The 56,457-nt window shown below is 66.1% G+C and carries 52 protein-coding genes and 1 tRNA gene (2 of these 53 running past the window's edge); 29 read left to right on the plus strand and 24 right to left on the minus strand.

The features are described 5' to 3' along the window. From ACOGI7_RS16255 to ACOGI7_RS16265, 3 genes are all read right to left on the minus strand, one after another. Positions 1-47, minus strand: the start of a protein-coding gene (locus ACOGI7_RS16255; protein WP_419849783.1) for a PD-(D/E)XK nuclease family protein. It extends 3,118 nt beyond the left edge of the window; the window shows 47 of its 3,165 coding nt (coding positions 1-47); the start codon lies at positions 45-47; its stop codon lies off the left edge, out of view. 83 nt (positions 48-130) lie between these two features. Further along, a complete protein-coding gene (locus tag ACOGI7_RS16260) occupies positions 131-736 on the minus strand; it encodes a class I SAM-dependent methyltransferase (protein ID WP_419849784.1) in 606 nt (201 codons plus the stop codon). Between the two features lie 96 nt (positions 737-832). After that, positions 833-2,131, minus strand: a complete 1,299-nt coding sequence (locus tag ACOGI7_RS16265; protein WP_419849785.1) for an ATP-binding protein — start codon at positions 2,129-2,131, stop codon at positions 833-835. A 176-nt stretch (positions 2,132-2,307) separates the two neighbouring features. Between ACOGI7_RS16265 and ACOGI7_RS16270 the strand changes: the two genes are divergently transcribed. After that, positions 2,308-3,507, plus strand: coding sequence for a phosphotransferase family protein (locus tag ACOGI7_RS16270; protein WP_419849786.1), 1,200 nt, complete (start codon positions 2,308-2,310; stop codon positions 3,505-3,507). Here ACOGI7_RS16270 and ACOGI7_RS16275 read toward each other — a convergent pair. The 6 genes from ACOGI7_RS16275 to ACOGI7_RS16300 form a co-directional block, all read right to left on the minus strand. Further along, a complete protein-coding gene (locus tag ACOGI7_RS16275) occupies positions 3,504-4,415 on the minus strand; it encodes a RecB family exonuclease (RefSeq protein WP_419849787.1) in 912 nt (303 codons plus the stop codon). The two genes, ACOGI7_RS16270 and ACOGI7_RS16275, sit on opposite strands and share 4 nt — an antisense overlap. Positions 4,416-4,444: 29 nt before the next feature. Beyond that, complete coding sequence (locus ACOGI7_RS16280; protein ID WP_419849788.1) at positions 4,445-6,529, minus strand: DNA gyrase/topoisomerase IV subunit B; 2,085 nt, start codon at positions 6,527-6,529, stop codon at positions 4,445-4,447. After that, complete coding sequence (locus ACOGI7_RS16285) at positions 6,523-8,943, minus strand: DNA gyrase/topoisomerase IV subunit A (RefSeq protein ID WP_419849789.1); 2,421 nt, start codon at positions 8,941-8,943, stop codon at positions 6,523-6,525. Before ACOGI7_RS16285 ends, ACOGI7_RS16280 begins: the two co-directional genes overlap by 7 nt. Before the next feature lie 103 nt (positions 8,944-9,046). Beyond that, the gene (locus tag ACOGI7_RS16290) at positions 9,047-9,799 is read right to left on the minus strand and encodes a glycosyltransferase family 2 protein (RefSeq protein ID WP_419849790.1); all 753 of its coding nucleotides are present in this window, start codon (positions 9,797-9,799) and stop codon (positions 9,047-9,049) included. Then, positions 9,796-10,728: an SDR family NAD(P)-dependent oxidoreductase gene (locus tag ACOGI7_RS16295; RefSeq protein WP_419849791.1), complete on the minus strand. Its 933-nt coding sequence runs from the start codon at positions 10,726-10,728 to the stop codon at positions 9,796-9,798. The genes ACOGI7_RS16290 and ACOGI7_RS16295 overlap by 4 nt, the downstream gene beginning before the upstream one ends. A gap of 173 nt (positions 10,729-10,901) precedes the next feature. Continuing rightward, the gene (locus ACOGI7_RS16300; protein WP_419849792.1) at positions 10,902-11,402 is read right to left on the minus strand and encodes a hypothetical protein; all 501 of its coding nucleotides are present in this window, start codon (positions 11,400-11,402) and stop codon (positions 10,902-10,904) included. 246 nt (positions 11,403-11,648) lie between these two features. Here ACOGI7_RS16300 and ACOGI7_RS16305 point away from each other — a divergent pair, with 246 nt between their 5' ends. Continuing rightward, positions 11,649-11,870 carry a hypothetical protein gene (locus ACOGI7_RS16305; RefSeq protein WP_419849793.1) on the plus strand — a complete coding sequence of 74 codons (222 nt, stop codon included), beginning with the start codon at positions 11,649-11,651 and terminating at the stop codon, positions 11,868-11,870. Next, positions 11,848-12,171, plus strand: a complete 324-nt coding sequence (locus ACOGI7_RS16310; protein WP_419849794.1) for a type II toxin-antitoxin system PemK/MazF family toxin — start codon at positions 11,848-11,850, stop codon at positions 12,169-12,171. Before ACOGI7_RS16305 ends, ACOGI7_RS16310 begins: the two co-directional genes overlap by 23 nt. A gap of 12 nt (positions 12,172-12,183) precedes the next feature. Here the strand turns inward: ACOGI7_RS16310 and ACOGI7_RS16315 are convergent, their stop codons facing one another. After that, positions 12,184-12,672, minus strand: coding sequence for a nuclear transport factor 2 family protein (locus tag ACOGI7_RS16315; protein WP_419849795.1), 489 nt, complete (start codon positions 12,670-12,672; stop codon positions 12,184-12,186). 54 nt (positions 12,673-12,726) lie between these two features. Between ACOGI7_RS16315 and ACOGI7_RS16320 the strand changes: the two genes are divergently transcribed. Together ACOGI7_RS16320 and ACOGI7_RS16325 are read left to right on the plus strand one after the other, a co-directional pair. Beyond that, complete coding sequence (locus ACOGI7_RS16320) at positions 12,727-14,295, plus strand: long-chain-fatty-acid--CoA ligase (protein WP_419849796.1); 1,569 nt, start codon at positions 12,727-12,729, stop codon at positions 14,293-14,295. Positions 14,296-14,359: 64 nt separating this feature from the next. After that, entirely contained in the window at positions 14,360-15,043 is a 684-nt protein-coding gene (locus ACOGI7_RS16325; protein ID WP_419849797.1) for a TIGR00266 family protein, read from the plus strand. 6 nt (positions 15,044-15,049) lie between these two features. On the opposite strand, the gene ACOGI7_RS16330 is transcribed toward ACOGI7_RS16325, so the two are convergent. Next, positions 15,050-16,030 carry a ferrochelatase gene (locus ACOGI7_RS16330; RefSeq protein WP_419849798.1) on the minus strand — a complete coding sequence of 327 codons (981 nt, stop codon included), beginning with the start codon at positions 16,028-16,030 and terminating at the stop codon, positions 15,050-15,052. Positions 16,031-16,148: 118 nt separating this feature from the next. Between ACOGI7_RS16330 and ACOGI7_RS16335 the strand changes: the two genes are divergently transcribed. Genes ACOGI7_RS16335 through ACOGI7_RS16345 form a run of 3 tightly spaced genes read left to right on the plus strand, consistent with a single transcriptional unit; the run spans position 16,149 to position 20,819 of the window. Next, positions 16,149-17,027: a transglycosylase family protein gene (locus tag ACOGI7_RS16335; RefSeq protein WP_419849799.1), complete on the plus strand. Its 879-nt coding sequence runs from the start codon at positions 16,149-16,151 to the stop codon at positions 17,025-17,027. A gap of 12 nt (positions 17,028-17,039) precedes the next feature. After that, on the plus strand, positions 17,040-18,962 hold the full coding sequence (locus ACOGI7_RS16340; RefSeq protein ID WP_419849800.1) for a hypothetical protein: 1,923 nt from the start codon (positions 17,040-17,042) through the stop codon (positions 18,960-18,962). 12 nt (positions 18,963-18,974) lie between these two features. Beyond that, positions 18,975-20,819: a flippase activity-associated protein Agl23 gene (locus ACOGI7_RS16345; RefSeq protein ID WP_419849801.1), complete on the plus strand. Its 1,845-nt coding sequence runs from the start codon at positions 18,975-18,977 to the stop codon at positions 20,817-20,819. 4 nt (positions 20,820-20,823) lie between these two features. Here ACOGI7_RS16345 and ACOGI7_RS16350 read toward each other — a convergent pair whose 3' ends face one another. Both ACOGI7_RS16350 and ACOGI7_RS16355 read right to left on the minus strand, forming a co-directional pair. Beyond that, positions 20,824-21,621: a maleylpyruvate isomerase family mycothiol-dependent enzyme gene (locus ACOGI7_RS16350; RefSeq protein ID WP_419849802.1), complete on the minus strand. Its 798-nt coding sequence runs from the start codon at positions 21,619-21,621 to the stop codon at positions 20,824-20,826. Beyond that, positions 21,618-22,337, minus strand: coding sequence for a crotonase/enoyl-CoA hydratase family protein (locus tag ACOGI7_RS16355; RefSeq protein WP_419849803.1), 720 nt, complete (start codon positions 22,335-22,337; stop codon positions 21,618-21,620). The genes ACOGI7_RS16350 and ACOGI7_RS16355 overlap by 4 nt, the downstream gene beginning before the upstream one ends. A gap of 44 nt (positions 22,338-22,381) precedes the next feature. On the opposite strand from ACOGI7_RS16355, the gene ACOGI7_RS16360 reads away from it, so the two are divergent. The 5 genes from ACOGI7_RS16360 to ACOGI7_RS16380 all read left to right on the plus strand — a co-directional run bounded on the left by ACOGI7_RS16360 (position 22,382) and on the right by ACOGI7_RS16380 (position 29,427). Next, complete coding sequence (locus ACOGI7_RS16360) at positions 22,382-23,323, plus strand: ATP-binding cassette domain-containing protein (RefSeq protein WP_419849804.1); 942 nt, start codon at positions 22,382-22,384, stop codon at positions 23,321-23,323. Beyond that, a complete protein-coding gene (locus tag ACOGI7_RS16365) occupies positions 23,320-24,138 on the plus strand; it encodes an ABC transporter permease (protein WP_419849805.1) in 819 nt (272 codons plus the stop codon). Before ACOGI7_RS16360 ends, ACOGI7_RS16365 begins: the two co-directional genes overlap by 4 nt. 63 nt (positions 24,139-24,201) lie before the next feature. Beyond that, positions 24,202-24,825: a NifU family protein gene (locus ACOGI7_RS16370; RefSeq protein WP_419849806.1), complete on the plus strand. Its 624-nt coding sequence runs from the start codon at positions 24,202-24,204 to the stop codon at positions 24,823-24,825. 124 nt (positions 24,826-24,949) lie between these two features. Beyond that, positions 24,950-26,647: an N-acyl-D-amino-acid deacylase family protein gene (locus ACOGI7_RS16375; protein ID WP_419849807.1), complete on the plus strand. Its 1,698-nt coding sequence runs from the start codon at positions 24,950-24,952 to the stop codon at positions 26,645-26,647. Between the two features lie 119 nt (positions 26,648-26,766). Continuing rightward, positions 26,767-29,427, plus strand: a complete 2,661-nt coding sequence (locus tag ACOGI7_RS16380) for an ATP-dependent DNA helicase UvrD2 (RefSeq protein ID WP_419849808.1) — start codon at positions 26,767-26,769, stop codon at positions 29,425-29,427. On the opposite strand, the gene dxs is transcribed toward ACOGI7_RS16380, so the two are convergent. From dxs to ACOGI7_RS16395, 3 genes are read right to left on the minus strand one after another with little or no spacing between them, the layout of a single operon-like run. Continuing rightward, positions 29,417-31,270 carry a 1-deoxy-D-xylulose-5-phosphate synthase gene (gene dxs / locus ACOGI7_RS16385; protein ID WP_419849809.1) on the minus strand — a complete coding sequence of 618 codons (1,854 nt, stop codon included), beginning with the start codon at positions 31,268-31,270 and terminating at the stop codon, positions 29,417-29,419. The two genes, ACOGI7_RS16380 and dxs, sit on opposite strands and share 11 nt — an antisense overlap. A 29-nt stretch (positions 31,271-31,299) precedes the next feature. Beyond that, a complete protein-coding gene (locus ACOGI7_RS16390) occupies positions 31,300-32,067 on the minus strand; it encodes a phosphatase PAP2 family protein (protein ID WP_419849810.1) in 768 nt (255 codons plus the stop codon). Positions 32,068-32,103: 36 nt separating this feature from the next. Beyond that, on the minus strand, positions 32,104-33,099 hold the full coding sequence (locus ACOGI7_RS16395; protein ID WP_419849811.1) for a lysylphosphatidylglycerol synthase transmembrane domain-containing protein: 996 nt from the start codon (positions 33,097-33,099) through the stop codon (positions 32,104-32,106). Between the two features lie 122 nt (positions 33,100-33,221). Between ACOGI7_RS16395 and ACOGI7_RS16400 the strand changes: the two genes are divergently transcribed. The 4 genes from ACOGI7_RS16400 (at position 33,222) to ACOGI7_RS16415 (ending at position 38,600) form a co-directional block, all read left to right on the plus strand. Continuing rightward, the gene (locus tag ACOGI7_RS16400; RefSeq protein WP_419849812.1) at positions 33,222-34,856 is read left to right on the plus strand and encodes an acetolactate synthase; all 1,635 of its coding nucleotides are present in this window, start codon (positions 33,222-33,224) and stop codon (positions 34,854-34,856) included. Between the two features lie 113 nt (positions 34,857-34,969). Next, a complete protein-coding gene (locus tag ACOGI7_RS16405) occupies positions 34,970-36,361 on the plus strand; it encodes a TldD/PmbA family protein (protein ID WP_419849813.1) in 1,392 nt (463 codons plus the stop codon). A 40-nt stretch (positions 36,362-36,401) separates the two neighbouring features. After that, the gene (locus ACOGI7_RS16410; protein ID WP_419849814.1) at positions 36,402-37,748 is read left to right on the plus strand and encodes a TldD/PmbA family protein; all 1,347 of its coding nucleotides are present in this window, start codon (positions 36,402-36,404) and stop codon (positions 37,746-37,748) included. A 15-nt stretch (positions 37,749-37,763) separates the two neighbouring features. Continuing rightward, positions 37,764-38,600, plus strand: coding sequence for an undecaprenyl-diphosphate phosphatase (locus tag ACOGI7_RS16415; protein WP_419849815.1), 837 nt, complete (start codon positions 37,764-37,766; stop codon positions 38,598-38,600). On the opposite strand, the gene ACOGI7_RS16420 is transcribed toward ACOGI7_RS16415, so the two are convergent. Beyond that, a complete protein-coding gene (locus tag ACOGI7_RS16420; protein WP_419849816.1) occupies positions 38,597-39,238 on the minus strand; it encodes an SAF domain-containing protein in 642 nt (213 codons plus the stop codon). The genes ACOGI7_RS16415 and ACOGI7_RS16420 overlap by 4 nt on opposite strands. A 1,189-nt stretch (positions 39,239-40,427) precedes the next feature. On the opposite strand from ACOGI7_RS16420, the gene ACOGI7_RS16425 reads away from it, so the two are divergent. After that, complete coding sequence (locus tag ACOGI7_RS16425) at positions 40,428-40,733, plus strand: hypothetical protein (protein ID WP_419849817.1); 306 nt, start codon at positions 40,428-40,430, stop codon at positions 40,731-40,733. A 512-nt stretch (positions 40,734-41,245) separates the two neighbouring features. Here ACOGI7_RS16425 and ACOGI7_RS16430 read toward each other — a convergent pair. Together ACOGI7_RS16430 and ACOGI7_RS16435 are read right to left on the minus strand one after the other, a co-directional pair. Further along, positions 41,246-42,040 (minus strand): S-methyl-5'-thioadenosine phosphorylase, encoded by a 795-nt coding sequence (locus ACOGI7_RS16430; protein WP_419849818.1) that lies wholly within the window; start codon positions 42,038-42,040, stop codon positions 41,246-41,248. A 9-nt stretch (positions 42,041-42,049) separates the two neighbouring features. Continuing rightward, a complete protein-coding gene (locus ACOGI7_RS16435) occupies positions 42,050-42,418 on the minus strand; it encodes an FmdB family zinc ribbon protein (protein ID WP_419849819.1) in 369 nt (122 codons plus the stop codon). Between the two features lie 76 nt (positions 42,419-42,494). Here ACOGI7_RS16435 and ACOGI7_RS16440 point away from each other — a divergent pair, with 76 nt between their 5' ends. From ACOGI7_RS16440 to ACOGI7_RS16480, 9 genes are all read left to right on the plus strand, one after another. Beyond that, complete coding sequence (locus tag ACOGI7_RS16440; protein ID WP_419849820.1) at positions 42,495-43,073, plus strand: glycerol-3-phosphate acyltransferase; 579 nt, start codon at positions 42,495-42,497, stop codon at positions 43,071-43,073. Between the two features lie 43 nt (positions 43,074-43,116). Beyond that, positions 43,117-44,322, plus strand: coding sequence for a gephyrin-like molybdotransferase Glp (glp, locus tag ACOGI7_RS16445; protein WP_419849821.1), 1,206 nt, complete (start codon positions 43,117-43,119; stop codon positions 44,320-44,322). Between the two features lie 70 nt (positions 44,323-44,392). Next, entirely contained in the window at positions 44,393-45,376 is a 984-nt protein-coding gene (gene moaA / locus ACOGI7_RS16450) for a GTP 3',8-cyclase MoaA (RefSeq protein WP_419849822.1), read from the plus strand. A 35-nt stretch (positions 45,377-45,411) separates the two neighbouring features. Further along, positions 45,412-45,915 carry a cyclic pyranopterin monophosphate synthase MoaC gene (gene moaC, locus ACOGI7_RS16455; protein ID WP_419849823.1) on the plus strand — a complete coding sequence of 168 codons (504 nt, stop codon included), beginning with the start codon at positions 45,412-45,414 and terminating at the stop codon, positions 45,913-45,915. A gap of 447 nt (positions 45,916-46,362) precedes the next feature. Beyond that, on the plus strand, positions 46,363-46,650 hold the full coding sequence (locus ACOGI7_RS16460) for a hypothetical protein (protein WP_419849824.1): 288 nt from the start codon (positions 46,363-46,365) through the stop codon (positions 46,648-46,650). Between the two features lie 66 nt (positions 46,651-46,716). Then, positions 46,717-46,790 (plus strand) — tRNA-Ala (locus ACOGI7_RS16465). A gap of 31 nt (positions 46,791-46,821) precedes the next feature. After that, positions 46,822-47,826 carry a phosphotransferase family protein gene (locus tag ACOGI7_RS16470; RefSeq protein ID WP_419849825.1) on the plus strand — a complete coding sequence of 335 codons (1,005 nt, stop codon included), beginning with the start codon at positions 46,822-46,824 and terminating at the stop codon, positions 47,824-47,826. Positions 47,827-47,863: 37 nt separating this feature from the next. Continuing rightward, on the plus strand, positions 47,864-48,232 hold the full coding sequence (locus tag ACOGI7_RS16475) for a hypothetical protein (protein ID WP_419849826.1): 369 nt from the start codon (positions 47,864-47,866) through the stop codon (positions 48,230-48,232). 2 nt (positions 48,233-48,234) lie between these two features. Continuing rightward, on the plus strand, positions 48,235-49,344 hold the full coding sequence (locus tag ACOGI7_RS16480) for a hypothetical protein (protein WP_419849827.1): 1,110 nt from the start codon (positions 48,235-48,237) through the stop codon (positions 49,342-49,344). 3 nt (positions 49,345-49,347) lie between these two features. Here the strand turns inward: ACOGI7_RS16480 and ACOGI7_RS16485 are convergent, their stop codons facing one another. Then, positions 49,348-50,178, minus strand: coding sequence for an SDR family NAD(P)-dependent oxidoreductase (locus tag ACOGI7_RS16485; RefSeq protein WP_419849828.1), 831 nt, complete (start codon positions 50,176-50,178; stop codon positions 49,348-49,350). A gap of 91 nt (positions 50,179-50,269) precedes the next feature. Between ACOGI7_RS16485 and ACOGI7_RS16490 the strand changes: the two genes are divergently transcribed. Then, positions 50,270-51,082 (plus strand): SDR family NAD(P)-dependent oxidoreductase, encoded by an 813-nt coding sequence (locus ACOGI7_RS16490; protein ID WP_419849829.1) that lies wholly within the window; start codon positions 50,270-50,272, stop codon positions 51,080-51,082. A 16-nt stretch (positions 51,083-51,098) separates the two neighbouring features. On the opposite strand, the gene rsgA is transcribed toward ACOGI7_RS16490, so the two are convergent. Continuing rightward, positions 51,099-52,070, minus strand: coding sequence for a ribosome small subunit-dependent GTPase A (gene rsgA, locus ACOGI7_RS16495; protein ID WP_419849830.1), 972 nt, complete (start codon positions 52,068-52,070; stop codon positions 51,099-51,101). Positions 52,071-52,207: 137 nt separating this feature from the next. On the opposite strand from rsgA, the gene ACOGI7_RS16500 reads away from it, so the two are divergent. Next, positions 52,208-53,983, plus strand: coding sequence for a molybdopterin-dependent oxidoreductase (locus ACOGI7_RS16500; RefSeq protein ID WP_419849831.1), 1,776 nt, complete (start codon positions 52,208-52,210; stop codon positions 53,981-53,983). A gap of 25 nt (positions 53,984-54,008) precedes the next feature. On the opposite strand, the gene ACOGI7_RS16505 is transcribed toward ACOGI7_RS16500, so the two are convergent. From ACOGI7_RS16505 to ACOGI7_RS16515, 3 genes are all read right to left on the minus strand, one after another. After that, positions 54,009-54,194, minus strand: coding sequence for a type II toxin-antitoxin system HicA family toxin (locus ACOGI7_RS16505; RefSeq protein ID WP_419849832.1), 186 nt, complete (start codon positions 54,192-54,194; stop codon positions 54,009-54,011). 15 nt (positions 54,195-54,209) lie between these two features. Then, positions 54,210-54,470, minus strand: coding sequence for a type II toxin-antitoxin system HicB family antitoxin (locus ACOGI7_RS16510; protein ID WP_419849833.1), 261 nt, complete (start codon positions 54,468-54,470; stop codon positions 54,210-54,212). A 152-nt stretch (positions 54,471-54,622) separates the two neighbouring features. Continuing rightward, on the minus strand, positions 54,623-56,457 hold the 3' portion of the coding sequence (locus tag ACOGI7_RS16515) for a GmrSD restriction endonuclease domain-containing protein (RefSeq protein ID WP_419849834.1). The gene runs 442 nt beyond the window's last position; the window shows 1,835 of its 2,277 coding nt (coding positions 443-2,277); its start codon lies beyond the right edge, outside the window — the gene reads right to left on this strand; the stop codon is at positions 54,623-54,625.

Genomic DNA, 56,457 nt, shown 5'->3' on the forward strand with positions numbered 1-56,457 from the left:
TCAGTGGCAGCCGGCCCATACGGGGTGCAGATCACCTCAATGCTCATGGGTCAGATGGTAGAGATCGGCGGTGACACTTGTAGACGACTGTGGGTGGAGGAGTGCGGTTGTTGGATCTCGCGGGTGCCGGTCAGATGGCTTCGGCGTACACGGCGTAGAGGGGGTCGCCGGGGATTTCCGGGGGGATACAGCGCCGGGTCACTGGCTTTCCCCATCCCTCGGCGGCTTCGAAATAGCGACGCACGATTTCTAGGTGTCCGGCGTCGTCGGCGTAGAGCCAGCCTCGGATGGCTTTGGTGGGGAAGCACCGGTTGGAGAACGTGACCACGAACAGGCCGCCGGGGCGCAGCACGCGGGCCACTTCGGTGAACACCTCGATTGGCTGGGTCAGGTAGTCAAGCGAGACACAGCAGGTGGCGGCGTCGAAGGAGTTGTCGTCGAAGGGGAGCCGTGGGGTGTCGTTGAGGTCGTGAATGAGCCAGTCGTGGGCCTGGGGGTTGGCGGCCAGCTCGACCTCGTTCATTCCGAGGGCCACCAGCCGATCTGGGGGGTTGATGAAGTGCGAGATCCACGACGACATCAGATCGAGCACCTCTCCGGTGAGCCCCAACTCCTGGTACAGGGCGCCGACCGCAGCGATGGCTCGGTCGTCAATGTGGGTGACCAAACGGGGTGGTGAGTAGAAGAAGCGGTCAGGGCTGGGATCAGCCCGATCAAAGAAGCCCGGTGGGAACACGAGGTGCTGAGCGTAGACGCATAATGCGCGGCAGGCAGCGGAGAGGATTAGCCCGGTCGAAAGCCGCCGTGATGAGGCTTCACGCGCTAGGAGGACTCAGGGGCCGAGTAGGGCTGCGGGGATGACGGCGATGCCGTCGTTGCGGCGGTAGGCGGATGGTCCGGTGGTGATGATGGCCGCATCGAGGAGGTCACCGCCGATCTCGTCGCACAGCCAGTTGAGGTGGCGGACGTCTTTGCTGCTCACCGTTCGGGAGAGCTTGGTCTCTATGGCGACGATCCGGTCGTCGGGACGGGCGACGATGAAGTCGATTTCCCGGGTGTTCCCCTGCTTGCGGAAATGGCTTACAGAAGCCTCTGAGGCTTGGGCGTATACCCGGAGGTTGAGGGCCATGAGCGACTCGAACAGATGGCCGAGCAGCGAGCCGTCGCGGGCCATGGGCGGCCCCGCGGTTTGCCCGTCGACAAGGGCGTCGGCGCTGATGCCCAACAGTGCGACCGCCAGCGCGGGATCGGCCAGTTGGTGCTTTGGCCCGCTGGTCAACTTGGCCAGGCGATTTCGGGTGGGCAGCCAGGCTGGAACCGGGTCCAGCACCCAAAGCCGCTCAAGCGTGTCGTTGTACGGGGCCGTGGATTGCCGGCTGGGTTTGTCGCCCTGCCCGCTGGTGGCGGCATCGCGGATGACCTCGTAGGAGGCGGTGGTGGAGGAGGCTGCGGCATAGGCGGTCATCCATCGCTTGAGGGCCCCTGGATTGCGTATTGATCGCCCAGCATCGGCGAAATCAGTGTCGATGATTCGGCTCACGTAGCCGTTGAGGGCGGCTCGGGTGCCTCGGCGAGACGCGTGCGGCATGCCGGGGAACCCTCCGGTGGTGATTGCTTCCACGTAGTCATCGAGCCCGGCTTCGGTGTTCCCGCCAATCTCGGGAAGCGAGCCGGTAAGCAGCGACGAAAGGCTTACCGTCGGGGCCTGGAAAACCGGATTCCACCACCGCTCGACGAGGGACATGGGACGCATCCGCACGCTGACGATGCGTCCCGCCCCGGAATGGGTGGGGCGAGTGGAAGGCGACGCCGACCCGGTGAGAATGAACCGGCCCGGGCGACCATCGGCATCGACGGCGCGTCGAACCACATCCCATGAGGGGGGATAGAGCTGCCACTCGTCGATCACCGTCAGGCCCTGTGAGTCGGTCAGACGTTGTGGATCGGCGGCGAGCGCTTCGAGCGCGCCGGGGTCGTCTAGCTTGAAGACCGTGTTGGCCCTCTGAAGCGCGGTGGTGGTCTTTCCCACGCCTCGGGGCCCATCCAGGCTGACGGCGCTCAGGTCGGCCAGCAGCTCGCCGAGTTCTGTGTCGACAATTCTCATCGAGTAGTCATTTGGGTTCTGGGTCATGGTTCTTCTTGGTGGATATGGTGGTCTGTCCGATTTCTATATTACAAGATATCGACTATCTATAGTACAAAACCTCCACTAAATATGTGACAAGATCTCCGATTGTTATCGAGACAGGGGCGGGCTAGATGGGCGTGGGCGAGGCGGCCTGAGGCGGAGGGGTTTAGCCTGGTTGGGTGAGCGGGTTGGCACCCGAGCTGTTGGCGTGGTTGGAAGAGTGCTGCGGCCAAGGGGTAGCTGATGCCGTACGTATTCCGGGGGGCGCATCCCGCCAGGCGTGGGTGGTGACGCTGGATGACGGGGGACGGCGGTTCTTGCGGATGGATGCGGGAAGCTCGGCGCTCTCCGCGGTGGGCTACGACCTGGCTCGAGAGGCTCGGGCTTATCAGTGGCTGAGCGACAAGCCGGTGAGGGTGGCCGGATTCTGCGGTGTCAGCGCAGATGGGCGGGCGCTGCTGTTGGACTTCGTGGAAGGGTCGCCGGGTCCGCTGGACGACCCTGTTTTGGCCAAGGACTTCATGGAGCAGGTCAATGCCCTTCATGCTCTTGAGCCGCCGGATGATCTGATCCTGGACGATCTGGCGGTGTGGACCCGGCTCTACCGGGAGCACTGCCCTGAGCCCGATCCGCTCATAGAACTGGGCCTGCGACAGCTGGCTGAGACCGCGCCCGGACCGCCGGAGCGGGCGGTGCTGGTTCACGGTGATCTGGGGCCGGGCAACGTGCTGCACGACGGCCGTCGGGTCACTGGCATGTGTGATTGGGAGCTGGCCCATGTGGGCGATCCCATGGAGGATCTGGCCTGGATCACGGTGCGGGCCATGCTCACCCCGTTTGTGGATATCGCAACCGCCTTCGGGTGGTACGACGGCCCGGTGGATGCCGAGCGGGTGCGCTACTGGCAGTTGGCCTGCCAGGTTCGCAACCTCATCGGCCTTGGGGTGACCGGGGCGGCCGGCGGGGATATGGGCATGGGCATGCTGTTCTCCACCCTCCACCGCCGGGTGACCGCGGAGCTACTGTGTGAGATCCTCGGGGTGGCGGTGGAGCCGGTCGAGGTGCCCGAGCCGTCCGACACTGGGACCAGCGCGGTCTACGCCGCGGTTCTGGACGACCTGCGCACGGTGGTCACTCCCGCGTTGGAGGGATATGCCGCGGCCCGGGCCAAATCCGTGGCGAGGCTGGTGCGGTACTTGGACATGGTGGACCGCATTGGCTCAATGCTGGCCGACCAAGACCGAATCGACCGGGACCGCTTCGACATGGGTGACGACGGCGAGGCCGCCCACTACTGGGCCCGCGCCACCCAGCGTAAGGAAGCGCTCATGCGGCCAGCGATGGGCCGACTTGCTGGAACGCGGTTGGCTCGGCTCTAGTCGCCGGCCTTTTCGGCTTGGGCGATCCGCTCAAGGGCGGGGGCATCGGACCGCAGCTTGCCGATCTTTTCTCGGTGGAGCACCTCTTCGGTTCCCTCGGGGCACTGGGCCACGAAGGGGCACCAGCCGCACAGCGGGCCGGCGGAGGCGTCGAACTCCAAGGAGATGCAGCTCTCCATGATGGCCAGCCAGGTGGTCCGCAGCTCGTCGACCGCCTCGGCAAGGCTGTCGTCGGTGATCTCCACCTCCACCACCTTCTGGCCGAGATACAGCAACTGGGCCTTGGCCGGTCTGCGACCCTCCAGCTCAGTCAGCGCCGCGGCGTAGAGCAGCATCTGGGTGGCGTAGTTGGATGAGAACCGCTCGGAGGGGGCCTTGCCCGACTTGTAGTCGGTGACCACCAAACCCTCCTGGGTTTCATCAACCCTGTCGATGATGCCTCGGAACGGGACCCCGTTGATCTCGACCCTCACATCCTGCTCGGTGGAGGCGACACTCACCTCGCGGGGGTCTTCCAGGTCCCAGAGCCCCTCGATGGCCTTCCAGCCGTTGATGCGGAAGTCCAAGCCGCCCCGCTTATCCAACTCCAGGCCCTGATAGTCCCGGCTGTTCTCCATCCTGGGCCAGAGTTCGCGGGCCAGTTCTTTGGCCCGGTCTACCGTGCGGTTCTCCTCCGGCTCTTGCATCAGCTTCTCCAGCACCATGTGGGCGAAGGTGCCGGTGACCGCAGGCTCGCCGGGTGGGTCGGGCAGGCGGTCGACGTAGCGGAACTTCCAGCGCCGGGCGCACTCCCGATAGGACGATGCACTGGAGGGGGACAGGTGCTTGGGGACGTAGCGCTCCGGGATCTCCATGAGCTTGTCGCTGGTGGTCTCCTCGGCCTGTTCGGCGGGCTCGGTCATGGTCATGTCTGTTTACCCGATTTTTCTCTTGAAGGTCAGTAGTCCAGAGCGTCGCGGTCGACCAGCTCGCTGTGGGCGATGAGGAAGTCCTTGCGGCGGCTCACATCGGAGCCCATCAGGGTCTCGAACATCTCCTCTGCCTTCTTCACATCATCGATGGTGAGCTGTCGAAGAGTGCGGGTGGCCGGGTCGAGGGCGCACTCGGCCAGCTCGTCGGTGTCCATCTCGCCCAGTCCCTTGAACCGGGACCACCGGATGTTCTCGGCCTTGCGGTTGCCCTTGGCCAGCTCGGCGGTGATCTCGTCGCGTTCGGCATCCGACCACGCCCGGTGGGTCTGGTCGCCCACCTTGGCCGTGTACAGCGGGGGCTGGGCGGCGTACACCCGTCCTGCCTCCAGCATCGGGCGCATGAAGCGGTGGATGAGGGTGAGCAGAAGGCAGCGGATGTGGCTGCCGTCCACGTCGGCATCGCACAGGATCACGATGCGCCCGTAGCGGGCCTTGGCGATGTCGAAGTCGTCGCCGGAGCCCGCCCCCATGGCGGTGAACAGGGCCTGGGCCTCGGCGTTGTCCAGCACCTGCTTCACCGACGACTTGGCGGCGTTCACCACCTTTCCCCGCAGGGGGAGGATGGCCATGTTCTCGGCGTTGCGCCCGGCCTTGGCCGGCCCGGCGGCCGAATCGCCCTCCACCAGGATGAGCTCGGACTCCGGGCCGTGAACCCGGCAGTCGGCCAGCTTGTCGGGCATTCCGGTGGAGCCCAGCGATGCGGCCCGGCGCTTGTTCTCCAGGGTCTGGCGGGCCGACACCCGGCTCACCACCGCATCGGCGATCTTGGACTGAAGGGCGGTGACATGGCTTTTTGGCCCGGTCTGGAACCAGCTCTCCAACCCGTCTTTGAGCACGTTGTAGACGATGGACTGCACCGGCGGAGTGCCCAGTTCCTGCTTGGTCTGGCCCCGGAATTGCGGCTCGGGCAGGGTGACCTTGACCGCGGCCACCAGACCCTCCTGCACGTCTTCGCGCTGAGCCCGGTCGTTGCCCTGTTTGGCCAGGCGGGCCAGCTTCTTGGAGTCGGCCAGCAGGCTGTCGTTGACCGCCCGGGTCAGGGCCCTCTCGAAGCCGGCCAGATGGGTGCCCCCGTGGGGGGTGGGGATGGTGTTGACGAACGTGGCCACCTTGGTGTCGTAGTCCTTGACCCAGCGCATGGCAATGTCCACCTGGCACTGCCGGGTGACCACTTCCATAGAGCCGTCCACCGGCACCTTCTCCTCGAACTCCTCTGCTCCGGGAATGGAGATGACCTCGGTGACAGCATCAGACGCCGAGAGGTGGCCCACCAGATCGGCCAGCCCCCCGTGGGAGATCAAGTCGACCGGCTCGTTGTCGTGGCCCCGGCGCTTGTCCTCCAGCCTGATCCGCAGTCCGGGCACCAAGAAGCAGGCCTGTTGGGCCCGCTGGCGGATGGCTTCGAAGTCCACTGCCGCGTCGGGATCGAACATGTCCCGGTCGGGCCAGAAGCGAATGCGGGTGCCAGTTTTGCGGGTGGAGCGGACCCGGCGGAGCTTGTGGCCCTTGACGAACTTGTCACCGTCGAACTGGCCGGCCTTCTGCTTGACGAACCAAAGCTGCCGGGTCGCGCCATCGCGGTCCACCTCGGCCCGGAGCTGGGTGGACAGGGCGTTGACCACCGAGGCACCCACCCCGTGCAGCCCGCCGGAGGCGCCGTACACCCCGCCGCCGAACTTGCCGCCGGAGTGCAGCTCGGTGAGCACCACCTCAAGCGCCGACACCTTCTTGGTGGGATGGGGGTCGATCGGGATGCCCCGGCCGTTGTCGGCGACCTCGATTGATCCGTCGGCGTGGAGGGTCACGTCGATGCGGGTGGCGAAGCCGGCCCCGGCCTCGTCCACCCCGTTGTCGATGAGCTCCCACACCAGGTGCATGAGGCCGTCGCTTCCAGTGCCCCCGATGTACATGCCGGGCCGCTTGCGGACGGCTTCCAACCCCTCGAGGGTGACGATGTCGGAGGCTTCGTAGCTGCCGTTGCCGTTTCCCCCGTTGGGAGGGGTGAACAAGTCGGCATTCTTGCTGCGGGCGCGGGCGGTCTGGGTCACCATCGGGGCATTCCCACGCTCAGGACGGCGGCGTGGCCGGCGTCACCGTTCTCCAGCGGGAACGGCACCGGAGCCTTGGCTGGCTTGCCACCGTCGTCCACCTCGGCCAGAAGGTCGGCCGGGAGCGTCACCACGGCCATGGCCAGATGCCCCCCTTCGCCCAACTGGGTGCCGAGCCCGTCCCGCCCGGTGGGTGGGATGTCGGTAACCGGGGTGATGGCCACCGAGCCGTTGGCGTCCACCATGATCACGGCCTCGTCGCCGGCCACACCGGCGGCGGCGATGATCCGGTCGCCGTTCTTGAGCTTCATGCCCCTGACCCCCGATGCCCCCCGCCCTTGGACGGAGACTGATTCGACCGGGGCCCGCAGTGCCCGGCCCTGCGCGCTGACCAGCACCATCTCGGCGGCCTCCGGCGCAGAGAACGCGGCCTCCACCTTGTCGCCGGGCTTCAGCTTGATGACCTGCTTGGCCGCTCGGCCCTTGTCGGCGTCGGACAGGTCCACACGCTTCACCGTGCCGCCCGCGGTGACCAGCACCAGAGGATCACTGCCGGGCAGCACCAGGGTGAGCACCGCCTCGCTGCGAATGGTTCCGAACACCTCGGACGCCCCCGCGCCCCGGCTGCGTCCCGAAACCTCGGGAATGGCCGAGACCGGTGAGGCGATCACCCGACCGGCCGAGGTGACGGCCAGCACAGTGTCGCCGAGGCCGGCCTCCACCGATGCGGTCAACAAGTCGTGGCGCCCGAACTGGGATCGCCGGCGTCCCCCGACCGATGCCCGGCCCACGATGCCGGTAGTGGACAGCGTGACCACACACGGCCCCTCGGCTGTCGGGGTCAGCTCCTCAACCGGGGTGGCCTCATACACCGGGGCGTTCTGGTGCGACACGATTTCGGTCCGGCGATCCTGCCCGAACCGCTCCACCAAGTCGTCGAGCTCCTTCAACACCAAGGTGCGCTGACGCTGCTCTGAGCCCAGCAGCTTCTCCAGGTGGTCGATCAGGGCGACCAGCTCGTCGCGCTCGTCGATGATCTTCTGCTTCTCCAGCGCGGTGAGCCGCCGCAGCTGCATGTCCAGGATGTGGGCCGCCTGGACCTCCGTCAGATCCAGGGCATCCTGCAACCGCTGCCGGGCCTCGGCGGCATCATCTGATCTCCGGATGATGGCCACCACCTCATCGATGTTGTCCAGGGCGGTGATCAGCCCTTCCAAAATGTGGTGGCGGTCGCGGGCCCGGCCCAGGCGGTACCGGGTGCGTCGCACCACCACGTCGAGGCGGTGGTCGATGTAGTGGCGGCACAGGTCGTAGAGGCCCACGGTGGTGGGCACCCCGTTCACCAGCACCACGTTGTTCACCGCGAAGGTCTCCTCCAGCGGGGTGAGGCGGAACAGGTCGTAGTACAGCTTCTCGGGCTCCACATGGGGCTCGCACTCGATCAGGATGCGCAGCCCGTGGTGTCGGTCCGACAGGTTGCGGGCATCGTGGATGCCGGGCAGCTTGCCGTCCACGATCAGGTCGTTGATGCGCTTCACCACCTTCTCGGGTCCGACCATGTAGGGGAGCTCGGTGACCTCGATGCCCTTCCGGCTGCGGGTGAGCTTCACCGGTGCCATCTTGGCCTGGACGCGGATCGAACCCCGCCCGCTCTCGTAGACCTGGCGCAGCCCGCCCTCCTCGGAGTCGATGGCCAAACCCCCGGAGGGGAAGTCGGGGCCGGGCAGCGCCTTCAACAGCTCGTCGATGGTGGGCTTGGGCCGGCGCTTGGTCATCACCAGCCGGATGGCCTCGGCCACCTCCCGCAGGTTGTGGGGGGCCATGTTGGTGGCCATGCCCACCGCGATGCCGGTGGTGCCGTTCACCAGCAGGTTGGGCAGCCGTCCCGGCAGGCACTCGGGCTCAGCGCTCTCGCCGTCGTAGGTCGGCCGGTGGTCCACGGTGTCCTCGTCGATCTCGGCCAGCATCTCCATGGCCGCGTCGGCCAGGCGGCACTCGGTGTAGCGGGGGGCGGCCGGGGGATCGTCGAGGGTGCCGAAGTTGCCGTGGGGGTCGATCAGGGTGATGGGCCGGGAGAACTCCTGGGCCAGCCTCACGAGGGCGTCGTAGATGGCGGCATCGCCGTGGGGGTGGTACTTGCCCATGGTGTCGCCCACCACCCGGGCGCTCTTGCGGTGGGGGCCGTCGGGGCGGATTCCCATGTTGAGCATGGAGTAGAGGATGCGGCGCTGCACCGGCTTCAGCCCGTCGCGGGCGTCGGGGATGGCCCGGGAGGTGATGACCGACAGGGAGTAGGCCAGAAACGACTCCGACATCTCCTCGGCCACGGGGACTCTCACCAGTTCACGGGCGAAATCGACCTCGGTGTCGGGGTTGTCCGTCTCGGCGTCGAACAGGGTCTTTGATCGCTGGGGCATGATTGCCTTAACGGGTTTTCGTAGGGGGAAGTTGGAGTGGGCGAGGCCCAATTAGACGGTACCCGTCCTGGGTGACAGTTGGGCGGAAATCGGCAGCTTACAGTCAGATTTTGGGGATGGGAGTGCGGCTGAGGCGCACGGTTTGGCGAAAGGAGCGGAAAGCGGCCCGAAGCGCCCGCCAACCCAGGATAGACACCTCTCCGGTGGTGCGGTCGTGGTGGGGCACGGGCACCTCGGCCAACCGGGCGCCGGATCGGGCCAACATGCCCGACAGCACCACGTTGGGGGCGAAGGTGTCGTCGGGAATCAAGTCCAGCAACGGCAACAGCGCACTCGACCGCATCAGTCGATAGGGGCAGTTCACGTCGGCCAGCCGACAGCCGAAGGCGGCTCGGGCGGTCAGCCGAGCGGCCCGGGTAATGACTCGCCGGCCAACCGACTGGATCCGGCTGGTGCGGACGCCGACCACCGCGTCCGCGTCGTGGCGCAGGCTCCACAGCTCGCCGAACGAAGCCGCGGGCATCTCGTCGTCGGAGTCGGTCTGGAACACCCAGTCTGCGGAGAGCGCCCCGCGCCAGTAGCCCCGCAGAATGGTCGGCCCGTGGCCGCTGTTGGGCTTGACGTCCACCAGAAGGCGCTCATGGCGCTCGGCCACGGCCAGCAGAACTTGCTCGCTGGCGTCGGTCGCCCCGTCCACGATGGCCACCAGCTCGTATTCGATCCCCAGGCCGTCGAGAACCTCGAGCCAGCTCTCGGCCACCTGGCCGATGATCTCCTCCTCGTTGTACACCGGCATGACCGCGCACAGGTCGAGCCACCTGCTCGAGTCACTGCCAGCCGTGTCCGAAGCGGTCACCCTTGGGAGGCCTGGGCCAGGAGCTGGGCCTCTTTGTCGGCCAAAACGGCGCCGCTCAGGTCGTAGCGGATGGCGGCGGTGTTGGGCTCGGGACCGGCCCAGCCGGGCAACAGGCCCCGCTCATGGCAGAAGAACTGGGCTTCGATATTGGTGCCGTTCAGCTCCGCGGCCTCGGGATCGGTGGCCAGCCAGGCCACCACCGCGCCGATCACATCGGCGGGCTGGCCGGTGTCCTCGAAGCCGAACTGGGCCATGTCCTGGGCGATGCGCTCGGTGGAGATATACCCCGGCTGCACGTTGAAGGTGTTGATGCCCTGGCTGCCGTGCTCCGCGGCCAAGAACCCGGCCACCCGGTGAAAGGCGCCCTTGCTGATGCCATACCCCATGCCCCAGCCCCCGTCGCCCGCTGCCTCGGTGGGATCGGCATAGCCCGCGGCCGAGGTGATGTTCACCAGGGTTCCACTGCCCCGCTCCACCATCTGGGGCAAGAACGCCTTGGCCAGCACCAGCGGGGCCAAGCAGTTGGCCTTCAAATGGCGGTCCAGAAGCTCGATGGGGGTGTCCAAAAGCCGGTCCATGTGGCCGGGGCCGATATAGCGCCCGTTGTTCACCAGCACGTCCACCCGCCCCCACCGCTCCAGCACCTCGGCGGCCGCGGCCTCCAGGGAGTCGAAGTCAAGAAGATCGGCTGCCACGATCAGCGCCTCGCCCCCCGCCTCGGCCACCAGCGCGGCAGTGGCCGACAGGCTGCCAGGCAGCGGCGAGGTGTCCGACCGCTGCACCGTGGATGAGTGCTCCCGCTGCTCGCCCTCCTGCACGGTGCGAGCCGACACCGCCACATCAAACCCCGCCCGGGCCAAATGCACCGAGCAAGACTTCCCAATCCCCCGGCTAGCCCCGGTCACAAACGCCACTGGTCGATCACCCATAGCCGTAGTCTGCCCGCTCTTTCCCCTGTGCTGCTCGTCGGACGAGATTGAGACAGTTATGGGAGGTGCTCAGTCGTAGTCGGGTGGCGGCTGGCGGGGTGGGGCTGGGTCTCGAGATTGCTGGCTGCGGGTGTGTAGTGGGCGGCGAGGAAGCTGCTTGCGGATGGGCCCTGCTATCGGCCGGCCTTGTCCTGTCTCGCGTACTCCCAGACCAGCACTGCGATTGACACGGCCAGGAAGAGGCTGGCGATCAGCACGATGTACAGACCGAAGTGGACGCTCGCCTCCCGCGGTTCGGGCCAGTCGCCCGCCAGTCGATGCAGCGATGCCATGTCAATGATCGCGGTTGCGAGGATGGCCAGCGAAGACATAGCTGCTAGAACGAGCGCCCACAGCCGCTCGGAGCTCTTGTAGACGGCGACAGCCACGATGACGGCGAACCCAAGTATGAACACCCATATGCCGTCGGCGGTCTCGTACCCCTCCACGGTGCGGGACGACACGCCGACCTCCAGCCCGCTGTCGGCTATATAGGACGTCGTCCCGCTGACCCGAACCCACGGGAACACCACCCCCAAAAGGATCCACACCGCGGAGAACCGGGCCGTCTGGCACACGACCAGGAAGGAGCGCTTGGACATCTCTGAGCTGGCGTCTTCGGCGAGTTCAGACATGAAATAAGTGTGACATGTAGAAGCTCAATTGTCGGTGCTTCCGGTGAGGCAGATGGACTGACTGGGCGCCTGCCCGCAGTATCCCTTGGCCCACCTGTTAGGGGTGGACTGAGCAAGCCCAACCCCCGCCCAAGGCGATAATTGAAAGTAGTAATTTGAATTTGCGGGGTTCAGGCCATGGTGGGGGAGTCCTGAGAGGCAGGCGTCGGCTGCTAGGGGCGGATGCTCATGGGTATACTCGATGGTATGCCTGATTCGACTACCATTAAGGTTTCGGTCCGGAATCGGGATGCGCTTCGCCAGCTTGCGGATCGCGAGGGGCTCACATTTGATGCGCAGCTTGAGAAGATGATCCGGCGGGAGCGCCGTCGCATTATCGGGGCTCAGCTGGCAAGCGCCCCGCTCGATGTTGAAGACAATGCCGTGCTTGATGCGTCTGCGGGAGATGTCGCTGATGCGAGCCGGTGACGTGGTCCGCTGCGATTTCGGGACGCCGGCGCGGGGCGAGCCGGGATTCGTTCGGCCGGCGATTGTGGTCACCTCCGATGACGTGCTCGAGTTCCGTCAGCACGCGATCGCAGTTGTGCCCTGCACGACCAACAGGAGGGGATGGTTGAGCGAGGTCGATATCGCCGGATTCGGCATGGCCCAGGCACACCTACCGACCACCATCAGCGTCGACCGCGTCGTCGAAACGACGGACACGAACGTCGGGTACGTCGCATTGCAGCAGATCCGAGAGCTCATCGCCGACCTGCTCGGACCCTGACCCGAGAATCGGTCACACGTGGCGCAGGTCCACGTCGTGCCAGTCGCTCTTCAGCTCTTCGGGGGGTGCGGGGAAGGCGCCGCGGGCCCACTGGGGGCGGGCGGTGCGGGCGGTGATTAGCCAGCGGTCGTCGAAGCGGGCCACGTCGTCGCAGTAGTGCAGGCCCAAGATGAGGTCGCCGTCATCCGAGTCCTCCGGGCGCATGTGGTAGGCCACCGCCCAGGTCTCGATGTGGCCCTCATCGGCGCCTTCTTCCAGGTCGATGTACTGGTTGCCCATGAAGTGCAGGGTGGCCTCGAACTTGTGCAGCTCCTTCTCGGTCCAGTCGAGGTAGGGGTCGAGGGGTCCGGAGATCACCGTCCCGGAGATCTGGCAGTCGGGGTGGAAACTCGACCGCACTAGGTCGAAATCAATGAGGTCGATTCCTCGGGCGTACCGCTGGGGAACCTCTTTGATCAACTCCCGATCCTTCAGCCATCGCACCGTGGTTTCGACGTCCATTTCGCCTCCTTCGACCCGCTCCGGCCCGCTCGGCGCCGCGCTACGGTTGCGCTCATGAAAGAGCTGATCTATCACCGGCTGTTCTACCCGGCAGTGGAGCGATACGCCAACAGAGAGGTAATCGTCGACGGTGCCTACCGGCCGGATTTCGCCACCCACGGCGAGCGGGTCACCCGGCTGGCCAACGCCATGGGAAGCGAGCTCGGGGTGAAGAAGGGCGATCGGGTGGCCATCATGGCCCTCAACAGCGCGTCCTACTTGGAGCTGTACCACGCCTGCTATCTGGGTGCCGGCATCGTGAACCCGCTGAACTTGCGCTTGGCCGGCCCCGAGCTGGACTACATCGTGCGGGACTCGGGCACCGAAGTGGCCTTTGTCGATGCCTTCTTCGCCGAGGCGTTCGTGAACGCCATGGAAGCCGCTGGTGACAGCCCCATCCGCAAGGTTGTGCTCATCGGCCCCGGCGACGTGCCCCACGACGTGGCCTATGAGGATTTGGTGGCCGCCGGCGACACCGCCACGCCGCCGGAGCCCGAGGAGGAAGACCCGGTGGTGCTCATGTACACCGGCGGCACCACCGGCCTGCCCAAGGGGGTGCTGTTGCAGCAGCGGGCCGAGATGCTCAACGTGTACCACGTGGCCATCGGGTTGGGGGGCACGAGGGACGACGACGTGTTCTTGAATCAGACGCCGCTGTTCCACGCCGCATCCATGGCCAGCTTGCTGGTGATTCCGGCCACCGGTTCCAAGATGGTGACCATTCCCGCCTTCGATCCCGGCGGGGTGATGAACCTCATCGAGGCCGAGGGCATCACCCAGACGGTGATGGTGCCCACCATGATCGGCCTGTGCCTCCAGCACCCCGAATACCGGCCCGAGCGGCTGGCATCGCTGCGAGAGCTGGTGTACGGCGCATCGCCGATGCCCGAGGCCATCTTGAGCCATCTGCTGGAGCACTTGCCCGATGTGAACCTGCTCCAGGCCTACGGCATGACCGAGTGCTCGTCGGTGCTCACGTTTCTCACCGCCGAAGACCATGTGGCCGGCGGCCCCCGGCTGCGGTCGGTGGGCCGCTCGGTGCTCGGCGTGAACCTCTGCATCCAAGACGAGGACGGCAACATGCTGCCCACCGGCGAGATCGGCGAGGTGTGCGCCCGGGCCGGCAGCTACATGCGGGAGTACTGGAACAAGCCCGAGGCCACCGCCGAGGCGTTCCGGGACGGCTGGTACCACAGCGGCGACGCCGGATACCTCGACGAGGACGGCTATCTGTTCCTGGTCGACCGGGTGAAGGACATGATCGTGTCGGGCGGCGAGAACGTGTACTCCTCTGAGGTGGAGAGCGCCATCTCCACCCATCCCGGCGTGGCCCAGGTGGCGGTGATCGGCATTCCCGACCCCACATGGGGGGAGGCCGTCCACGCCGTGGTGGTGCCCACACCGGGCCATGAGCTCACCGAAGACGAGGTGTGCGAGCACGCCCGCCAGACCATCGCCGGCTACAAGGTGCCCAAGTCGGTGGAGTTCCGAGCAGAGCCGCTGCCCCTGTCGGGGGCCATGAAGGTGCTCAAGCGGGAGCTGCGGGCGCCGTACTGGGAAGGCCAGGACAAAAACATCGGGTAGCGGACAGGGAAAATTGCCCGAGGTCGCCACCAGTTTCCCGAAGACGGTCGATAGGCTCCCCGCCATGCAGGTAGATATCCGTCATGCCCCCAGTTTTGCGGTCGCCCGGTGCACTCTCGGCGGGGGCGAACAGGTCAAAGTCGAGGCCGGGGCCATGTCGGCCCACTCCTCGGGAATGTCGCTCGAGGCCAAGATGGAAGGCGGCGTGCTCAAGGGGCTCAAGCGCAGCGTTCTAGGCGGAGAGTCGCTGTTCATTTCCACCTACACGGCTCCGGCAGAAGGCGGCTGGGTGGATGTGGCCGCCAAGCTGCCCGGCGACCTCCGGGTGATCGAGCTGGACGGCTCACAGGCATGGATCATCGAGCGGGGCAACTGGCTGGCCTCCGACGCCTCGGTGGAGATGGACACCAAGTGGGGCGGCTTCAAGTCGCTGGTCGGCGGCGAGGGCGGCTTCATGGCCCACGCTGAGGGCACCGGCAACGTGGTGGTGGCCTCCTACGGGGCGATCGACGTGATCTCGCTGGCCGCGGGCGAGACGGTGGTGGTGGACACCAGCCACATGCTGGCGTTCCCCGACACGGTCAGCTACGAGTTGCGCCGGGCGGTGGAGGGCCGCTCGATCCAGTCGATGAAGTCGGGCGAGGGCTTCGTGTTCCACTTCGCCGGCCCCGGCGACATCTTGACCCAAACCCGCAACCAGGCGCAGCTCATCGCCTGGATCAACACCGAGATCGGCTCTCGCGAATAGCAGCCTCTAGCGCAGACAGCAGTCGGCGGGGCAGGCTGTCGGCGGGGGGCCCAGCACGAGATCGGCGATCATCTCGACGAACGCGGGGTGGATGCCCACAGTGGGGACTCGGGTGAACCGCAGTCCGAGCATGTCGGCGTGCTGGCGGATTTCGATGTCGAGGTCGTAGACCACCTCGATGTGGTCGCACACGAAGCCGATGGGCACCACTACCACCGCGTCGGCCCCGCTTTGGGCCTGCCGGTCGAGCTCATCGGCGATGTCGGGCTCCAGCCACGGCACCTGGGGCGGGCCGCTGCGGCTCTGGTAGGCCAGCGACCACTGGCTCGTTGCGGTGCGCTCCGCCACCCGGCGGCAGGCCTCGTGCACCTGGGCCACATAGGGGGCGGCGGCCGCCATCGACTGGGGGATGCTGTGGGCGGTGAACACCACCGGGGCGCTGGGCTCGGTTTGGCGGGCGATGGCCAGGTTCTCGGCCATGGCCGACAAGAATCCCTCCTGATCCCAGAACGGGGGCAGCTTGTGAATCATCGGAGCGTCGGGGCCGGCCGCCGCCCGAGCCCGCTCGATGTCCTCGGCGTACTGGCGGCAGCCGGAGTAGGAGCCGAAGGCCGAGGTGGCGAACCCGATCGCCCGGGAGATCCCGTCGTCGCGCATCTGGGCCACGGTGTCGGCCAGCATCGGCGACCAGTTTCGGTTGCCCCAGTACACCGGAAGATCCACCCCCCGGGAATCCAGCTCCGCGGCCAGGGCGGCGACCAGGTCGCGATTGCACTGGTTGATGGGGCTGACCCCGCCGAACAGGTGGTAGTGCTCGGCCACTGCGGCCAATCGGTCGTCGCCGATGCCCCGTCCCCGGGTCACATTGCGCAGAAACGGCATCACGTCGTCGGGCCCCTCCGGCCCGCCGAAGGAAACGATCAGGATCGCGTCAACGTCTTGGGCCAGCCTGGGCTGGGCAGGGCCGTTTGAAGGAATAGGGGGCATATTCGGTAGATTTGTGTCAGCCGGTAGGGGTCTTGCTGCCCTGAAAGGTGTAGCGGGAGACCCGTTTCGAGGGTAGCCGAATTGGGGAGAGAGTTTGCGGGCTCAAGAACGCAGTCGTTTGACGGTTCTCTTCGTTGCGGTGGTGGTCACCGCAGTGGCTGCTGGCGGAGTCGCATTCGGACAGTCGGACAACGGGGGTGAACCCGCCCAGCCTGTCGCCGTAGAGGCGGTGATACCCCCATGGCGTGATCTGGAACGGGCCCAACAGGATCTGGAGGTAGCGATTGAGGCCCGCGAAGCAGCACAAGTGGCCTTGGACCGCACGGTCGACGAACTGCACCGCGAGCTTGCCCGCTTGGATCAGCTCAACGATGTGGATACCGGCAGGCAATTGCTGAAGGACGAGGCCGAAAGGCTGGTCGTCCAGGAGTACATGTCGGGCGGCGACATCGAGGACTTGGCCTTCATTCTGGAAGTTTCCGAGGCCACCGACGCGCTTTGGCGGAAAGCCCTGCTATCGGAAGTGTCCGAGGTGTTCGACCAAGCCTTGGACGCGAGAGAGAACGTGCCCGGAGAGCGGGAGCGAACCGAGGCGCGCGTCAGGCGGCTCGATGACGCCCTCCCATATCTGAGCAGTCGTCTGGCCGACGTAGAGGAGTCGATCGAAGCGGCCGAGTGGGTGGTGTACATCGCCGAGATCAACGACATGGCCGAACGGGAGCGGGTTGAGAACGGGTTCATCGAGCCCACTGAGCAGCATTGGTACAACCTGCGATTCTGCGAGTCCACCAACAACTACACCGTCGAGAGCGCCAACGGATTGTTCTACGGGGCCTACCAGTTCGAGCCCCGGACGTGGAGAACCGTGGGCGGCACCGGAAACCCGGCCCACGCCCCGCCCGAAGAGCAGGATGCCCGAGCCCGCCTGCTCTACGCCCGAAGGGGCGACCAACCCTGGCCCCGCGACTACTGCGGGCGGTTCCTGCCCCGGAACTAGTTTCTTGACCTGATGAAGCTGTGGGTGGCGCTGCTCCTTGCCGACTGTGTGCTCGTGGGCATCGGCCTCACCTATCTCACCGGTCTGAAGCTTCGCATCGAGGAGCGGGTGGCCTATGGCGCGGTGATCGGCTTCATGGCGGTCACCCTGGTGGGATACGCCGCGGGTTGGGCCGCGGGGAGGTTGAACGGAGGGGTGGTGGCCGGGGCGGCCCTGGTGGCCACCGCGATCTCCGCGGCGGGCTGGCGGGCGGGCATCGGCCAGATCGGCGCCGAGTGCCGTGACTTCGGGCGCCGCCTCATGCGGCCCATCTCCCGCCCCGACAACCCGGCCCCCCTGCTGATACTCACCGCCCCGGCCTGGGTGCTCACCGTGTGGATCTTGAACCAGGCCTATCTGCCCGACGGGTCGGGGGGTGTGCTGGCCGGGCACCTCTCGTCGTGGACCGACTGGCAGGCCCACCTCACCTACGCCTCGTCGTTCGCCCACGCCGAGAACTTCCCCCCGGAACTGCCCACCGCCTTCGGCGTCGATCGGCTGCCCTACCACTTCGGCATCGACTTCTTCGCTGCCATGCTCGACCGGGCTGGCTTGAGCGCCTTCGGTGGCCTGGAGGTGTCGTCGGGCTACCTCGCCTTCGCCTTTATCCCCACCTTGTATCTGGTGGGGGTGAGGCTGTTCTCCAGCCGGGCAGTGGGGGTGATCGCGGTGCTGGTGTTCACCCTGTTCGGCGGGCTGGGCTGGACCCGCTTCTTCCACGATCGGGCCGAGGGCGGCTGGAGCATCATCTGGGACCTGCCCACCGACTACACCCGCCACCATGCCGGCAACATCCTTATGGAGAACGCGGTCACCGGGAATCTCTACCCCCAGCGGCCGACCCTGGCCGGGTTCTCTTTGCTGTTGATCGTTGTGGTGCTCATGTATGAAGCCCACAAGTCGGGGTCGCGCCGGCTGTTCGCCGCCGCCGGGGTGATCGTCGGGCTGATGCCGATATTCCACGTGTACTCATTTGGGATGGCACTGGGGTTGGGCTTGATCTGGGCGGTGCTGGCCCATCGCTGGCAGTGGCTGCTGTTCGCCTTGCCGGCGTTGGCCTTCTCGCTGCCCGCGGCACTGTGGATCAAGCCGCTGAACACCGAGATCGTGTGGGAGACCTGGGTGGACGGACCATGGATGCAGCCCCCCGGCTACTCCGTTGACCACGACAACCTGTTCGAGTTCTGGTGGCGAAACGCCGGGGTGTTCCTGTTGCTGATGCTGGCGGCGCAGCTCTGGTGGCGCACAATGCCCCGGGTCGTGCTGTGGGGGTCGATCCCGGTGTGGCTTTGGCTCATCGTGCCCAACTTCGTGCGGGTGGCCCCGTCGCATCCGTGGAACAACACCCACTGGTTCGTCCCGGTGATCCTTTTGGGGTCGCTGTTGGTTGCCGCCGTGCTGGTTCGGCTGGCCTCGATCGGATGGCCCGGGATCGTGGCGGCGGCCGTGCTGTTCTTCACCCTCACCTTCGCGGGGGCGCTCGACATCTGGAAGGCGGTCGACCCCGAAGTGAACGTGTGGCCCCACCCGATTGCCTCGGGCGACGGGGTGGCCGCCGGGGAGTGGGCGCGGGACCAGACGCCAGCCGACAGCGTGTTCTTGATCGGCTTCGAGCACACCCATCCGGTGCCGGCGCTCAGCGGGCGGCAGACGGTGGTGGGATTCGCCGGTTGGATCAACGACCTCGGGGTGACCGACTGGCCGACACGGCATCAGCAGGCCCGCACCATGCTCGGCGGTTTCGAGGGAACCGAGAAACTGCTCGATGATTACGGAGTGGACTATGTGGTGGTTGGGCCGATCGAGCGCCGAGCCGGGGTCAACGAGCAGTTCTGGGCGGCCCGAGGCACCCCGGTCTTTGCCCAGGGCACATATACCGTCTACGAAGTGGACTGAGCAGTGCGAGAGATGATCCGCGAACGAGACGTGCCCCTCGGGGGCTGGAGCCCGGTGAAATTCTGGCGCCGTCGCCCGGAGACGGCGCTGGCCATTGCCGTCGGGACGATGGCGGTGGCCGGGCTGGTGCTGCGGCTCGTGGAATTGGCCGAGCGCCCCCTGCACCACGACGAGAGCATCGACGCCTGGTACTCCTGGCAGTTCCTAGAGGGAACCTTCGAAGGGTACGACCCGGTGTACCACGGACCGCTGCGCTTCTATCTGACGGCGGCGTTCTTCTGGGTGTTCGGGGAGTCGCACACCACCGCCCGCATGGTGGCCGTTTTGGCCGGGGTGGGGCTCATCGTGCTGCCGTGGTTCCTGCGCCGGTCGTTGGGCCCGGTGGTGACCCTGACGGCTGCTGCGGTGCTGGCGTTCAGCCCGATCGCCCTCTATATGACCCGTCTGGGGCGGGAGGACTCGCTGACCGCTTTCATCACGCTGGCGATGATGGTGGTGATCGTCCGATTCCTGGACCGCCCCCGGCTGCTGTTGCCCGCGCTGTTCGGGTTCTTGTTGGCCGCGGGCTTCGCGGTCAAAGAGACCACATTCATCTTCGTGTTCATCTTCGGGGGCTTCTTCTTGGCCCTGTTGGCCGAGCAGGCCACCCAGCACAACAGCGAGGGCCGTACCGAGAAGCCGCTGGGCAGGTTCGCCGGGTGGTCGTGGATGCTGCCGGCCGGACTGGTCCCCATGGGCATCGCCTTCGGAGTCAGCGCCTACTACGACGCAGAGGTCTTCGTCACTCTGGGCGTCTACGGGGTGCTCATGGCGATGGTCATCCTCATGAGGGCCAGCCCCGCGCAGATCTGGGACCTGCCGGTGGTGCGGGCCGCTCGCGGCGTGTCCGGGTGGGGGTGGGTGCTGGCCGCCGCGGTGTTCCTGTTCTTCTTCGCCCTGTGGTTCACCGTCTTCTTCACCAACTCAGCGGGCTTTGTGGACGGCTTCACCGAGGGGATCACCTACTGGCGGGGCGAGCAGGACACCAACCGGGGCAGCGAGCCGTGGCACTACTACCTGTACACCATCGGGCTCTACGAGTACGTGGTGTGCATCCTCGCGGTGATCGGCGCGATCCATGTCTTCCGCAGCCCCTCATTTGTCGGCAAGCTCATGCTGTGGACCGCGGTAGCCAGTTGGTTCTCGTACTCCTGGGCCAGCGAGCGGTTCCCGTGGCTGGCGCTGCACATTCTGGTGCCGATGGGCTTTCTGGCCGGTTACGGCGTCCAGGTGCTGTGGCAGGCCCGGAGAAGAGTGTGGATGGTCCCGGTATGGGTGGTGCTCGCCGGTCTGCTGGCCACCACGCTGTTCGTCTCTTGGCGGGTCAACTACGACAACCAGCGGGATCCGCGAGAACTCCTGACCCAGGTCCACACCACCGATGACTACCTCGACACCGTGCACCGCATCGAGGCTCTCAACGAGTACAGCAAGTCGATCGGCGAGGGTCCGGTGACAGTGGCGGTGGACACCGCCATCTCGGTGCCCAACCTGTGGTATTTCCGGGATTACGAGGCCCGCACTTGGACAGATTCCGCCTCGGCGCAACATGTGTCGGCCGATTTCGTGCTCCACCTCCCGGAGAGCAACATCCTCGGTGTCGCCGCTGAACTGGCCGACCACCAGACCACCCGTTTGCCGCTGCGGGACTGGTGGGCCCCGCAGTTCGAGTCGTACCACGACGGTTGGGTCTCGGGCTGGGCCCGATGGCTGGTGAGCCGGGAGGTGTGGAACGAGGGCACGCTGGGCAGTACCAACTTCGATCTCTCCGTGAGCCCCCGGGCTCTCGACCTCGAGGCCCGAGTGGCCGCGGGCTAGCGGTTCACGAAACGTAGGGCAACGACAGAACCACCCGCTCGCCCAACTCGCGGTCGCCGGCGAGGGTCACCAGGCTGGCGGCGAGCGCTCCAGCGGGGTCGGTGCGACCGCAGCACAGCGCGTTGTAGGTGTCCACATCGGTGTGCACGGTTGCGGTGGGGTTGTCGGCCGGGGCCGAGGGCTTGGCCCGGCCGTCGGTCACTGCCACACCCCGGGGACCGTCGGCATCGCCGTCGATGGCGAACACCACCGTGCTGCCCTCGGGGGCGCCGGCCTTCTTGCCCACCACAAAACCCATGTTGCGGGCATGCCAGTCCAAGCAGTGCTGGACCACCGGGCCGCTCAGGTGCCCGGGGATGCCCAGCGCCCGGCGCATGTCCTGTTCGTGAGCCCAGCAGTCGAACACCCGGATGTGCATGAACGTCCGGTACGGGGCGTCGCCGATGGGGGTGAAGCCCACCTCGTCCCATTTCTCTGCGGGCAGGTTCCGCAGCATCTCCACCCGCCGGGCGCAGATGTCGCTCATCTCGGCCAGCACTTCGGCACCGGGCCGGGTACGGCGGGGGGCGATCTGGCCCTCGTTGAAGGCGGCGATGCCCTCGAGCCCGCCTTCGGTGGCGGGCGGCTCGGGCTTCTCGCCGGCCAGCATCAGCTCAAGGCCGACGATGTGGCTCACCTGATCGCGCACCGACCATCCGGGGCACTCGGTGGGCGTATCCCACTGCTCATCGCTCAAATCGGCACCCAACTGGGCGATGGAATCCCAAACCGCCTCCAACAATTCAATGACCGGGTCGCTCATGTCGCTAGTCCTACCGTGAATGATCTGGTGTCGTCGTCGAGCATCTGATGGACGGATTCGGCCACCGGGCCTCGGATGATGCGCCGGGTGGCGGCAAAGGCCTTGATCGAGAGGCTCTCGGCCAGCCCGGCGGCTTCGGCCATTGCCGCCTCCTCCAGCTCGTCTTCGGGCACCACCCAGTCCAAGTAGCCGACGTCGGTGGCTGAGGCGGGCGAGTAGAGCCGGGCGAGAAGGACAGAGGAGTGGACATGGCGGGGCGAGAGCCGGTCTCGGGCCAGCGTGACCACCGACGTGGGCAGCACCATGCCGATGGCCGTTTCGTTGAGCCCGATCTTGGCGGGCACGTCGGCGCCGATGCGCACATCGCAGCACATGAGCCATATGGCTCCGGCGGCGAAGGCGTGACCGGTGCAGGCGGCCACCACGGGGATGGGGAACTCGTACAGCCGGACGAACAAGTCCATGCCCGCCCGGAACAGGTTGCTGGCCGCTTCGGGGCCCGACTGCATCACCTTGAGATCGAATCCGGCGGTGAACTTGCCCGGTCGGCCCATCAGCACCACCGCTTTGGCCTCGCTTTCGGCCCGGTCGAGCGACTCTTGCAGGGCGGCGATCACCTCGTGGGAAAGCACATTCACTTTGCCGTCGTCCACCCGGACGAGGGCGACGTCGCCGGTCAGCTCATAGCTGACTGATGGACTGCTTGTGGCTGACATGGGCGATGAGAATATCGCGACGGTGCTCGGTAGCATCATCGGCTGTGCCAGCAGCCATTTCCGCCCAAGGGCTGCGCCGAACCTACGGCGACGTAGTGGCGGTTGACTCCCTCGACCTGAATGTCGCCGAGGGGGAGGTGTACGGGTTTCTGGGGCCCAACGGCGCGGGCAAATCCACAGTGGTGCGGATGCTGTGCACGCTGGCGTCGATGACCGCCGGGTCGGCCTCGGTGGCCGGCTACGACGTGGCCAACCAGGGCGATCTGGTGCGCCTGAGCATCGGCGTGGCCCTCCAAGACGCCGCTCTCGACGGCAAGCTCACCGGCCGAGAGACGCTGACCCTGCAAGGCCGCTACTACGGCCTGCACCGGGACGCCGTCATCACCCGCATCGAGGAGTTGGCTCCCCTGCTGGAGATGGATGCCATCGACCGGCGGGTGTCCACCTACTCGGGGGGAATGAAACGCCGTTTGGATTTGGCCGCCGCGCTGATGCACAACCCCGAGGTGCTGTTTCTCGACGAGCCCACCACCGGCCTCGACCCCATCAGCCGGGCAGTGGTGTGGGAGCAGATCCGGAGCTTGAACCGAGACCTGGGCATGACCATCTTCCTCACCACCCAGTACTTGGAGGAGGCCGACGCGCTGACCCACCGGGTGGGCATCTTGGACCAGGGCCGTCTGGTGGCCGAGGGCACGCCCGATGAGCTCAAGCGAACGGTGGGCTCCGACGTGGTGGTGGCCCGGGTGGCCGGCAATCCCGACGTGGCCGCCCAGGCCATCGGGCAAGTGCCGGGCATCAGTCATATCGAGGTGTACGGCAACGAGGTGAGCGCGGCCACCAGCGACGGGGCCTCGGTGATCAGCCCGGTGGCGGTGGCCTTGTCGGCTGCTGGGGTCGAGGTGACCGATCTGTCGATCCATCCCACCACGCTCGACGACGTGTTCTTGGAGCTCACCGGCGCTCGGATCGAGGTTGAGGAATGAGCGAGACCGCTCTCACCAGCCCGGCCGGAGGCGAGGTCATCCGGGCTCGCCCGTCGGGGTTTTTCGGCGACATGGCCTCGGTGGCCAGCCGGGCCTTGCGGCTGCTGCCCCGAGACCTGGAGGCGATCATCCCCGCCATGCTGATCCCCCTGTTCTTTTTGTTGGTGACCATCGGGGCCATCCAGAACCTGGCCGGCGACGTGGTCTCCGACATCGATTACAAGGCCTTCCAGCTGCCGGTGGCCATCATGACCGCGGTGACCGGCATGTCCCGGGCCAACTCGCTGGTGATCGACATCTCCGAGGGCTACTTCGACCGTCTCCTGATGACTCCCGTGAACCGCTACGCCCTGCTGTTGGGGCTCATGGTGGCCGACTTCACGCTGTTCGTGGTCATGGCCATACCGGTGATCGCAGTTGGATTCGCCATCGGGGTGAGCTTCGGCGCCACCGGGGTGGTGGGCCTGGTGGTGTTCGTGCTGTTCGGAGCTTTGTGGGGGCTGGCCTTCACCGGTTTTCCCTATGCCATCGCGCTGCGCACCGGGAATCCCGCGGCGGTGAACTCCAGCTTCCTACTGTTCTTCCCCTTCATGTTCTTGACCACTGCCTGGGTGAGCCGCGAGGTGATGACCGACTGGCTGGCCGCCATCACCTGGTTCAACCCCATGACCTACGCCCTGGAGGGAATGCGCTCGCTGTTCTCCGGCTGGGACGGCTGGGCGCTGGGTCGGGCGTTGCTGGCCATCGGCGTGGTGGGGCTTTTGGCCCAATCACTGGCCTTCCGGTCACTGCGGGGCCGCATCCGCCGCGGCTGATCGCGCTTCATTCGGCGGTTCAGGCCATGGTGGCAGGGGGCGGGCTCGGGTAGGCTGGTGGTCGTGAGCGAAACCGTTGAAGCCCAACTATTCGAGGTAACCGAAGCGGCCATCGAGAAGGTGCTCGAGATCCGGTCCAACGAGGACGACCCCGAAGCCCTCGGCCTGCGCATCGAGATCACCGGCACCAGCGGCGCCGACTACACCTATGACCTGGCGTTCGAGGAGGTGGCCGACTGCACCGAGGGCCACCGCCACATCATCTCTGAAGGGCTCACCGTGATGATCCCTGAGGAGTCGGTGGAAAAGCTGACCGGCGCCACCCTGGATCTGCCCAACAACCCCATGCAGGGCGGGCTGGTCATTCGCAACCCCAACAAGCCCGATCTTCTGGCCGGTGCCGAGTTGGAGCTCTCCGGCACCATCCCCGAGCAGCTCCAGCAGCTCCTCGACCAGCACATCAACCCCTCGCTGGCCTCCCACGGCGGGTTCGCCAATCTGTTGGGAGTGGAGGGGCACACGGCCTACATCACCATGGGCGGCGGTTGCCAGGGCTGCGCCATGAGCGCGGCCACCTTGCGGGAGGGCATCACCGTGATGATCACCGAGGCCATCCCCGAGATCACCGACGTGGTGGACGCCACCGACCACGAGGCGGGCGACAACCCCTATTTCGCCCGGGCCTGAGGCCTATTTTGTCAATCGCCGCACTCGCGGCATAGGCGTTGTCACTGCGGCCTGAAAGCCAACTCATTGGGTTGAATCCCCCTGCCATGTCGTCGTTGTCATCGCGGCCTGGAAGAATGGCCCCATGCTTGATCTGTTGATTCGCGGGGGCACTGTTGTCGACGGGACGGGGGCCGCACCGACCGTGGCCGATGTGGCGGTGTCGGATGGACGGGTGGCCGCCGTCGAGAGCCGGATCGATGCCGACGCTGCCGAGGTGATCGACGCCGCGGGCCGCTATGTGACTCCGGGGTTTGTCGACGTGCATACCCACTACGACGGCCAGGCCACCTGGGATCCGATCATGGCCCCTTCGGCGTGGCACGGGGTGACCACGGTGGTGATGGGCAATTGCGGCGTGGGGTTCGCCCCGGCCGATCCCAGCCGCCACGACTGGCTGATCGAGCTGATGGAGGGGGTGGAGGACATCCCCGGCGCAGCCCTCCACGAGGGGATCACCTGGCGGTGGGAGACCTTCCCCGAGTATCTCGACGAGCTGGAGCGGCTGGGCCGGACCATCGACGTGGCCGCCCAAGTGCCCCATGGGGCGGTGCGGGCTTATGTGATGGGCGAGCGGGGGGCTACCCCTGAGTCGGCCACCGCCGCAGAGCTGGCCGAGATGGCCCGCATCGTGGGCGAGGGAACCCAGGCCGGAGCGGTGGCGTTCTCCACCAACCGGCTGCCGATGCATACCTCCCTGTCGGGAGTGCCGGTGCCGGGCACCTTCGCCGACCACGAGGAACTGGCCGCCATCATGGGCGCGCTCGACGGGCAGTCGCTGGTGGAGGTCGTACCGGCCGGCTCGATGGGCGAGGACCCCGATGCCCCCATCCGCGAGGTGGAGCTCTACCGGCGCCTCAGCCTGGAGACCGGTCGGGCTATCACCTTCACCATGGTGCAGGTCCACGTCAACCCCGGCCAGTGGCGTGAGCAGATGGACATCGTGGAGCGGGCCAATGCCGAAGGCGCCCAACTGGTGCCCCAGGTGCAGGGCCGTCCCGGCGGGCTGCTGGCTGGGTGGGACCAGTTCAACCCGTTCGCCAAGCGCACTGCGTATCAGCCGCTGGACGATCTGCCGCTGGAGGAGCGCCTGGTCGAGCTGCGCCGTCCGGAAGTCAGGGCCGCCATCTTGGCCGAGGACATTCCGGGCGACCCGGCCATGGGCATCTTGCGCCACTCGCTGCACGCCACATTCCCATTCGACGGCGGCCCGGTGTTCGAGCCCGACCCGTCGGAGTCGGTGGCCGCCATGGCCGACAAGACCGGCGCAGACGTGTTTGGGCTGGTCTATGACCTGATGTGCGAGCGGGGAATGCTCCAGGTGTTCTTCACCGGCTATCGCCACGGTGATCTCGAAGACCTGCGGGAGATGATGGTGCACCCCATGACCGTGGTCGGGCTGGCCGACGGCGGGGCCCATTGCAGCGTTATCTCCGACGCCAGCCTGCCCACCTACATGCTTCAGCACTGGGTGCGCGACCGGCAGCGGGGACCGAAGCTGTCTATTGCCGAGGCGGTGAAGATGCTCACCTCCGAGCCGGCTGAGCTGTACGGCTTCGAAGACCGAGGGGTGCTGGCCAAGGGCAAGCGGGCCGACATCAACGTGATCGACCTCGACGCCATGCGCCTGCATCTGCCCGAGGTGGTGGGCGACCTGCCCACCGGCGCCCGCCGCCTGTTGCAATCAGCCGACGGCTACGACGCCACCATCTGCGCCGGTGAAGTGACCTTCCAAAACGGCCAGCCCACCGGCGCCCGCCCCGGCACCCTCATCCGCCGCTAGCCGACAGCATCCGCGGCGACGAGCCTGGTGATGCCATGAGAGGGCCGGAGCGCCTGGGCCGAAGCGTCCTCGTTCGCGCGGGGCAGGCTGCGCCGGAGGGGTGGGAGGGCTGTTCGCGCGTGACGGTTCGTGCAGACCGGTTCGACCCTGAGGTGGGGCGGGAGTTGCGGCGGGGTTGGATCGAGCGCACACCGCTGGTGGTCGAGTTGGACGGCGACCTGCCCGAGGCTGAGCCGGTGCTGCACGCTCAATGGTGGGAACTCAAACCGGGGCTGACCATGCCGGACGAGGTGGTGCGGCATCTGCTGACGGCCAACGCGGTGGATTGGCGCGATTCCGAGCGGCCCAAGTTCGAGCCGCTTGAGCGGGCGTTGGCGTTGGGGGCTCGGTTGGCGGGGGTAGACGAGCCGGGCGATGTGATGACCGAAGCAGGGCCGGTGTGGTGCGATGGAGGGCCGTTTGACGTGTTCGATCATGACGCGCTGGGCGACGGGTGCGCTGGGGTTGTTCCAGCGGTGAATCTGGCGGTGGGCAGCCTGACCGCTCTGAACCCGGCACTGCCCCAGGCCGATCTGGCCGACGATCAACAGGCGGCGGTCGGACACTTGGGCGGAGCGGCCTGCATCGTGGCCCCAGCTGGGTCGGGCAAGACCCGGGTGCTGACCGAGCGGGCCCGATATCTGGTGCGCGACCTCGGGGTGGACCCCCGAGCCGTGTGCCTGGTGGCGTTCAACGTTCGGGCTCGGGCCGAGATGCAAGAGCGCACCGCCGACCTGCCCGGCCTGGAGGTGCGGACGCTGAACAGCCTGGCGCTGGCCATCTGCAACGGCACCGGACCGTTTGCCAGACCCCGAGACCACGGTCGGGTGGAGGTGGTGGACGAGCGGGGAGTGCGGGACCTGCTCGACGGGATGGTGACCCGCAGGCGGCGGGCCATGACCGACCAGATCGCCCCCTGGATCGAGGCGCTGGGCGCTTCCCGTCTGGGTTTGCGCGATCCCGCCGAGGTGGAACGCGATTTCCAGCCCGACGTGCCCGATTTCTCCGAGATTGCGCCCCGCTACGTCGATGTGCTCGACGCCGAGGGGCTGGTGGACTTCGACCAGCAGATCATCCGGGCCATCGAAATCCTGCTGAGCGACCCCGCCGCCCGAGCCGCCGCCCGGCGTACCTGCGGCATCCTGCTGGTGGACGAGTTCCAAGACCTCACCCCGGCCCACTTGCTGCTGGTGCGGATGTTGGCCGGGCCGAGAGCCGATGTGTTCGGCGTGGGCGACGACGACCAGACCATCTACGGCTACTCGGGTGCCTCCCCCGAGTGGCTGATCGACTACCACAAGTTCTTTCCCGGCGCTCAGCGCCATGAGCTGCACGTCAACTACCGCTGTCCCCCCGAAGTGGTGGACGCTGCCTCGAACCTGCTGTCGCACAACCGCCGCCGCATCGACAAGCAGATCACCGCCGTGCCAGGCCGGGCTCGACGAGACGATGGCGACTCAGATTCGGCCATCACCGTGGAGTCTGCGTCCGACGGTGCGCGGGTGCTGCGCCGAGCCGTTGAGTCGTTGCTGTCAGCAGGGACACAGCCCAGCGACATCGCCATTCTGACCAGGGTGAACAGCACTCTGCTGGTTCCCCAGATCGTGCTGGGCGACATGGGAGTGCCGTCCAATCAGCCGGTGGGCCGCCTGTTCTTGGAGCGCACCGGGGTGGCCGCCGCCCTGGCCTGGCTCGACATTGCCACCGCTCCCGAGCGCGACCTACCCGACCGGGCCTTGTCGGACGCGGCCCGCCGTCCGCCCCGGGGCATTTCCCCCCGAGTCATCGAGTGGATCGCCGAGCAGCAGAGCACCTCGCAGATCAAGGCCCTGGCCGGTCGCATCAAAGACGAGCGGTCGTCCAAGAAGGTGGGCGAGTTCGCCGACGACGTCGAGATGCTGCGGTCAAAGTTCAAGAAGGCCAGCGGAGAAGTCACTACCCGATCGCTGTTGGAGACGGTGCGAGACGAGATGGGTCTCGGCGGCAGCCTGGACACCCGGTTGGACGCATCTCGCCGCTCGGTTGACCGGTCGGCTCACGGCGACGATCTGCGGGCCCTTATTTCAGTGGCCCACATGCATCCCGACCCGACCGACTTTCGGAGGTGGCTGTTCGACCGGCTCGCAGACGGGTTCGAGGGGGAGGGCAGCGGCCACGGCGTGCAACTTGCCACCGTCCATCGGGTGAAGGGCCGAGAATGGCCCCATGTGATCGTCTACGAGGCATCCAAGGGCTTGATTCCCCACCGCTTGGCCGGCGACCTCGAAGAGGAGCGGCGGGTGTTCCACGTGGCCATCACCCGATGCTCAGAATCGGTGACTCTCATCTGCGGCGACCCACCCACCGACTTCCACCAAGAGTTGGCCACCCGCTATCAACCTCCTCCCGAACTCGACCCCGCCACCACAGATGGCCTGTTGACACCCCCGGTTGTGGTCGCCCCGGCCTCATCGCCGAAGCCAGCCGCCGCCAAACCATCTCGCCGTCCCAAACCCCAGCCCCCCACCGACCCCGAAGGCGCAGCCGCCTACGAAGCTCTGAAGTCCTGGCGGTTTCAGCGCAGCCGGGCCGACAACGTGCCTGCCTATGTGGTCTTCAGCAACGCCACCCTCGTCGAGCTGGCCACCCGCCGCCCCACCACCGACGCCGAACTCCTGGCCACCCCCGGCATCGGCCCCGCCAAACTCGCCGCCTACGGCGAAGCGGTGAAGGAAGTCCTCGGCCGGTTCGCTAGGCCTTGACGGCCAGCGCTTGGCGGGCTGCTTCTGCGATGCCGGCGGGGTCGAGGCCGCAGTCGGCGAGGATCTGGTCGGGCTTGCCGTGGGGGATGTACTCGTTGGGCACGCCCAGCACCCGGATGGCGGGCACGGGGCCCTCGCGGCCCGAGTGGGCCAGGTGATGGGCGATTGAGCTGCCCGCGCCGCCCTCCCGCCAGCCGTCTTCGATAGTGACCACCGCCCGATGGCCGCTGGCGTCGTCCAGCATGTCCTCATCCAACGGTTTGACGCTGCGGACGTCCCACACCGTGGCCGATACCCCCTCGGCCTCCAACAGCCCGGCGGCTTCTTCCGCGGAGGCCAGCATCTTGCCCACCGCCAGCAGGCACACGTCGGTGCCGTCTGCCACCTTGCGGCCCTTGAGCCCGTAGCCCACTTGGTCTTCGGGCACCGACGGGGCCGCGGTCTTGGCCCACCGTATGGCCACGGGCCCGGTGGTGATCTCCAAGGCGTCGTGCAGCATCTGCTGGAGGTCCTGATAAGACGACGGCGCCAGCACGGTCATGCCCGGAATCTTGGTGAGCAGCACCATGTCGAGCACCCCGTGGTGCGACGGCCCGTCGTCGCCGGTGATCCCGGCCCGATCCAAGCAGAACACCACCGGTTGGTTGTGCAGCCCCACATCGAGGTTCACCTGGTCGATGGCCCGGGTCAAGAACGTGGAGTAGATGGCCACCACCGGGCGGAGCCCGCCCATGGCCATTCCCGCGGCGGCGGTTACTGCGTGCTGCTCGGCGATGCCCACGTCGAAGCACCGGTCTGCGAACCGCTCGGCGAACGGCAGCAGCCCGGTGGAGTCGGGCATGGCCGCGGTGATGGCCACCAGCTCGGGACGGGCCTCAGCCTCTTTGATCAGCGCATTGGTGAACGCCTCGGTGTAGCTCCCCGGCTTGGCGTACGACGTGTCGTGCATGTTCTTGACCAGGTCGTTCTCGGCCGGCGCGTACCCCCGCCCCTTCTGGGTGAGCACATGCACCAGGCAGGGGCCCTCCAAGTGGGACACCCGGCTGAACACCCGCTCCAGCTTGCCCAGGTCGTGGCCGTCGAACGGGCCGAAGTAGCTGATGCCCAGCTCGTCGAAGAACGTGCGGGGTTCCACCATTTCCCGTACCGCCGCCTTGGTGGCCCCCAGGGCCCGGCCGGCCAGGTCGCCCACCCAGGGGATGTCTCTCAGAACCTTGCGGATCTGGTTGTCGGTGCGGACATAGCGGGGGTCCATTCGCACCCGCAGCAGGCTCTCCGACAATCGGGAGATGGTGGGGGCATACGACCGCCCGTTGTCGTTGAGCACGAGGGTCACATTGCAGCCCGAGTGCCCGATGTTGTTGAGCCCTTCGAAGGCGACCCCTCCGGTGAGCGATCCATCGCCCACCACCGCGATCACCCGTCGCTGGTCGCCGTCGGCGGCTTGCTGGGCGGTGGCCAGGCCGTGGGCGTAGCTCAACACGGTGGAGGCGTGGCTGTTCTCGATCCAGTCGTGGGGGGACTCCTCCCGGCTCGGGTATCCCGAGAGTCCTCCGGGCTGGCGCAGCGTCTTGAAATGTTCGGTCCGCCCCGTCAGCATCTTGTGTACGTAGGCCTGGTGGCCGGTATCCCACAGGATGATGTCTCGGGGAGAGTCGAACACCAGGTGAAGGGCCAGCGTCAGCTCAACCACGCCCAGGTTGGAGCCCAAGTGGCCTCCGGTGGAATTCACCGTATCGACAATGAACTCGCGGATTTCCTCGGCCAGCTCGGTCAATTCCTCGTCGCCCAGGCGGCGCAGATCAGCCGGACAGGTGATCTTCTGAAGATGGTTGGTGTCCACGTCCCTCCCGAATAGTTGGGAGATTCAGGTTACTCGCGGTTTCTCCATTTGTGGAAGCCCCTTGCCCCGGCCCAGCCCAGGCCCAACGCCCCCAGCCCGCCCACCGCGTCGATCCAGTAATGGTTGGCGGTCACCACGATGGCGAACAGGGTCAGCCAGGGGTAGGCGGCGATGGCCCATTTGGCCACCGGGTTCACCAGATGCTTGCGCAGCGCCAGAAAACACCACATGGCCCAGGCGAAGTGCAGGCTGGGCATGGCGGCGTACTGATTGGAGAGCGTTTCGGCCGCTCCCTCGGTAAACGACCACAGCCCGCCCAGATCGGCCACGGTGTCGACATACCCGGTGTCGGGCAGGTTGCCGCCGTAGCGCCCGCCCACCGACAGCAGGCGAGGGGGCATCAATGGGAACAGGGCGAACCCCGCCAGAGCCGACCCAGTGGTCAACAGGCCAGTGGTGCGCCAGAACGGGTAGTGCCGGGGGAAGCGCCAGTAGAGCCAGATGAGGGTGAAGGCGGTGACCGCGAAGTGGAATAGCCCGTAGAACAGGTTCCAGAACTGGATGAACGACACCCAGCCGATGAACAGGTCTTGCAGGTCGCGCTCGAAGTACAGCCCGATGCTGCGCTCCCAGTCGATCACCAGCTCGGCATTGGCCTGCGCCTCGCCCGGCTCCACCGCGGCGGAGCCGAACTGGTTCCGCACCCAGGAGTAGATGCCGTAGAAGGCCCCGATGACCGCCAACTCCAGGTACCAGCGGGGCCGGGTGCGGCTCTTGGAACCGATGCGTGGCTTCAAAGTGGACAGCTTCATGGGAGTCCGGGGCGGACTGGGTCAGTCCCTTTGTTGAGAACGGCTGGCCCGTTGCCAGTGGCGGCCGCCGAAGACCAGCGCCGGCAACCCCACCAGGCTGCCGGCCACGGTGAGGAAGTAGAGCAGCAGCCCCATGGCGATGGCCCGCTCGTCGATCACGCCCAAGTCGCGGAGGAACAGCACCAAGAACCCCTCCCGCACGCCAAGCCCTCCCAAGCCAACGGGCAGCACCTGGATGATGAGCACCGCGGGGATGAACGCCATCAGCTCAGTGGGCCCCAAGCCGTTGATCCCCACCACCTTGGCCGCGCACCCGGCGGCGGCCAGCATTATCGCCTGGTAGATGAAGGCGGTGACCAGCACTCGGCCGGTGTCGCGGGGCTTGGCCCGCAGCTCGTCGATGCCCATGTGCAGTCCGTTCACAAAGCGGACCCAGCCGTTGCGCCGGCTGACCCATCGGCCGAACCACTGATTGCCCACCAGCAGCAGGATCAGTCCGAGAGCCAGCAGGGTGACGCCGGCAGTAATCGCCGCCACTCGGGAGGGGGCGCCCAAACCCCGCAGCTCTTCGTTGAGCGCCAAGCCCAACAGCGTGAACACCGGCAGCACGATCCAGCCGCTGAGCCGCTCCAGCAGCACCGAGGCGAAGCTGTGGGGGCCGTCGCCGGTGTCGTTGGACAAGCGGGATATCCGCAGCACGTCGCCCCCCACCGTGGTGGGCACGAAGTTGGAGATGAACATTCCCGCCATGTAGTGCGAGAACATGCGCCGGGGCTTCACTTCCAGCCCCAGGGCGATGGCCACCTCATACCACCGGGCGGTGGCCGCCATGTTGCCGATCACGGTGAGCATGAGCGCGCCGATCAGCCAGAACGGCGTGGCCGAGTTGAAGTCGGGCCACAGTTGGCCGGCGTCGAACGAGGGCAGCCACCAGATCAACAAGAAGAACAGGGCCACGCTGATGCCCACCCGGAGCACGACGCTGAGCACCCGGCGGGTGGTGTGCTTCTCAGTCAAGCCCGGGCTCGCAAACGTGTAGGGGTGACTCCGGGCACGCGCATCCGGTTGAGGCGGCCATCGGGGTCATTCAGTAAAGGCTATTGCCCCGCCGCGCCCCTATGGATATTACGGTGAGGCCAATGTCGGGAAAACAGGTCACCGGCCACGGGGGCGATCAGGTGCTGGCTGCGCTGGCCCCCTTCGGCGTGCAGGAGCTGTTCACCCTGTCGGGGGGCCACATCTTCCCGCTGTACGACGCCGCGGTGAAGCAGGGCGACGTGGTGCTCTACGACGTGCGCCACGAGCAGACCGCGGTGTTCGCGGCCGAGGGGCTGGCCAAGCTGACCCGCCGTCCGGGGGTGGCCGCGGTGACCGCCGGCCCCGGGGTGACCAACTCGGTGAGCGCGGTGACCACTGCCTGGCTCAACGGCGCGCCGCTGGTGGTGCTGGGAGGCCGGGCCCCGGAGGCCCGCTGGGGGTCGGGCTCGCTCCAAGAGCTCGACCACGTGCCCATCCTGGCTCCGGTCACCAAGCAGTCGCTCACCGCGGGAGGCGGCGACGATCTGGCCGAGGCCACCTATCGGGCAGTGCAGGCCGCCATGACCCCCCACCGCGGCCCAGTGTTCGTGGACTATCCCATGGACGTGATCTTCTCCGAGGGCTCCGGCACCGTGCCCGACGAGCCGATGCCGGTGGGCGAGGCCCCCGACCCCGACGGAGTGGCCGCGGTGGCCGGCATGGTGGCTGCCGCTCGCTGTCCTGCGGTGCTGGTGGGCACCGACGTGTACTGGGACGGTGCCTGGGACGCGCTGCGGGCCTGGGTGGAGGCCCAGCGGCTGCCCGCGTTCGCCAACGGTCTGGGCCGGGGATGCCTTCCCGCCGACCACGAGCTGTTCTTCAGCCGCACCCGGCGCCAGCTGCGCACCGACGCCGACCTAGTGATCGTGGTCGGCACCCCGCTTGACTTCCGGCTCTCGTTCGGCCGGTTCGGCGATGCCCAGGTGGTGCATCTCACCGACAGCGCGGAGTCGGTGTCGACCCACGCCCAGCCCGCGAAAGCGGTATCGGGCGATCTGGTCCGGATGCTGACCGCTCTGGCCGAGGGCCCCGCGCCGGCCCACCCGTCGGAACGCGACCAATGGGTGGCCAAACTGCACGATGCAGAAGACGCGGCCCGCGCCGACGAGGAGGACCTGCTGACCACCGCCGCTGATCCAATCCTGCCCACCCGGGTGTACGGGGAGCTGCGCCAGGTGCTCGACCGGGATGCGGTGGTGATCGGCGACGGCGGCGACTTCGTCTCCTACGCCGGGCGTTTCGTGGACTCCTACCTGCCGGGCCACTGGCTGGATCCCGGTCCCTACGGCTGTCTGGGCACCGGCATGGGCTATGCCATGGCTGCTCGGGTGGCCCATCCCGACCGCCAGGTTGTGCTGCTGTTGGGCGACGGGGCCGCCGGGTTCTCGCTGATGGACGCCGACTCGCTGGTGCGCCACAACCTGCCGGTGGCCATCGTGGTGGGCAACAACGGTTGCTGGGGGCTGGAGAAGCACCCCATGCGCCAGATGTACGGCTACGACGTGGCCGCCGACCTCCAAGAGGGGTGCCGCTACGACCAGGTGGTGTCAGCCCTGGGCGGCGCCGGAGAGACGGTGGAGCGCCCCGACGACATCGCCCCCGCCCTCAAGCGGGCCCTCGACGCCGGTGTCCCCTACGTGGTGAACGTGATCTGCGACCCCGAGCACGCTTACCCCCGCCGCTCCAACTTGGGCTGAGTTATTGGCGGGGCCCTGTTCCCGGTTTGAGGAAGGGGGTGGGTAGGCTACGGCGGCAAGACAAAGGGAGACGTTGTGATCGACGAGCTAGGTGAGAGACGGGGAGCACAATTGTGATCGACGAGTCTGTGGTTTCGAGCACGCTGAGTGAGGCGCTGCGAACAGGAGGCGAGTTCGCCGAGGTCTTTGCGGAGGATCGGCGCTCGTCGTCGGCGCTGCTGGATGACGGCAAGGTGGAGGAGTTGAGCTCGGGGCGCACCCGGGGCGCGGGGATCCGCGTGGTGGTGGGGGAGACCACCGGTTTCGCCCACACCTCCGACCTGACCGAGGCCGGTCTGGCCAAGGCAGCTCGGGCTGCGGCGGCCGCCGCCCGAGGCGGAGGCGGAGGCCGCCAAGTAGTGGCGCTCGACCGGGTTGACGCTCCGGCGCCCAACGAAATCGAGGTGCTGCCCGAGACCGTGGCCAAAGCCACCAAGGTGGATCTTTTGGGCCGGGCCGACGAGGCCGCCCGGGCGGCGGGATCGGCCATCTCCCAGGTGTCGGCCCGCTACGCCGACGGCCGCCGCCGCATTTTGGTGGCCAACAGCGACGGGCTGCTGGCCGGCGACGACCAGGTGCGCACCCGATTCGCGGTGTCGTGCGTAGCGGTGGGCGACACCGGCATGCAGACCGGCTTCGAGAGCGTGGGCCGCCCCATCGGCTTCGAGCTGTTCGACGAGTACGAGGTAGACGCCCTGGCTCGCACCGCGGCCAATCGGGCGCTCACCAAGCTGGCCGCCCAGCCCGCGCCCAGTGGCTCGATGCCGGTGGTGATCGGCCCCGGCGGCGGCGGCGTGCTGTTCCACGAGGCCTGCGGACACGGCCTCGAGGCCGATCTGGTGGCCAAGCAGGCCTCGGTGTTCCGCGATCGGGTGGGCGAGCAAGTGGCCCATCCCGAGGTCACCCTCATCGACGACGGCACCATGGCCCGGGAGTGGGGGGCCTACGCCATCGACGACGAGGGCCGCCCCGCCCAGCGCAACGTGCTCATCGAGAACGGGGTGCTCACCGACTACATGTGGGATCTGCTCCGGGCTCGCAAAGAGGGGCGGGAGAGCTCGGGCAACGGCCGCCGCCAGAGCTATCAGCACCTGCCCATGGTGCGGATGACCAACACCTATCTGGCCAACGGCACCGAGAATCCCACCGACATCATCGCGGCCACCGATCGCGGGGTGTATGTGGCGCATTTGGGCGGCGGCCAGGTGAACACCGCCACCGGCGATTTCGTGTTCGGGATGAGCGAGGCCTACCTGATCGAGAACGGCCAGATCGGCCCCCCGATCCGGGAGGGCAATCTCATCGGCAACGGCCCCGAGGTGCTGGCCGGAATCGAGGCGCTGGGCAACGATTTCGCCATGGGTTCGCCCGGCACGTGTGGAAAGGACGGCCAAGGCGTCCCGGTGGGTGACGGCACTCCCACGCTGCGGGTGGCGTCGATGACCATCGGCGGAACGGCCGCGTGACCGGTCGCCGATCGCGGACCGGCATCGACGGGACTGTTGCGTGAATCCCGAGGAGCTACTGGAGATCGCTGAGCGCATCGTGGGCTGGAGCCGCGACGGCGAACAGATCGAAGCAGTGGTCGGCCACAGCCAGGAGACCGAGGTGCGGGTGTACGAGGGCGAGATCGAGTCGCTGTCGGTGGCCGAATCGCAGGGAGTGGGCATCCGGGTGATCGCCGACGGCCGCCAGGGATTTGCCCACGCGGGCACCCTCGATCCCGATGTGCTGGAAGAGACCCTGGCCGAGGCCCGCGACAACACCGTGTTCGGCTCTCCCGACGAGTTTTTCGGACTGGCCGAGCCCGACGGGGTGGACCCTCCCGAGCTCGACCTCTACAACGAGGCTCTGCTGGAGTTCAGCACCGAGGCCAAGATTGACTTGGCCCTGGAACTGGAGCGGTTGGTGCAGGCTGGAGATTCCCGCATCGTGGGGGTGGAATCGGCCGACTACGGCGACGCGGTGAGCGCCGATGCCATCGCCACCACCACCGGCATCCGCAGCACGGGGAGGGACACCTCGTGCTATCTCACCGCCTACTCGCTGGCCTCAGAGGGCGACGAGACCCAGACTGGTTTCGGCTTCTCGGTGGGCCGAGAGCCGAGCACCCTCGATGTTGCGGAGGCGGCGGGCGACGCGGTGGAGCGGGCCACTCGGATGCTGGGGGCCACCCAGCCCCCCACCGAGCGTGTCACCGTGGTGCTCGACCCGTTCGTGACCGCCCAGTTCCTGGGCATCATCGGCGGCACCCTGTCGGGCGAGGCAGTGCTCAAGGGCCGGTCGCTGTTCGCCGACCGCCTGGGCGACCAGGTGGCCGCCGCCATCGTCACCCTGGTGGACGACCCCACCAACCCGGAGGCATTCACCGCCTCCGACGCCGACGGCGAGGGCCTCGCCACCCGGCGCAACCAGCTGATCGGCGGCGGCGGACTCGAGCGGTTCCTGCACAACAGCTACACCGGGCGGCGGTCGGGATCGGCCTCCACCGGGTCAGCGGTGCGAGGCTACGCCAGCACCCCCGGCGTGGGCTGCCAAGCGCTGTCGCTGGTACCCGGCGACCGGACGCCCGATGAGCTCATCGCCGGCATCGACAACGGGGTGCTGGTGCAGGGCGTGTCGGGCCTGCACTCGGGGGTGAACCCGGTGAGCGGCGACTTCTCCACCGGCGCCGAGGGGCTGCGCATCCGCAACGGGGAGCTGGCCGAGCCGGTGAGGGAGATCACCATCGCTTCCACCCTCCAGCGAATGCTGCTCGACGTGGCCGCGGTGGGATCCGACCTCACCTGGCTGCCGATGAGTTCGGCCGGAGTGTCCCTGGTGGTGACCGAAGTCACCATGTCGGGTGCATAGTCGGTAGCAAGGGCCATGTCGGTCCTGCACGCCATATTGCTGGGCATCGCCCAGGGGCTGACCGAGTTCCTGCCGGTGTCGTCCAGCGGGCACCTCCAGATCATTCCCTGGCTGGCTGAGTGGGATGATTTCGAGGGCCGAGACGACCTCAAGAAGGCATTCGACGTGGCTCTCCACTTGGGCACGCTGGTCGGGTTGGTGGCCTGCCTTCGCCGAGAAGTATGGGCACTGGTGCGTGACGGCATCGCCGCTGTTGTCAGCCGTCGAGGCCCGATGACTGATGAGGGTCGGCTGGCGTGGCTCTTGGTGCTGGCCACCGTGCCGGCCGCCGCCGTGGGGGTGGGACTGCGGTCGGTGATCGACGAGGCCGACGACGAGGTGTGGCTCACCGCGGTGATGCTGGCAGTGTTCGGCGTGCTGTTGTGGTGGGCTGACCGGCGCCAGGGGCGGCGAGAAACCAGTGCCGTCGGGGTGCGCGACGCCGTGCTGCTGGGGCTGGCCCAGGCCTGCTCTCTCCAGCCGGGAGTGTCGCGGTCGGGAGTGATCATCACCGCGGGGCGACTGCTCAGCTTCGACCGGGAGGCGGCGGCCCGCCTGGCCATGCTGATGAGCGTGCCGGTGATCGCCGGTGCCGCGGTGTACCAGTTCATCGACATCGGCGGATGGGGGGGCATTCCCGCCGATGCCCGAGCCGGGTTCGCGTGGGGTACCGCAGCGTCGGCGGTCACCGGTTTCGCCGCGGTCAAAGGGCTGCTGGCCCTGGTGCGCACCCGCAGCTTCGGCCCGTTCGCGGTGTACCGGGTGTTGGTGGCCCTGCTGGTGCTCAGCCTCATAGCGGCTTCGGTGCGCTAACCGGATTGCACCAGAGCCAGGGTGACCGAGCCCTGGATCACCGCCGAAGCGACGGGGAGCAGCTCTTGGTCGGTAACTGCGATGGTGACGGCGTGCTCAGCTTTGTCGGTGACCACCGCGGCGTTGGCCACGGTGAGAGTGGCCTGGGTTTGGGCACCACTCTCATCGGAGATCGGCAGGGTCACCAGCACGTCCACCCGGTCGCCCGCGGCCAGCGGGGGCATGGCAGTGTGGGCAGGAACGGCCACCTCGGTTCGATCACCGATGGGGATTCCCCCCAGTCGGGCCGCGGTCACCACATCACCGACGTGAAGGGCAGCCGAGGCCACCTCGTCGCCGGTAAGGGCCGACATCGCATCGGGCGGCAGCACTCCCACGGGGTATCGGCGGGTCTCGGTATTTGCCTCGTCCAGTGGTTGTCCGGCCTCAATGGTCTGGATGGCCACTACCACGGGGGTGAGTTCCCCCAATGAGGGGCCACCCCCCGCCATCCCGGCGACGGCCGCCACCGCCAGCCCGGTGATGCCCGCGGCCGCGGCCACCACCAGCCAATAGCTGCGTCGCCCACCGGGCAGCCGGGCCAGCAGAGAGCCCCGCCACGTCAGGGGTTGGTCAACACTTTCAGCAGATGCGTCCACCGGCGCGCCTCCGCCATGGAAGAAATAGGGGAAGCACGGCCCAGGTTAGCGGCTGAGTGGTGGCGTTTGGAACACACCAGAGAGATTGCCGAATCATGGTTCGGTTGTGGCGGCTTGGCGTTGGCGCGGTGTGTTCCGGTTGGCCGCGAGGTGGTCCGCCTGGTGGCCGGTTTTCTGGTTTGGAGTGGTGTTCCCGGTTTTTTTCTCAGGGTTGCCCGGCCTAGCCGCGGTTGTTGCCGGCCGGGGTGTTTTGCCTGGTTGACGCTAGTTTCGCCGGCTTCTCAGCGGGACTGGGTCAGCGGTGGGGGCGCGGTGGGGTGTGGTTGGGGCTTGACTCCGGGGGGGGTGCGGGGCTGTAGCCCAGTGCGGCATGAGGCGTCGTCTTGTTGTTCTGGCGGTTTGTGTTTGCGTGCTCGGGGCGGGTCTTGCTCTGGCTGGCTCTGGCTCGGAGCCGGTTGCGGAGGCCCATGATTACACCGTGCCGGTGAAGAGGAAGAGTGTGCGAGGAAACATGGAGCGAATCAGTCAACGTCCGAATGAAACCACTCGCAAGCTGGCAACAACTCTATATAGTACGGGCATACAATCGTGCAACCGGAGAGACCATAGTGTTTGATGGGATTAACTATACCGTACCGGTCATCGCTGCTGCTTTAGCATGGTTGGCTGGCGGATCTGCACTTGTTGCTTCGGTTAAGGTTGTTGCTACACTTGTAGCTGCTTGGGCTCTAGCAGAGACTGGCGTAATCATCTATCGGGAGCAGTCTGGGCAAGACTGGGCGAGATTGTTCCCTGAACAAGCAGCAGTGCATACTAATGGCGACAAATACTGTATGCCCGGCACTGATACACACAACAACAAGAAATGGAAGAGGCACCAGGAGTCAGTTACGAGCACTGATCTCGTAGCTGGTTACAAGACGGAAACAGTTGCCTCGATTAGTTTCTGTAAGGAGGCCTAGTTCTGTGGTCGACGACATCTGCAAGACGAAGAAGACCGCTTCGCTGAATGGTGCTGAGAAGATCTTGGTTTGCATCATTTCGACCATTGTGGTGTTAAGCACCGTTGGATTCTTGCTGGTTTCTCCATACAAATACTACTTGTTAGGGTTCAACTACGTTCTTGTCGCAATAGGTATCAATTTAGCAATAAAAATAAGATTGAAGCGCCGACGAGAGAGCAGATCAAATGAAAGCGTTGATGGCTACAAGACACGAACTCAGTCAACTGTCAGCTATTGCAAAGAAACTTAGAACATTGAAACCACAACAGAACAAGCCTAGGGCCACCACCATAGTCCTCATCAGCATTATCCCTGCTGGAATTGTTGGGATATTAGCTGGTATATTGGGAGAGATCCTAGAATACCCAATGTTTTACGTAGTATTTTATCCAATTGTCGTTGTGATCGTGATAGTTGCTTCGATTTGGGCACGGGCATGGAAGCAAAGGCACTTAGTTGAAGAGCCCGCCCCACGATCTCCAGAAATATGAGATACGGTAGCTACTATGAGTTTTGTAAAGAGGTATAAGATCTTGATGGCAACAGGAATAAAGGGATTACTGCGGACAAAGACACCGCGTTCACTCTATTTGGTTCCTGCGTCGTTTTGTTTTGGATTTATGATTCTCCGAGAATTCGTTGAGGAGAATTTAATTTACTATCCAATATTTTCAACAGTGTCTGTATTGCTTATCTTGTGGGCCTTTTGGTTCAGGAAACGCACGCTGGCTTTGGCACGCATCAATCAAACCTGAACGTGGCTAAGCGTTAAACTCTATCGATGGTCACGACAGGTCGGTCTTGATCGCAGGCGATGTGTTGCTCAGGGTGTCTCCGTTGAAAGCATCGGCAACTTGGGAGGTTTTGTTGGGATGGGTTCGGTTTGAGGGCTGTCTGCGTTGTTTTGCCGTCCTTCTCGTGGTGTAGGCGTGCGGCGCAGGCAGCTCTCAAACCGAACCCATCATAGCGCTATGGTGTATACGCCGTGGTCTTCGCCGCCCCTCTAGGGCAGGGGTGGGTCGATGTTGTTGGTTTGCGCGGAGCAGTCGGGGAGGTTGTGGGCGATGGCCCGAATGGCGCCGAAGAGAACGGCTCGCATTCGGTCGAGGTTCTGGGCGAAGAAGGCGAACACCTCATCTTGAGTGACCGGCTGGATGCGGGGATCGTCTTCCAGGCCCGCGTCGTAGTCGGTGACCAGAGCGGCGGTGGCGTAGCAGATGCCCAGTTCGGCGGCGAGGGCGGCCTCGGGATACTGAGTCATCCCCACTACGTCCCAGCCGTTGTCGCGGAACCAGCGCGACTCGGCCCGGGTGGAGAAGCGGGGGCCCGAGATCACCGTTATGGTGCCTCCGTCGTGGGCGGTCATGCCCTCGGCCCGGGCGGCCTGGAGCAGTGCCTGGCGGAGCTCATCGCAATAGGGATCGGCCAGCGAGACGTGGTTGGTGACGGTGTCGAAGTAGGTGTCGGCCCGACCCGAGGTGCGGTCGACCAGCTGATCGCACACCACCACATCGCCGGGGGCCAGCTCGGGGCGGAGCGAGCCGCAGGCGCTGGGGCCGAAAATGGCCTGCACGCCAGCCTGGCGCAGGGCCCACAGGTTGGCCCGGTAGTTGACCTTGTGGGCCGGGAAGCGGTGGCCGGGGCCGTGCCGGGGCAGAAAGGCCACCTCGATATCGTCCACCGAGCCGATGGTGAGCGGACCCGACGGTGGCCCGAATGCGTCGTCGCCCGGAACTTCGACTGCGTCGTCTAGCAGGGAATAGAGACCGGAGCCGCCGATGACGCCGATCTCGGGCATGACTGCCAGCTAGTCGTCGGAAGAGCCTGAGGCGGCCTTGGCCGGCTCGCGGCTGGAGGACTCCGATGAGCTGTTGTCGGACTTCTCGGTGCTGGACTTTTCTGACCCATTGGAGCTGTCGCCGTTGGAGGAAGAGCCGGCCACAGTGGACGACTTGGCTCCCGAGCGGCTGTCGTTGCGGTAGAAGCCGTCACCCTTGAAGGTGATGCTGGGGACGCTGAAAACCTTGGCCACTTCGCCCTTGCCAGGCTGGGTGCAGGCGGCGGGGCTGGCGATGGAGTCGGCTTCGGGGCAGCGGGTTAGGGAGTCTTCGGAGAACGACTGGATGACCTCGAAGCGGGTGCCGCAGGTCTGGCAGCTGTAGTCGTAGGCGGGCACGGATTTAAAGGATAGGGGTGGCGGTTGTTTTTTGGCTATCTGAGGGGTCTGGATCCGTTTCACTACGATGTGGCCCGTGGACTGGGCTTGGTGGCTTGTGCTGGCCGGGTATGCGTGGGGGACGTTTCCGGGCGCGCTCTTGGTGGGGAGGTATACGGGGCACGATCCGACTCGGGAGGGATCCAAGAACCCGGGGGCCAGCAACGTATACCGGGTGGCGGGGCGGTGGCCGGCCGCTTGGGTGCTGCTCAGCGATGTGGGAAAGGGATTCATTGCTGCCGGGTTGGGCGTGCTCTTTGGGGACCAGTTGATTGGAGCTGTGTGCGGGGCGGCGGCTGTGGTGGGCCACATTGTGCCCCTGGGTCGCTATCGCGAGGGGGGCAAGGGGGTGGCCACCTTCGGGGGGATGCTGCTGGCGCTGACCCCAGTGGTGGGCGTGATCCTCATTGGCGTATGGGCGCTGGCCCTTGCAGTAACCAAGCGGGCCGGGGCGGCCTCGATAGCGGCCACGGCGGCGGCACCGGCCTCAGTGGCCATTCAGGGTTGGCCTGCACTGGAGGTGGTGGTGGTTATCGGGGTTGCGGTGGTGGTTATCGCCCGCCACCATGAGAACATTCGTCGCATGTTGCGTAGAGAAGAACCGGCGCTCTGGTGATGTCTCACCCAAGATGTGCCGATTCGGTTGACAGGAGTTGGCAATGATTCCGCTTTCTGAAGCCCAAGAGCTGGTACTGGCGGGCTGCGACGTGCTGGACGAGGCAGTGGTGCCCGTCGACCACGCCCGAGGACTGGTGACCACCGAGACAGTGCTGGCCCCCGAGTTGGTGCCCCCGTTCGACAACACGGCGATGGACGGATTTGCCGTGCGGTCGGCCGATGTGGCCGATGCCCCGGCGACCCTGGGCATTGCGGGAACAATCCCCGCGGGGGTGGCGCCCGACATCACCGTGGGAGCTGGGCAGGCGGCGCGCATCATGACCGGTGCGGTGATCCCGCCCGGTGCCGACGCAGTGGTGATGGTGGAGCTGACCGAGGCCAGCGCCGACGGAACGGAAGTGACCGTGGCCCAGTCGGTGCCCGAGGGCAACCACATTCGCCGGGCCGGCGAGGATCTGACGGTGGGCCAGACGGTGTTCGGTCCGGGAGAGGTGCTGACCCCCGGGCACTTGGGGGTGCTCACCAGCCTGGGCATGTACGAGGTGAAGGTGCGGCCGAGGGCCCGAGTAGGGGTCATGTCCACCGGCGACGAGCTGGTGGAGGGGCCGCAGCCGCTGGAGAAGGGCCAGATACGCGATTCCAACCGGCACACGCTGCTGGCCTTGCTGGCTGAGGCCGGATGCGACCCAGTGGACCTGGGCAGCATGGCCGACGACGAGGATGAGATCACCGCCGGGATCAGGGCCGGTGTTGAGAAGTGCGACGCCCTGTTGACCTCGGGCGGGGTGAGCATGGGCGACTACGACTACGTGAAAAAGGTGCTCGACGAGATTGGCGATATGTCCTGGATGCAGGTGGCCATCAAACCGGCCAAGCCTCTGGCCTTCGGGTTGGTGGAGGGGATCCCGGTGTTCGGGCTGCCCGGCAACCCGGTGTCGTCCATGGTCTCGTTCGAGCTGTTCGCCCGGCCTGGTTTGCGCAAGATGATGGGCCACCCCTCGGGGTCGTGGCACCGTGCGCCGATTATGGGCCGGGTGGCCGAACCGCTGCACCGCCGCCCCGACGGCAAGACCCATTTCGCCCGGGTGCGGGTGGAATATCACGATGGCGAGTACCGGGCTCGCTCGGCCGGGGGCCAGGGATCGCACCAGCTTTCGGCTATGGCCGCGGCCGATGCCCTGGCGGTGCTGCCCGATGGTGACGGCCTCGACGTCGGCGAACCAGTGTCGCTGCTGATCCTTCGCTAGGCGCGGCCCCGTCCAAGCCGGTTTGGCTTTCCACAGTGTGCTCGGCGGTTTATTCGGCCAGAATGGGGGAGTGAGCGTGCCGCTGATCGACAGCTTCGGGCGGGTCCACCGGGATCTGCGCATCTCGGTGACCGACCGGTGCAACTTCCGTTGCACATACTGCATGCCGGCCGACGGGCTCGACTGGCTGCCCCGCGAAGACCTGCTCACCTTCGAGGAGATCGAGCGCATCGCCGCACTGATGGTGGACCGGTTCGGCATCGACAGCATCCGGCTCACCGGCGGGGAGCCCACCGTGAGGGCCAACTTGCCGGTGCTGGTGGAAAAGCTCGCGGCATTGGACGTCGATCTCGCCCTCACCACCAACGGGGCCACCCTGGGCCTTCTGGCCGACAAACTGGTCGCCGCCGGGCTTCGGCGAATCAACATCTCGCTCGACTCCCTTCAGCCCGATCGGTTCGAGCGACTCACCCGCCGCAACGACTTGGACCGGGTGCTCGACGGTATCGACGCCGCCCTGGCTGCCGGCTTGAACCCGGTGAAGATCAATGCGGTGATGATGCGGGGCATCAACGACGACGAGATCGTGGATTTTGCCCGGTTCGGCCGTGACAAGGGCGTGGAGGTCAGGTTCATCGAGTTCATGCCGCTGGACGCCGACCTGTCGTGGAGCAACGACAAGGTGGTCACTTTGGACGAGATCGTGTCCACGGTGGCCGAGGCGTTCCCGCTGGCCCCGGTCGAGCGATCGCACTCGCCGGCCGCGGTGTGGCACTACGCCGACGGCCGGGGCTCGTTCGGGGTGATCGCCAGCGTGACCGACGCCTTCTGCGGGAGCTGCGACCGGGTGAGGCTCACCGCCGAGGGCATGTTCCGCAACTGCCTGTTCGCCGTGGACGAGCACGATCTTCGGGAACTGCTGCGCTCGGGGACAAGCGACGATGAGATTGCCGCGGTCATCTCGGGTGTGGTGATGGACAAGTGGGCTGGGCACGCCATCAACCAGGTGCACTTCATTCGCCCCGGCCGTTCGATGTCCCAGATCGGGGGGTGACATGACATGGAGCCTGGCGTGGCGAAGAGGGTGACATGACCGACGTCGGCTTCACCCACCTGGACCCCCTCGGCCGGGCCCGCATGGTGGACGTGACCCCCAAGGATCCGACGCACCGCCGAGCCATCGCCCGGGCCAAGGTGTTCATGAGCGCCGACACCGCGTCGGCAGTGGCCCGGGGAGCCATCGGGAAGGGGGACGTGTTGGCGGTGGCCCGAGTGGCGGGCATCCAGGCGGCCAAGCGCACTCCCGAGCTGATCCCGCTGTGCCACCCGCTGCTGGTGGGGGCGGTGCTGGTGAATTTTCGGATCGAGGACGCCTATATCGAGATCGAGGCCGAAGTGGAAACGGTCGATCGAACAGGGGTGGAGATGGAAGCTCTCACCGCCTGCTCGGTGGCCGCGTTGACCGTCTACGACATGTGCAAGTCGCGGGACAAAGAGATGGTGATCGGCGAGGTAGCCCTGTGGGAGAAGACGGGTGGGCGCTCGGGCCACTACCGCCGCCAGGAGGATGCCGACGCGGCCCACGACGACTGACCGCCTCCGACGTCCAGCCTGCGGTAGACGGGCTGGCGCGGGTGGACTTTCTGTAGTAGAACTGTAACAAGTGTCAAGGCCTTGTAATGTCCGTCGGCTGGCGGTCACGAATCGTTCACACGTTTTTCAGTCGGGGTCGGGGCGCGACCATCCACCAATGAGTGCGTCCGAGGGGCTTACCATTAATTCTGCAAGGGACTCCCTAGATTGGTGACATCAGTGTTGCTCATGATCTTGGCAGCTGCTTGGGCTGCCTTTTTGCTTCCGCCCCTGATCCGCCGAGCGCGCAACGGTCAGTTCGGGAGCCGGCGCCGGTCGCCGCAGCTAGGTTTTGGCACCCCCCTTCGCTCGGTGCACCCCCGCTTGGCTGAGCGGGGTGCCATGGCGGCTCCAGTGGTGGCCCTTCGGCCCAATATCGCCTTGCCGCCTCGGGTGTACGCTACTCAGATGGCTTCGAACTCGAATCGGGGCATTCCCCGCACGTCGATCGACGCCCGCCGTCGTCGGCGCCGCATCTTGGTGACACTCATCGTGGGTGCGCTGGCCTCGTTTGTGCTCGCCGTCTATTTGGGCGGTTTCGCCCTGGTGGTACACCTGCTGATCGACGCGCTGCTGCTCGGCTACGCCATGCTGCTGGTGCAGCATCAGAGGACCCGCGAGGATCGGCTCAATCCAATCGACGTGGATGCCCCGCAGACCGGCCCCTGGGACGTGGCCTCCGGCGGCGAGCGCTGATCTCCTTTTCCTGCTGATTCCAATCGTTTCCCGGCAGCGGCCCCCACTAATCTGTGCGGCGTCTTTGGGGCTGTAGCTCAGTTGGCTAGAGCGCCTCGTTCGCAACGAGGAGGTCGGCGGTTCGAGTCCGCTCAGCTCCACTCAGCCTTGCGCTACTAGCGTGACCCGTCGATGGGGAGCGATTTCGATTCAGCACTGGAGGGGTTCATCCGGCGGCGTCTGGGGGATGTCGGCGGGCTCCGGGTAGAGGGCGAGGCTCGAGTCACCGGCGGGCAGTCGAGGGAGAACTGGCCGTTCGATCTGTTCTGGGAAGAGGGCGGGCAGTCGCACCATCGCCGCCTTTTCCTTCGACGCGATCCGGTGGGCAGCGTGCTCGAGACCGACCGCAGAGTGGAGTTCGAGGTGCTGCGGCGGTTGCACGACCAGCCGGTGCGGGCCCCCGAGGTGGTGTGGCTGGATGCCGACGGGTCGGAACTGGGCCGCCCCGCGATGGTTATGACCCGCTATGACGGGCACAACGACCACTACATACTTCAGGGAGGCAGCAGCCAGCTCGACGAGGACACCCGGGCCGGCATCGCTTCGCAGATGGTGGACCTGATGATCGAGATCCACGCCCTGGACTGGAAGGATGCCGGGCTCAACGATGTGCTGGCCGTGCCCGCCGACCCGGCGGAGGCGGCCATCGACGAATGGGCCGCGGTGGTCGAACGCCAGTCGTTGGAGCCTCAGCCGCTGCTGGCCCTGATTGAGCAGTGGCTGCGGCGGAACCGGCCGGAACCCGGTGAGATCACCGTTGTCCACGGAGACATCAAGCCGGGCAATGTGCTGTTCGAGGGCGACCAGGTGCAGGTCTTGCTGGACTGGGAGACAGTCCACTTGGGGGACCCGGCTGAGGATTTGGGGTGGGTGACGAATCCGGTTCGCCGGATTGAGCACCAGATTCCCGGACGGTGGGAAGCAGATGATCTGCTGTCGGCCTATGAGGCTCGCACTGGCCGGACCGTCGACCGGGATGCGGTGCGATTCTGGCAGGTGCTGGCCAACTACAAGCTGGTGGCCATTGTCATGACCGGAGTGCGCAGCTTCTGTGACGGTCGCACCCTTCGGGTGTGGTCCGGGGCTGGACTTCTTGAAAATGTGTTGTTGGCCCAAACCGCGGAGGAGTTGAGATGACATTTTCGCCACTGGCCCTGACTAGGCGGGATTTGCTATGAGACCCACGCTGAGTGAGCAGATTGAGGGCGCCCGCCAGGTACTGGTGGAGTTGGCCGCGCCCGAGGTGACTGACCCCTATGTGCAGGAGCAGATCACCTTCGCGGCCGCCGCCCTGGAGCGCGCCGCGACACGATGGCCCGAGGTGCTGCCCGACCTGGTGACCGACGTCCGTGCTCTAGAAGAGGTCTTGGGCATCGAACCCGCGGAGCTGGTCGAAGCCGTGCCCGGGGTGGCCCACCTGGCCGCCGCCGAGGAGTATCACCGGAACCTTCGGGCTCGGCTGACCGAAGAGATCATGAGCGGGTCTGTGCCGTCTCCTGCGGTGCGGGCCTACCTGGCCAACTCGACAGAAAGGCTGAAGTAGCCATGCTCGGACCCCTTGACGACACCCTCTGGCACCAGATCGCCGAGCCGTTCGAGCACGTCGGCACCTCTGATCCCCGCTTCTTCGACCGCTACTGGTTCGCGGTCTACGACCCGGCCGGGCAGGCTGCGGTGCAATTCACCATGGGGTCGTACAACAACATGAACGTGATCGACGGCGGGGTGGTGATGGTGCGGGGCGGTACCCAGCACAACCTGCGGGCGTCGCGGGCACTACGTCCCCGCTTGGAGCCCGAGGTCGGGCCGATGCGGGTGGAGCCCACGATCCCGCTGGAGGAGCTGCGGGTGATCCTGGCTCCCGGCGACCACTCCATCGCCTGCGATCTGGTGTGGCGGGCCGAGCTGGCCCCCGAGATCGAAAAGCCCCACGTGGAGCGGGAGCGGGGCCGGGTGGCCCAGGACTATCAGCGGTTCAACCAGGTGGGAGTGGTGGACGGCTGGATCACGGTGGGCGACGAGGGCCTGACGGTGGACGGCTGGTGGGGCGGTCGAGACCACTCCTGGGGAGTGCGGCCCGCGATGGGTATTCCCGAGCCGGTCACCGGCCCGCCCCGACAACACAGCGAGGTCGGCACGCTGTTCTACTTCCTGTTCTTCTCCACCAACCGCCGGGCCGGCCATGTGCAGATCATGGAGCGGGGATCGGAGCGGGTATACCTCACCGGGCTCATCCGAGACCGGGATGCCCCTGATACCGATCGCCACGTCACTCGGGCCGAGCTATCGCTCGACTTCTTCGACGGCACTCGGCGGTTCTCATCGGCCGGTATGGCGGTGAGCCTGGACGACGGGCGCTCGCTGCGGCTCGGTTCAGCGCCGCTGGGCTCGGCGGTGGCCATGGCCGGACTGGGGTACAGCGGCGGGTGGAACGATGAGCTCGGCCTCGGCGTTTACCGGGGTGAGTCCTACATCGAGCACGAGGTCTGGGACGTGAGCCATCCAGCCGATGTGGTGAGGGCCTCAGGCGAGGTGTTCACCCCGATGCACCGCATCGCCCCGGTCACCGTCACCACCGATGACCCCGACGAGACCGGCACCGGCAGCCTGACCATGATCGCCAACGGCCGCCTCCCCCAGTACGGCCTGGATTGAGAGTTAGGGGGAGTCGGGGAGGTTGGTGAAGCCTCGGCCGTCGGCGCGGCGGTACCAGCCTTGGGCGGTCATCGTGCCGCCGTCCACCGGGATGGTCTGGCCGGTCATGAAGCGGGACTGGTCAGAGGCCAAGAACAGGGCCACCTCGGCGAAGTCGTCGGGGTTGCCGAAGCGGCACAGGGGGATATTCCGGGTGACCTGCTCGAGGGGGCGCTCCCGCAGCATCTGGTCCAGCGGGGTTTGCAGAGTGACGGCCATGTCGGGAGCGATGGCGTTGACCCTGATGTTCTGGTCGGCCATCTCCAGGGCGATGGATCGGGTGAACGCGATGATGGCGGCGTTGGACGCCGAGTACACCGCGATTCGGGGCATGGCCCGCATCGCCTCCACCGTGGACACGTTCACGATGGTGCCGCCGCCTCCCTCCACCATGGTGGGCAGAAAGGCATGGGTGCAGCGCAGCACATGGCGGAAGGTGATGTTGATCTGGGCGTCCCAGTCGGCCTCGGTGGTCCGGATGAACTTGCCCGCCCCCGGCCGATAGTCGCCCACGTTGTTCACCAGCACGTCTACTCGGCCGTCGCCGAACTCCACCGCGGCCCGGTGGAAGTCGGCTACCATCGCGGCGTCGGTGATGTCGCCCACCACGGCGATGGCCCGCCCCCCGGCATTGGTGATGTCGTCCACCGCGGCGTTGGCCCGGTCGGCGTCGATATCGTTGACCACCACCGCGGCACCGGCCTCGGCGAACAGCCGGGATATTCCGCCCCCGATTCCCCCGCCTCCCCCGGTGACGGCCGCGATCTTGTTGGCTAATGGCGTTGCGCTCGGCATCCGGGTTTTCTAGCGCATCCCGTGTAGTGCTGCTCACATCGTGGAGTCGTTCGCGTTGGGCCGCCGCCGGAGTCGTTGCCAAGATGTCGGCATGAGCAATCGCTTGAGCGGACGGGTGGCCATCGTCACCGGAGGGGCCAACGGATTGGGAGAGGCCATCGCCGGCAAGTTCGCCGCCGAAGGCGCAGTGGTGGTGATCGCCGACGTGGACGAGCCGGCCATGGAACAGGTGGGCGGCGAACTGGGAGTAGAGACCTCCCACTGCGATGTGTCCGATCGGGCGTCGGTGCAGGCGCTGGTGGACGGGGTGGTGGAGCGCCACGGGCGGCTCGACATCATGGTGGCCAATGCGGGCATCGCCAACTCCCCCAAGTATTTGGACATAGACGACGAGTTCTGGGGCCGGATGATCGACGTGAACCTGACCGGGGTGTTCTTGTGCAACCAGATCGCGGCCCGCCACATGGTGGCACGAGGCAATGGCGGCGTGTTGTTGAACACCGCGTCCATTCTCGGGGCGGAGGGCAATCCCCAGACCCCGGCGTACGCCGCCTCGAAGGCTGGGGTGATCTCGCTGACCCGCAGTGGGGCCATGGCGCTCGGAGAGTTCGGCATCCGGGTGAATGCGGTGGGGCCGGGATACATGAAGACCCGAATGACCGAAGGGTTGCGGGCGGTGCCCGAGTTGGAGAAGTCGCTGGCTGAGATGGTGCCGCTGAACCGATTCGGCGAGGCCGGCGACATCGCCGATGCCGCGGTGTTCTTGGCCAGCGACGAGGCCTCCTACATCACCGGCCACACCCTGTTCGTGGACGGCGGCTGGCTCACCCACCACCTTCCTGCCCGCACCGAGGAGCAGGAGGAGATCCGCGTCCGCGCCCAGGCTGAGGCCGAAGCCCGCTGACGCGGCTCGGAAGGGGCTATTTGCGGCGGCGTCGGGCCCGGTCGAGATCCTGGTCGGCCAGTTCTTCGGCCAACTCCAAATAGCGCCGCAACCGGCCCGGATCGACGTTGCCGGCCACCGCGCAGCCGGGCTCTCCTTGGTGCCAGCAGTCCTCGGCGAACCGGCAATCCTGGTCGAGAGCGTCGATCTCGGCGTAGGCCGCGGCCAACCCCTCCCACGCATCCCATGGCCCCACAGCCCGGATGCCCGGCGTGTCCACTATTGCCCCGCCGCTGGGCAGTGAGATAAGCCGCCTGGCGATGGTGGTATGGCGGCCCCGGGCATCGCCTGCCCGCACTTCCTGGGTGGCCTGGACCTCGTCCCCGACCAACGCGTTGATGAGCGTGGACTTGCCCACTCCCGACGGCCCCAGCAGCGCCAGGGTCCGGCCCCCTTCCAGCAGGGCGGTCAGGTCGTCGAGGCCCTCGCCCCGCAACGCGGCAGTGATCACCACCGTGGCCCCCGGGGCCAGAACAGCGGCCTTGTCGGCATCCCGCTCGGGATGGCGGCGAAGATCGGCTTTGGCCAAGATCACCGCAACCGCGGCGCCCGATTGCCAGCCGACCACGCAAAAGCGCTCCAATTGGGCCGGGTTGATGCGCCGGTCGAGGCCGTGTACCACCCCCACCACATCGGCGTTGGCCACCAGCGTCTGGGCACGGGCGTGCTCAGCCGGGTCTCTCCTCACCACCAGCGTGCGCCGCTCCAGTACCTGCTCCACCGCGAGGTTGCCGTCGGGGCCGGGGCCGATGGTGACCCAGTCCCCAGTCACCGGGGCCACATCTGCTTGGGCTCGCTGAGAATCGGACGAGACCCTGATCTGGCCTTCGTCGGTAACCACCTCGCACTCGCCCCGGTCAACCTGCACCACCCGGCCCAGTTGTCCCGCCTGGCTCCGGGCCAACTCCCGCCACCGCTGGTCGGCGCCCAAGGCCTCCAACGGCGTCATTGGGTGCTGATTAGCGTGAGTGCCATATTCCGGCTCCATGTGGTGGGTCTATTGGCCCAAACGGTGGAAAATCACAATAGCCTTAGTGCCACACAGCCGGATAAAGAACAACCGGCCTAGCTGATCGGAATACAGCAATGAGCGAATCCGAAGCAACCGCACCAGCCGGACGGCGGGCGGCAATCTCACCGTTTCAAGCGATCTCCGCGGGCATCGTGGCCGCCGGGGCTGCGCTGGGCTTGAGCGAGATTCTGTCGGGGCTGAGCCGCAAGATCCCGTCGCTGGTGGTGTCGGTGGCCGAGGAGATCGTGGACATCACCCCCGGGTTCATTGCCCGCTGGTCCATCGACACCCTGGGCAGCGCGCAGAAGCCGGCGTTGGTTTGGGGCATCGTCATCGTGTCGATTCTGCTCGGCGCGGTGTTGGGTTGGCCGTCTCGGAAGCGCTGGTGGGTGATGCCCGCCGGACTCGTGGCGTTTGCCGTGGTTGGCGGGTGGGCCGCGGCCCGCAACCCGCTGTCCAGCGACGGTTTGGGGTGGATGTCGGGCCTGGTGTCGGGTGCCTTCGGGATCGCGGTGTTTCTGAGTCTGTATGCGCTTGCACTGGCTGCAATTCCATCGGGCGAATCCCAAGAACCTGCCAGAGAGCGGCGAGTGCCTATGGTGGGCCGGGGCCGCTTCAACGACCGGCGCCGCTTCGTCGGAGCGGTTGGCATCATGGCTGGGGCTTCGCTGGCCGGCGGCCTGCTCGGGCGATGGCTGCGGCGGCGCGACACTGTGGAAGGAGCTCGTGAGGGGGTTGCCGAGGCTCTCCAAGGACGCACAATTGCCACACCGACTGCCCGACCCACTCCGGTTCCCACTCAGCAGGCGAGGGCAGAGCCCGTGCAATCAGATGCCACCCCAGGGGCGACGCCGGAGGCCACGGCCGAGGCCGGAGCCGATCCGACGGCTGATCCCACCGCTGAGCCCACCCCCTCAGTCACAGCCGAACCGGTAGGGGAGCCCAACTTCGACTACATCGCCGGGATCGCTCCGCTCATCACTCCCAACGAAGACTTCTATCTGATCGACACCGCCCTCTCGTACCCTCAGGTGGACCCGGCGGACTGGTCGCTGCGGATTCACGGCATGGTGGACCGAGAGGTGGAGATCAGCTTCGACGAACTGCTCGACCTGGGTCTGGTTCGAGAGCAAGTGACCTTGTCATGTGTCTCCAACAGCGTGGGCGGACGCCTGGTGGGCAACGCCGAGTGGGTGGGAGTGCCGCTGGCCACCGTGTTGGACGAGGCCGGGGTGCAGCCGGGGGCCACGCAGATTGTGGGTCGCTCGGTAGATCGGTGGACCGCGGGCTTTCCCACCGAGGTGGCGCTCGACGGCAGGGTCGCCATGGTGGCCGTGCAGATGAACGGCGAGCCGCTGCCCATCTCCCACGGTTTTCCCGCCCGCCTGGTGGTGGCCGGGCTCTACGGCTACGTGTCGGCCACCAAGTGGCTGTCGGACATCGAGCTCACCACCTGGGAGGGCTTCAACGGCTACTGGATTCCCCGCGGTTGGTCCAAGGAGGGGCCGATCAAGACCCAGTCCCGCATCGATGTGCCCCGCGTGGGCTCTGTCATCGACCCTGGACCCACGGCGATTGCCGGAGTGGCCTGGGCGCCGAGTCGGGCCATCGAAACGGTGGAAGTTCAGGTGGACGAAGAGCCGTGGGTGGAGGCTGAGCTCAGCCGTGAGACCACCATCAACTCCTGGCGGCAGTGGATGGTGACGTGGAACGCCACCCCCGGCCGGCACCAAGTGCGGGTGCGGGCCACCGACGGCACCAACACCACGCAGACCTCCGAGATCACCGACCCCGCCCCCGACGGCGCCACCGGCTGGCACACCATCCAAGTAAGGGCGGAGGAGGCCTGATCCTCCTCCGTGCCTCACTTACCCGTCAGTCTTCGGGCTTGCTGAGTTCCTTGATGATGTGTCTGGCCAGTCGTTCGTTGATTTCTCGGTGGCGAGGTACAGGCTGATAAGCACCAGTTGCTGGATTGCGGTACCAGTCGTGTTTTGAGCCGTGCCGAACCAGGACGGCACCTGCCGCTCGGATCCGCTTGACTAGATCAACCCGCTTCATGCCCGGGTGTGGCAATCATGCCAGCGTGAGATCAGTGACTCGGCGTACCCCCGGCAGTTCGCCGCTCGTCAGGTCGGTGTAGAGGTCGCGCAGATGCTGCTTGAGATCGTCCAACGTCTCTCCCTGCGTCCAATAGTCGGGGAACTCTTCCAGGTATCCGAGCCAACATTCGTCCTCTTGCCAGTAGACCATCTTCGTAGTCGTCACGTCTGCCTCTTCCTTCTGCTCGTTGGCTCGCACTTCCACACGGGCCCCCATCCCCTCGGTGTCGCCCACCAGTTCACCGTAGCTAAGGCTAACGGTACCTCCCAATAGGTTGTTCCCAATCGGGAGGCCATCCCCCTACGCTTCTGGAGCAAGAAGGGTCTGTTAGCTACGACCTCCAAGCCATCAAAACGGCTACTCATGTTGATGGTCGCTGTTGGGGGCTAGCCCCAGTGGTCGGCTTGGTACTCGATCATGTCGTCGCCATGGAGTTGCTTTGTGGCGTTGCCGATGCGGACCCAGAACTCAGATGGGGGGCCTCCTCCCTCTGTTGCCTTGGTGAAAACAGGCTTTGCTGAGGCAGCAGCGGTGACGACGCAGACATTGCTATTCGCGTATGGCTCAAATTGGATTCGCACCGTTGCGGCGGTTGGGGCAGACAGGGTGTTGTCCAGGAGTTGACGCAAGAACAGTTCATAGCCATCTGAGTTGCCTTTGCTCCCCAGTGTCCGCATGTCGTCGCCAAGTCCGATCACATTCGCGTCGTCATCGACCCCGATCAAGAGCTTGCCTCCTTCGGCATTGAGGAAGCCGCACACAGTCTTGGCAATGACATGCTCCATCCTTTTGTCTGGCTGGCCGGTGTGCAGGTTGAAGCGAGCGGTGGACTTGAACTCCACGGTCTGCGATTCTCCAGCCGCGATCAGGTCGACCACGGTGGAGGAGGAGTGGTCGTCGCTCTGGCCATCCCACAGGCGTTCAAAGCCATTCCGAGTCGCTCTGGCCATCAACACCCGGCGCTTCTCCAGAAAGTCTGAGTAGTCCAATTGCTCCCAGCCGACAGGGAGCGCGTGCCAATGGATCTGCCTTTGCCGCTGATCTGGGTTCAGACGGCTGGACATTGTCGGCCAGTACTCCATGGGGTCATCAGCCCCGATGTCAGAGTTGTCCGGCCAGTCCAAGAAGGCCATGTTTGCGATGGCATTGACCTGTCGAGTCTCGGTGACTCCCTTGGCATTCAAATGGGCTCTAGGAAACAGGTGATGACGCTCGACTGATCGAGGTGCACTCTCTCCAGGTTTCAGCATGTCCCTCATCTTGAGGTTGCTGAACAGAAGCTCGGCATCGAGCACGTTCAGGGCGGCCCAGTAGGCACAGAGAGCAGGGGACTTGGCTGATGAACTGTCGAGCCTGGCCGGAAGCGATACCTCCCAGTAGTCGTTTGTGAAGTTGGCCTTGATTTGCCGGTCGAGCTCGGCACAGAAAGCTTCAGGATTGTTCGGTTCCAGGGAGTTGATGCGGCCAAGGTCGGCCTCCAAGGCGGTTTCGCTTGATCCCGTATAGCGACCGGTGGTGTGGGCCATGAAGAACCATCGCGCCATCACGGTCTGAAGAGTCGAGACGCTCAGACCAAAGTCTCGACGGCCGATCAGCCAAATGACATAGCAGTAGATCAAGGCAGTATCAGATGTGATCATCCGTCGCCCTCGGAAGCCAGCAAGGGTCAGGCATTTGAGGTACTCGTGCCAGTTGGTGAGGTCCAGCACTTCGTCTTGGGCCAAGCGCAGCCGTTCGAACTGCTCATCTCGGCGAGCAGATGACACCTCTCCGGTGTTGAGGTCCTTGCCTCGTAGAAGGCTGTAAACGTGTTGTAGGCGAGCCCGGCGGAAGGCGAGGCCAACACCCGCCCGTAGGAGTTGGTCGGGGCTCGGATCAATGAACGTGTTTTTCGGCGAGGGGCCCTGTACTGAAGGGTCAACGGCGTCGCGGCTGAATCGCTCAAGCTCTCTCCGGCCTTTCTCCCAGTGAACCGACATCAATGTGAGAATGAAGTCTGCTTGGTTGAGCTGCACCCCTTCTGAGTTGATGCGCACGAAGATTTCCGCAACCTGTTCCTCGTCCGCATTCGCATTCAGTTGGATGACTTGGAAGCGAAAATCCCTGAGGTCGCGAACTCGGTCTATTCGGCCTTCTAGATCTTCTTCCTCATCCTCGGGCATTTCCTCACCTCGATTCTCGGCCAGCCTGGCCAAGAAGGCGCGCACAGTTGCCCGATAGC

The sequence above is a fragment of the Candidatus Poriferisocius sp. genome (assembly GCF_965204145.1).
GTDB lineage: Bacteria > Actinomycetota > Acidimicrobiia > Acidimicrobiales > Bin134 > Poriferisocius.

What these genes read in the sequence shown, in the direction of transcription:
- ACOGI7_RS16275 (WP_419849787.1), bottom strand. Translation starts at nt 4,415, where the DNA reads ATGACCATGACCGAGCCCGCCGAACAGGCCGAGGAGACCACCAGCGAC.
- ACOGI7_RS16330 (WP_419849798.1), bottom strand. Translation starts at nt 16,030, where the DNA reads ATGCCCCCTATTCCTTCAAACGGCCCTGCCCAGCCCAGGCTGGCCCAA.
- glp (WP_419849821.1), top strand. Translation starts at nt 43,117, where the DNA reads ATGATTCCGCTTTCTGAAGCCCAAGAGCTGGTACTGGCGGGCTGCGAC.
- ACOGI7_RS16480 (WP_419849827.1), top strand. Translation starts at nt 48,235, where the DNA reads ATGCTCGGACCCCTTGACGACACCCTCTGGCACCAGATCGCCGAGCCG.
- ACOGI7_RS16295 (WP_419849791.1), bottom strand. Translation starts at nt 10,728, where the DNA reads ATGGGTGATCGACCAGTGGCGTTTGTGACCGGGGCTAGCCGGGGGATT.
- ACOGI7_RS16285 (WP_419849789.1), bottom strand. Translation starts at nt 8,943, where the DNA reads ATGCCCCAGCGATCAAAGACCCTGTTCGACGCCGAGACGGACAACCCC.
- ACOGI7_RS16315 (WP_419849795.1), bottom strand. Translation starts at nt 12,672, where the DNA reads ATGGACGTCGAAACCACGGTGCGATGGCTGAAGGATCGGGAGTTGATC.
- ACOGI7_RS16485 (WP_419849828.1), bottom strand. Translation starts at nt 50,178, where the DNA reads ATGCCGAGCGCAACGCCATTAGCCAACAAGATCGCGGCCGTCACCGGG.
- ACOGI7_RS16490 (WP_419849829.1), top strand. Translation starts at nt 50,270, where the DNA reads ATGAGCAATCGCTTGAGCGGACGGGTGGCCATCGTCACCGGAGGGGCC.
- ACOGI7_RS16475 (WP_419849826.1), top strand. Translation starts at nt 47,864, where the DNA reads ATGAGACCCACGCTGAGTGAGCAGATTGAGGGCGCCCGCCAGGTACTG.
- ACOGI7_RS16265 (WP_419849785.1), bottom strand. Translation starts at nt 2,131, where the DNA reads ATGACCCAGAACCCAAATGACTACTCGATGAGAATTGTCGACACAGAA.
- ACOGI7_RS16280 (WP_419849788.1), bottom strand. Translation starts at nt 6,529, where the DNA reads ATGGTGACCCAGACCGCCCGCGCCCGCAGCAAGAATGCCGACTTGTTC.
- rsgA (WP_419849830.1), bottom strand. Translation starts at nt 52,070, where the DNA reads ATGACGCCGTTGGAGGCCTTGGGCGCCGACCAGCGGTGGCGGGAGTTG.
- ACOGI7_RS16505 (WP_419849832.1), bottom strand. Translation starts at nt 54,194, where the DNA reads ATGAAGCGGGTTGATCTAGTCAAGCGGATCCGAGCGGCAGGTGCCGTC.
- ACOGI7_RS16460 (WP_419849824.1), top strand. Translation starts at nt 46,363, where the DNA reads ATGGCTTCGAACTCGAATCGGGGCATTCCCCGCACGTCGATCGACGCC.
- ACOGI7_RS16350 (WP_419849802.1), bottom strand. Translation starts at nt 21,621, where the DNA reads ATGAGCGACCCGGTCATTGAATTGTTGGAGGCGGTTTGGGATTCCATC.
- ACOGI7_RS16300 (WP_419849792.1), bottom strand. Translation starts at nt 11,402, where the DNA reads ATGTCTGAACTCGCCGAAGACGCCAGCTCAGAGATGTCCAAGCGCTCC.
- ACOGI7_RS16375 (WP_419849807.1), top strand. Translation starts at nt 24,950, where the DNA reads ATGCTTGATCTGTTGATTCGCGGGGGCACTGTTGTCGACGGGACGGGG.
- ACOGI7_RS16415 (WP_419849815.1), top strand. Translation starts at nt 37,764, where the DNA reads ATGTCGGTCCTGCACGCCATATTGCTGGGCATCGCCCAGGGGCTGACC.
- ACOGI7_RS16345 (WP_419849801.1), top strand. Translation starts at nt 18,975, where the DNA reads ATGATCCGCGAACGAGACGTGCCCCTCGGGGGCTGGAGCCCGGTGAAA.
- ACOGI7_RS16310 (WP_419849794.1), top strand. Translation starts at nt 11,848, where the DNA reads ATGTCGCTGATGCGAGCCGGTGACGTGGTCCGCTGCGATTTCGGGACG.
- ACOGI7_RS16425 (WP_419849817.1), top strand. Translation starts at nt 40,428, where the DNA reads ATGAAAGCGTTGATGGCTACAAGACACGAACTCAGTCAACTGTCAGCT.
- ACOGI7_RS16325 (WP_419849797.1), top strand. Translation starts at nt 14,360, where the DNA reads ATGCAGGTAGATATCCGTCATGCCCCCAGTTTTGCGGTCGCCCGGTGC.
- moaC (WP_419849823.1), top strand. Translation starts at nt 45,412, where the DNA reads ATGACCGACGTCGGCTTCACCCACCTGGACCCCCTCGGCCGGGCCCGC.
- ACOGI7_RS16355 (WP_419849803.1), bottom strand. Translation starts at nt 22,337, where the DNA reads ATGTCAGCCACAAGCAGTCCATCAGTCAGCTATGAGCTGACCGGCGAC.
- ACOGI7_RS16305 (WP_419849793.1), top strand. Translation starts at nt 11,649, where the DNA reads ATGCCTGATTCGACTACCATTAAGGTTTCGGTCCGGAATCGGGATGCG.
- ACOGI7_RS16320 (WP_419849796.1), top strand. Translation starts at nt 12,727, where the DNA reads ATGAAAGAGCTGATCTATCACCGGCTGTTCTACCCGGCAGTGGAGCGA.
- ACOGI7_RS16340 (WP_419849800.1), top strand. Translation starts at nt 17,040, where the DNA reads ATGAAGCTGTGGGTGGCGCTGCTCCTTGCCGACTGTGTGCTCGTGGGC.
- ACOGI7_RS16430 (WP_419849818.1), bottom strand. Translation starts at nt 42,040, where the DNA reads ATGCCCGAGATCGGCGTCATCGGCGGCTCCGGTCTCTATTCCCTGCTA.
- ACOGI7_RS16365 (WP_419849805.1), top strand. Translation starts at nt 23,320, where the DNA reads ATGAGCGAGACCGCTCTCACCAGCCCGGCCGGAGGCGAGGTCATCCGG.
- ACOGI7_RS16500 (WP_419849831.1), top strand. Translation starts at nt 52,208, where the DNA reads ATGAGCGAATCCGAAGCAACCGCACCAGCCGGACGGCGGGCGGCAATC.
- ACOGI7_RS16400 (WP_419849812.1), top strand. Translation starts at nt 33,222, where the DNA reads ATGTCGGGAAAACAGGTCACCGGCCACGGGGGCGATCAGGTGCTGGCT.
- ACOGI7_RS16470 (WP_419849825.1), top strand. Translation starts at nt 46,822, where the DNA reads ATGGGGAGCGATTTCGATTCAGCACTGGAGGGGTTCATCCGGCGGCGT.